Annotated in this window: 55 protein-coding genes, 1 tRNA gene and 1 other RNA gene (1 of these 57 only partly in view); 19 read left to right on the plus strand and 38 right to left on the minus strand. The window is 71.6% G+C overall.

Annotated features, from left to right (window positions below):
- Positions 1–112: 112 nt before the first annotated feature.
- Entirely contained in the window at positions 113–3,259 is a 3,147-nt protein-coding gene (locus ACFYOS_RS02530) for a BTAD domain-containing putative transcriptional regulator (RefSeq protein WP_387135254.1), read from the minus strand.
- A gap of 341 nt (positions 3,260–3,600) precedes the next feature.
- Here ACFYOS_RS02530 and ACFYOS_RS02535 point away from each other — a divergent pair, with 341 nt between their 5' ends.
- The 7 genes from ACFYOS_RS02535 to ACFYOS_RS02565 all read left to right on the plus strand — a co-directional run bounded on the left by ACFYOS_RS02535 (position 3,601) and on the right by ACFYOS_RS02565 (position 7,228).
- A complete protein-coding gene (locus ACFYOS_RS02535) occupies positions 3,601–4,005 on the plus strand; it encodes a hypothetical protein (RefSeq protein ID WP_387135256.1) in 405 nt (134 codons plus the stop codon).
- A gap of 400 nt (positions 4,006–4,405) precedes the next feature.
- Positions 4,406–5,050: a DUF1775 domain-containing protein gene (locus tag ACFYOS_RS02540; RefSeq protein ID WP_387135259.1), complete on the plus strand. Its 645-nt coding sequence runs from the start codon at positions 4,406–4,408 to the stop codon at positions 5,048–5,050.
- Between the two features lie 111 nt (positions 5,051–5,161).
- A complete protein-coding gene (locus ACFYOS_RS02545; RefSeq protein ID WP_387135262.1) occupies positions 5,162–5,404 on the plus strand; it encodes a hypothetical protein in 243 nt (80 codons plus the stop codon).
- A gap of 397 nt (positions 5,405–5,801) precedes the next feature.
- Positions 5,802–6,158 carry a hypothetical protein gene (locus tag ACFYOS_RS02550; protein WP_387135265.1) on the plus strand — a complete coding sequence of 119 codons (357 nt, stop codon included), beginning with the start codon at positions 5,802–5,804 and terminating at the stop codon, positions 6,156–6,158.
- Positions 6,155–6,604 carry a MerR family transcriptional regulator gene (locus tag ACFYOS_RS02555; protein WP_387135268.1) on the plus strand — a complete coding sequence of 150 codons (450 nt, stop codon included), beginning with the start codon at positions 6,155–6,157 and terminating at the stop codon, positions 6,602–6,604. Before ACFYOS_RS02550 ends, ACFYOS_RS02555 begins: the two co-directional genes overlap by 4 nt.
- Positions 6,588–6,896 carry a hypothetical protein gene (locus tag ACFYOS_RS02560; RefSeq protein WP_387135270.1) on the plus strand — a complete coding sequence of 103 codons (309 nt, stop codon included), beginning with the start codon at positions 6,588–6,590 and terminating at the stop codon, positions 6,894–6,896. The genes ACFYOS_RS02555 and ACFYOS_RS02560 overlap by 17 nt, the downstream gene beginning before the upstream one ends.
- Complete coding sequence (locus ACFYOS_RS02565) at positions 6,893–7,228, plus strand: YnfA family protein (RefSeq protein WP_387135273.1); 336 nt, start codon at positions 6,893–6,895, stop codon at positions 7,226–7,228. Before ACFYOS_RS02560 ends, ACFYOS_RS02565 begins: the two co-directional genes overlap by 4 nt.
- A 75-nt stretch (positions 7,229–7,303) precedes the next feature.
- Here ACFYOS_RS02565 and ACFYOS_RS02570 read toward each other — a convergent pair whose 3' ends face one another.
- From ACFYOS_RS02570 to ACFYOS_RS02580, 3 genes are all read right to left on the minus strand, one after another.
- Complete coding sequence (locus ACFYOS_RS02570) at positions 7,304–7,444, minus strand: hypothetical protein (RefSeq protein WP_387135275.1); 141 nt, start codon at positions 7,442–7,444, stop codon at positions 7,304–7,306.
- Positions 7,445–7,622: 178 nt separating this feature from the next.
- Positions 7,623–7,695 (minus strand) — tRNA-Ala (locus tag ACFYOS_RS02575).
- Positions 7,696–7,782: 87 nt separating this feature from the next.
- The gene (locus ACFYOS_RS02580) at positions 7,783–8,373 is read right to left on the minus strand and encodes a YqgE/AlgH family protein (RefSeq protein WP_387135277.1); all 591 of its coding nucleotides are present in this window, start codon (positions 8,371–8,373) and stop codon (positions 7,783–7,785) included.
- A gap of 150 nt (positions 8,374–8,523) precedes the next feature.
- Between ACFYOS_RS02580 and ACFYOS_RS02585 the strand changes: the two genes are divergently transcribed.
- Both ACFYOS_RS02585 and mdlC read left to right on the plus strand, forming a co-directional pair.
- Complete coding sequence (locus ACFYOS_RS02585) at positions 8,524–9,327, plus strand: S-methyl-5'-thioadenosine phosphorylase (protein WP_387135279.1); 804 nt, start codon at positions 8,524–8,526, stop codon at positions 9,325–9,327.
- A gap of 109 nt (positions 9,328–9,436) precedes the next feature.
- Positions 9,437–11,032 (plus strand): benzoylformate decarboxylase, encoded by a 1,596-nt coding sequence (gene mdlC / locus ACFYOS_RS02590; protein WP_387135281.1) that lies wholly within the window; start codon positions 9,437–9,439, stop codon positions 11,030–11,032.
- Between the two features lie 6 nt (positions 11,033–11,038).
- Here mdlC and ACFYOS_RS02595 read toward each other — a convergent pair whose 3' ends face one another.
- From ACFYOS_RS02595 to ACFYOS_RS02605, 3 genes are all read right to left on the minus strand, one after another.
- Entirely contained in the window at positions 11,039–12,016 is a 978-nt protein-coding gene (locus tag ACFYOS_RS02595; RefSeq protein WP_387135282.1) for a hypothetical protein, read from the minus strand.
- Positions 12,017–12,054: 38 nt separating this feature from the next.
- On the minus strand, positions 12,055–12,525 hold the full coding sequence (locus ACFYOS_RS02600; protein WP_387135285.1) for a hypothetical protein: 471 nt from the start codon (positions 12,523–12,525) through the stop codon (positions 12,055–12,057).
- A gap of 118 nt (positions 12,526–12,643) precedes the next feature.
- Positions 12,644–12,889: a hypothetical protein gene (locus ACFYOS_RS02605; RefSeq protein WP_387135288.1), complete on the minus strand. Its 246-nt coding sequence runs from the start codon at positions 12,887–12,889 to the stop codon at positions 12,644–12,646.
- A gap of 275 nt (positions 12,890–13,164) precedes the next feature.
- Here ACFYOS_RS02605 and ACFYOS_RS02610 point away from each other — a divergent pair, with 275 nt between their 5' ends.
- A complete protein-coding gene (locus ACFYOS_RS02610) occupies positions 13,165–14,229 on the plus strand; it encodes a hypothetical protein (RefSeq protein WP_387135290.1) in 1,065 nt (354 codons plus the stop codon).
- 58 nt (positions 14,230–14,287) lie between these two features.
- Here the strand turns inward: ACFYOS_RS02610 and ssrA are convergent.
- The 7 genes from ssrA to pruA all read right to left on the minus strand — a co-directional run bounded on the left by ssrA (position 14,288) and on the right by pruA (position 20,632).
- Positions 14,288–14,663: a transfer-messenger RNA gene (ssrA, locus tag ACFYOS_RS02615) on the minus strand.
- 103 nt (positions 14,664–14,766) lie between these two features.
- Positions 14,767–15,246 carry an SsrA-binding protein SmpB gene (smpB, locus tag ACFYOS_RS02620; protein ID WP_387135292.1) on the minus strand — a complete coding sequence of 160 codons (480 nt, stop codon included), beginning with the start codon at positions 15,244–15,246 and terminating at the stop codon, positions 14,767–14,769.
- Between the two features lie 130 nt (positions 15,247–15,376).
- Entirely contained in the window at positions 15,377–16,252 is an 876-nt protein-coding gene (ftsX, locus tag ACFYOS_RS02625; protein WP_387135294.1) for a permease-like cell division protein FtsX, read from the minus strand.
- A 70-nt stretch (positions 16,253–16,322) separates the two neighbouring features.
- Positions 16,323–17,003, minus strand: coding sequence for a cell division ATP-binding protein FtsE (ftsE, locus tag ACFYOS_RS02630; RefSeq protein WP_123242810.1), 681 nt, complete (start codon positions 17,001–17,003; stop codon positions 16,323–16,325).
- Positions 17,004–17,121: 118 nt separating this feature from the next.
- Entirely contained in the window at positions 17,122–18,243 is a 1,122-nt protein-coding gene (gene prfB, locus ACFYOS_RS02635) for a peptide chain release factor 2 (RefSeq protein ID WP_387135297.1), read from the minus strand.
- A 66-nt stretch (positions 18,244–18,309) separates the two neighbouring features.
- Positions 18,310–18,825 (minus strand): PadR family transcriptional regulator, encoded by a 516-nt coding sequence (locus tag ACFYOS_RS02640; RefSeq protein ID WP_387135298.1) that lies wholly within the window; start codon positions 18,823–18,825, stop codon positions 18,310–18,312.
- A gap of 178 nt (positions 18,826–19,003) precedes the next feature.
- Positions 19,004–20,632, minus strand: coding sequence for an L-glutamate gamma-semialdehyde dehydrogenase (pruA, locus tag ACFYOS_RS02645; RefSeq protein ID WP_387135299.1), 1,629 nt, complete (start codon positions 20,630–20,632; stop codon positions 19,004–19,006).
- 405 nt (positions 20,633–21,037) lie between these two features.
- Here pruA and ACFYOS_RS02650 point away from each other — a divergent pair, with 405 nt between their 5' ends.
- On the plus strand, positions 21,038–22,063 hold the full coding sequence (locus ACFYOS_RS02650) for a hypothetical protein (protein WP_387135301.1): 1,026 nt from the start codon (positions 21,038–21,040) through the stop codon (positions 22,061–22,063).
- Between the two features lie 15 nt (positions 22,064–22,078).
- Here the strand turns inward: ACFYOS_RS02650 and ACFYOS_RS02655 are convergent, their stop codons facing one another.
- Positions 22,079–22,588: a DUF6912 family protein gene (locus ACFYOS_RS02655; protein ID WP_387135303.1), complete on the minus strand. Its 510-nt coding sequence runs from the start codon at positions 22,586–22,588 to the stop codon at positions 22,079–22,081.
- A 203-nt stretch (positions 22,589–22,791) separates the two neighbouring features.
- Here ACFYOS_RS02655 and ACFYOS_RS02660 point away from each other — a divergent pair, with 203 nt between their 5' ends.
- Entirely contained in the window at positions 22,792–23,019 is a 228-nt protein-coding gene (locus ACFYOS_RS02660) for a helix-turn-helix domain-containing protein (RefSeq protein ID WP_387135305.1), read from the plus strand.
- Between the two features lie 102 nt (positions 23,020–23,121).
- The gene (locus ACFYOS_RS02665; protein ID WP_387136039.1) at positions 23,122–23,712 is read left to right on the plus strand and encodes an Rv3235 family protein; all 591 of its coding nucleotides are present in this window, start codon (positions 23,122–23,124) and stop codon (positions 23,710–23,712) included.
- An 89-nt stretch (positions 23,713–23,801) separates the two neighbouring features.
- On the opposite strand, the gene secA is transcribed toward ACFYOS_RS02665, so the two are convergent.
- Complete coding sequence (gene secA / locus ACFYOS_RS02670; RefSeq protein ID WP_387135307.1) at positions 23,802–26,705, minus strand: preprotein translocase subunit SecA; 2,904 nt, start codon at positions 26,703–26,705, stop codon at positions 23,802–23,804.
- A 168-nt stretch (positions 26,706–26,873) separates the two neighbouring features.
- On the opposite strand from secA, the gene ACFYOS_RS02675 reads away from it, so the two are divergent.
- Positions 26,874–28,031 carry a GNAT family N-acetyltransferase gene (locus ACFYOS_RS02675; protein ID WP_387135310.1) on the plus strand — a complete coding sequence of 386 codons (1,158 nt, stop codon included), beginning with the start codon at positions 26,874–26,876 and terminating at the stop codon, positions 28,029–28,031.
- Complete coding sequence (locus ACFYOS_RS02680; protein ID WP_387135312.1) at positions 28,028–29,143, plus strand: GNAT family N-acetyltransferase; 1,116 nt, start codon at positions 28,028–28,030, stop codon at positions 29,141–29,143. The genes ACFYOS_RS02675 and ACFYOS_RS02680 overlap by 4 nt, the downstream gene beginning before the upstream one ends.
- A gap of 65 nt (positions 29,144–29,208) precedes the next feature.
- On the opposite strand, the gene hpf is transcribed toward ACFYOS_RS02680, so the two are convergent.
- The 8 genes from hpf to efeU all read right to left on the minus strand — a co-directional run bounded on the left by hpf (position 29,209) and on the right by efeU (position 38,769).
- Positions 29,209–29,853 (minus strand): ribosome hibernation-promoting factor, HPF/YfiA family, encoded by a 645-nt coding sequence (gene hpf, locus ACFYOS_RS02685; RefSeq protein ID WP_387135315.1) that lies wholly within the window; start codon positions 29,851–29,853, stop codon positions 29,209–29,211.
- A gap of 252 nt (positions 29,854–30,105) precedes the next feature.
- Complete coding sequence (locus tag ACFYOS_RS02690) at positions 30,106–30,765, minus strand: ComF family protein (protein ID WP_387136040.1); 660 nt, start codon at positions 30,763–30,765, stop codon at positions 30,106–30,108.
- Positions 30,766–30,816: 51 nt separating this feature from the next.
- Complete coding sequence (locus ACFYOS_RS02695) at positions 30,817–32,604, minus strand: LpqB family beta-propeller domain-containing protein (RefSeq protein ID WP_387135318.1); 1,788 nt, start codon at positions 32,602–32,604, stop codon at positions 30,817–30,819.
- Entirely contained in the window at positions 32,601–34,352 is a 1,752-nt protein-coding gene (gene mtrB, locus ACFYOS_RS02700) for an MtrAB system histidine kinase MtrB (protein WP_387135320.1), read from the minus strand. The genes ACFYOS_RS02695 and mtrB overlap by 4 nt, the downstream gene beginning before the upstream one ends.
- Before the next feature lie 15 nt (positions 34,353–34,367).
- Positions 34,368–35,057 carry an MtrAB system response regulator MtrA gene (gene mtrA, locus ACFYOS_RS02705; RefSeq protein ID WP_265004980.1) on the minus strand — a complete coding sequence of 230 codons (690 nt, stop codon included), beginning with the start codon at positions 35,055–35,057 and terminating at the stop codon, positions 34,368–34,370.
- A 314-nt stretch (positions 35,058–35,371) separates the two neighbouring features.
- Positions 35,372–36,673, minus strand: a complete 1,302-nt coding sequence (gene efeB, locus ACFYOS_RS02710) for an iron uptake transporter deferrochelatase/peroxidase subunit (protein ID WP_387135323.1) — start codon at positions 36,671–36,673, stop codon at positions 35,372–35,374.
- Positions 36,674–36,696: 23 nt separating this feature from the next.
- Positions 36,697–37,830, minus strand: a complete 1,134-nt coding sequence (efeO, locus tag ACFYOS_RS02715) for an iron uptake system protein EfeO (protein WP_387135325.1) — start codon at positions 37,828–37,830, stop codon at positions 36,697–36,699.
- 30 nt (positions 37,831–37,860) lie between these two features.
- Positions 37,861–38,769 (minus strand): iron uptake transporter permease EfeU, encoded by a 909-nt coding sequence (gene efeU, locus ACFYOS_RS02720; RefSeq protein WP_387135328.1) that lies wholly within the window; start codon positions 38,767–38,769, stop codon positions 37,861–37,863.
- A gap of 173 nt (positions 38,770–38,942) precedes the next feature.
- Between efeU and ACFYOS_RS02725 the strand changes: the two genes are divergently transcribed.
- The 3 genes from ACFYOS_RS02725 to ACFYOS_RS02735 are packed head-to-tail and all read left to right on the plus strand — an operon-like array spanning position 38,943 to position 40,407.
- Positions 38,943–39,392 (plus strand): hypothetical protein, encoded by a 450-nt coding sequence (locus ACFYOS_RS02725; RefSeq protein WP_387135330.1) that lies wholly within the window; start codon positions 38,943–38,945, stop codon positions 39,390–39,392.
- A complete protein-coding gene (locus ACFYOS_RS02730) occupies positions 39,389–40,258 on the plus strand; it encodes a tetratricopeptide repeat protein (protein ID WP_387135332.1) in 870 nt (289 codons plus the stop codon). Before ACFYOS_RS02725 ends, ACFYOS_RS02730 begins: the two co-directional genes overlap by 4 nt.
- Entirely contained in the window at positions 40,255–40,407 is a 153-nt protein-coding gene (locus ACFYOS_RS02735) for a hypothetical protein (RefSeq protein WP_387135334.1), read from the plus strand. Before ACFYOS_RS02730 ends, ACFYOS_RS02735 begins: the two co-directional genes overlap by 4 nt.
- 72 nt (positions 40,408–40,479) lie before the next feature.
- Here the strand turns inward: ACFYOS_RS02735 and ahcY are convergent, their stop codons facing one another.
- The 13 genes from ahcY to ACFYOS_RS02800 form a co-directional block, all read right to left on the minus strand.
- Positions 40,480–41,979 (minus strand): adenosylhomocysteinase, encoded by a 1,500-nt coding sequence (gene ahcY, locus ACFYOS_RS02740; RefSeq protein ID WP_387135336.1) that lies wholly within the window; start codon positions 41,977–41,979, stop codon positions 40,480–40,482.
- Between the two features lie 306 nt (positions 41,980–42,285).
- A complete protein-coding gene (manA, locus tag ACFYOS_RS02745) occupies positions 42,286–43,437 on the minus strand; it encodes a mannose-6-phosphate isomerase, class I (RefSeq protein WP_387135338.1) in 1,152 nt (383 codons plus the stop codon).
- Positions 43,438–43,439: 2 nt separating this feature from the next.
- Positions 43,440–44,471 (minus strand): cation diffusion facilitator family transporter, encoded by a 1,032-nt coding sequence (locus tag ACFYOS_RS02750; RefSeq protein WP_387135341.1) that lies wholly within the window; start codon positions 44,469–44,471, stop codon positions 43,440–43,442.
- A 46-nt stretch (positions 44,472–44,517) separates the two neighbouring features.
- On the minus strand, positions 44,518–45,711 hold the full coding sequence (locus tag ACFYOS_RS02755; RefSeq protein WP_387135344.1) for an SIS domain-containing protein: 1,194 nt from the start codon (positions 45,709–45,711) through the stop codon (positions 44,518–44,520).
- On the minus strand, positions 45,708–45,920 hold the full coding sequence (locus tag ACFYOS_RS02760; protein ID WP_387135346.1) for a Trm112 family protein: 213 nt from the start codon (positions 45,918–45,920) through the stop codon (positions 45,708–45,710). Before ACFYOS_RS02760 ends, ACFYOS_RS02755 begins: the two co-directional genes overlap by 4 nt.
- Positions 45,921–46,117: 197 nt before the next feature.
- Positions 46,118–47,113, minus strand: coding sequence for a hypothetical protein (locus tag ACFYOS_RS02765; protein ID WP_387135349.1), 996 nt, complete (start codon positions 47,111–47,113; stop codon positions 46,118–46,120).
- Positions 47,114–47,294: 181 nt separating this feature from the next.
- The gene (gene nfi, locus ACFYOS_RS02770) at positions 47,295–47,996 is read right to left on the minus strand and encodes a deoxyribonuclease V (RefSeq protein ID WP_387135352.1); all 702 of its coding nucleotides are present in this window, start codon (positions 47,994–47,996) and stop codon (positions 47,295–47,297) included.
- A complete protein-coding gene (locus tag ACFYOS_RS02775; RefSeq protein ID WP_387135354.1) occupies positions 47,993–48,169 on the minus strand; it encodes a hypothetical protein in 177 nt (58 codons plus the stop codon). Before ACFYOS_RS02775 ends, nfi begins: the two co-directional genes overlap by 4 nt.
- A gap of 91 nt (positions 48,170–48,260) precedes the next feature.
- Positions 48,261–48,839, minus strand: a complete 579-nt coding sequence (locus ACFYOS_RS02780) for a DinB family protein (protein ID WP_387135356.1) — start codon at positions 48,837–48,839, stop codon at positions 48,261–48,263.
- 55 nt (positions 48,840–48,894) lie between these two features.
- Positions 48,895–49,335, minus strand: coding sequence for a hypothetical protein (locus ACFYOS_RS02785; RefSeq protein WP_387135358.1), 441 nt, complete (start codon positions 49,333–49,335; stop codon positions 48,895–48,897).
- Positions 49,332–53,309, minus strand: a complete 3,978-nt coding sequence (locus ACFYOS_RS02790) for a toxin glutamine deamidase domain-containing protein (RefSeq protein WP_387135360.1) — start codon at positions 53,307–53,309, stop codon at positions 49,332–49,334. Before ACFYOS_RS02790 ends, ACFYOS_RS02785 begins: the two co-directional genes overlap by 4 nt.
- 324 nt (positions 53,310–53,633) lie before the next feature.
- On the minus strand, positions 53,634–53,990 hold the full coding sequence (locus ACFYOS_RS02795) for a hypothetical protein (RefSeq protein ID WP_387135363.1): 357 nt from the start codon (positions 53,988–53,990) through the stop codon (positions 53,634–53,636).
- Between the two features lie 5 nt (positions 53,991–53,995).
- Positions 53,996–54,409 carry a YbaB/EbfC family nucleoid-associated protein gene (locus ACFYOS_RS02800; RefSeq protein WP_387135366.1) on the minus strand — a complete coding sequence of 138 codons (414 nt, stop codon included), beginning with the start codon at positions 54,407–54,409 and terminating at the stop codon, positions 53,996–53,998.
- Positions 54,410–54,489: 80 nt separating this feature from the next.
- On the opposite strand from ACFYOS_RS02800, the gene ACFYOS_RS02805 reads away from it, so the two are divergent.
- Complete coding sequence (locus ACFYOS_RS02805) at positions 54,490–55,722, plus strand: SUKH-3 domain-containing protein (protein ID WP_387135368.1); 1,233 nt, start codon at positions 54,490–54,492, stop codon at positions 55,720–55,722.
- Between the two features lie 6 nt (positions 55,723–55,728).
- On the opposite strand, the gene ACFYOS_RS02810 is transcribed toward ACFYOS_RS02805, so the two are convergent.
- Positions 55,729–56,148 carry the 3' portion of a DUF2625 family protein gene (locus ACFYOS_RS02810; protein ID WP_387135371.1) on the minus strand. 192 nt of this gene lie beyond the right edge of the window, so the window shows 420 of its 612 coding nt (coding positions 193–612); its start codon lies off the right edge, out of view; it ends in the stop codon at positions 55,729–55,731.

The following is a 56,148-nucleotide window of genomic DNA, read 5'->3' on the forward strand; positions in this document are numbered from 1 at the left end:
GAAACCCTCCGCGGACTCCTCAACGGCGCACCGGCCACCAGCGACGTGATCCCCGCCCTCGCCTGGTGCGTCGCCATCGCCCTCATCGGATACCTCTGGGCACGGTCCACCTTCAAGAAGCGAGCGTGACCGCGACCAACTCACTCCAGCTCGTCTGAGTGCCTTCCCGCGCCGCCTCGGCAAACCGTGTATCGCCGAGGCGGCGCCGCGCTGACTGCTCGATCCGGGCCGCATCCGGGTGGGAACGATCCGGCAGCCCGCGCACGCCGGCGCTTGCCGCAAGCAGTCGCGCCGCCTGCTCGTACTGTTCGCGACGCAGTGCCAGATCCGCAATCCCGACGAGGACCTGCGCGATCTGGAGTGGGCTCCCCGCCTCAGACGCCGCCTGGAAGGCCGCGATGCGGTGTTCGCGGGCTTCGTCGAGATCCTCGGCAAGGTAGCCGAGCAGGTCTTGGGTCACCGCACGGATGTTTGCCCGCTCGGCAGCGTTGCCCAGCATGGCCATCGCGACGTCGAGTTGCCGGTGTGCCTGCTCGGTGTCGCCGCTCCAGCGGGCGAGTTCCGCCTTCGACAGGGCCAGCTCGGTCAGCGCCTCCGGCCAGGCGACCCGTTCCGCGTACCGCTGCGCCTCTGCCATGGCAGCCGCGCTCGCCTCCTCATCTCCCGACAACCAGTACAACTGAGCCTGCCGCGACCGCATCCGCACCACATCCTCGATGGCACCGACCTCGGTGACGACCGCGATCGCCTGTTCGTAGTGCTCGCACGCACCGGCGAAGTCGCCACGCATGGCGATGCGATCCGCCAGCTCGGTCAGGGCGAACGAAATCCCCCACCGTTCGCCGAGCGCGCGAAATTCGGTGGCTGCCGTCTCGAGATACGCGTCCGCATCCTGACCTTCCCAGCCAAGCTGGATCCGCATCTTGCCGAGCTGCACCCGGGCAAGGGCGCGTACCCAGGGGTCCCCGTCAGTGAGCAGCGGTTCCCACGCGGCCAGGAACGCGTCCGGCGCTTGCAACATGCGTTCCAGTGCGGCGACGAGCGCCACCGCCGGGTGACGGCTCTGGCCACGCTGGCTGATCTCGTACACCTTGTGGATCCACTCCTCCGCCTGGCGCTGGTCACTCTCCCGCCCGGAGGTCATGAACCCCGTGACAAACGCGTACACCACGGCCCGGATCTCGTCGGCCACCTCGCCGGGCAGGGCGGTGGCCGCCATGATCAGCTCGTTGCCCTCCGCCTTGTGCCCGCCGAGCCACCAGTACCAGCCGGCGGCAGCGGCGAGCCGCATCGCCCCGTCTGCCTCGCCAGCCGCGAGCGCACCGCGCATCGCAGCACTGATGTTGTCGTGCTCGACCTCGAGCGTGGCGAGCCATTCCAATTGCTCCGCGCGGCGAAGATGCGGCTCCGCGGTTTCGGCGAGTTCGGTGAAATACGCGAGGTGCGCCTGGCGCGCCAAGTCCGATTCCCCCGCCTCGGTAAGCCGCTGGCTCGCGTACTCCTTGATCGTGCCCAGCATCCGGTAGCGCGGAGCCCCCTCGCCCGCGGTGACCACCAGCGATTTCTCGGTCAACGCGGTCAGCAACTCGAGCACCTCCCACGCCTCGACCGCATCGTCTGCGCAGACCCGCTCGGCTGCTTCCAGGCTCGCGCCGCCCGAGAACACCGAGAGCCTGCGAAGGACCGTCCGTTCGGCGTCGGTGAGCAGCTCCCAGCTCCAGTCGACCAGCGCACGCAGCGTCCGGTGTCGCGGCAGCGCGGTACGGCTACCGCCGGTCAGTAGGCGGAACCTGTCGTCGAGCCGGTGGGCGAGCTGATCGAGGGACATCGTGCGCAACCTGGCCGCGGCGAGTTCGATCGCCAGTGGTATCCCGTCCAGCGACCGGCAGACGCGCGCCAACGTCGACAAGGTGTGGGCGTCGGTGGTGAGGTCCTTGCGCACCGCACTGGCTCGGTCCAGCAGCAGCCGGATGGCCGGCGCGGACTCGATCTCGCCGGGGTCGGCGTCTTCCGCGGGTACGGCCAACGGCACGACCGGCCACAGTGCCTCACCGGTGATGCCGAGGGGTTCCCTGCTCGTCGCGAGGATCCGCAGCCGCTGGCACTCGCCGAGCACTCGATGGGCGAATGTCGCCGCCGACTCGATCACGTGCTCGCAGTTGTCCAGAACCAGCAACATCGTCCGCTCGCGGATTGCGGCAATGACCCGATCTGTCGGCTCCGCGTCCGGCGCCTCGCCGAGCAGCGCATCCCGCAGCTTGAGCGCGGCGAGCGTCGCTTGCGCCACGTCCCCGTCGGCGCCGATGGCCGCGAGCTCCACCAGCCAGGCCCCGTCCGGCAGGTCGCCGAGCAGCGTACGCGCGGTTTCCGTGGCCAGCCTGGTCTTCCCCGAGCCGCCCGGCCCGATCAGGGTGGTGAGCCGACGGTCGGCGATGAGCTCGCGAACCGCGGCGACATCAGCGTCCTTGCCGACGAAGCTGGTCAGCTCGGCGCGCAGGTTGGTCTTCCGGTTGTCCTCCCGTCGTCCCAACTCGCCCCGCAGCAGCGCGACGTGCAACGCGGACAGCTCCGGTGACGGGTCGATGCCGAGCTCGTCGGCCAGGGCTTCCCTCGTACGCTCGTACACGAGCAGCGCCTCGGTGTCGCGGCCGGTCGCGACGAGGGCCCGCATCAGCGCGGCGACAAGCCGTTCTCGCAACGGGTGGGCGGCCACCAGGTCAGTCAGTTCCGTGACCAGCTCCGCGCCATGGCCGAGGCTGATCTCCGCGTCGAACCGATCCTCCATGGCCGTCAGGCGCAGCCTCTCAAGCCGGGTGACCGCCGCGTCGAACGCCGCACTGTCCGGCAGACCGACGTCCTGCATGGCGGCACCGCGCCACAATGCGACGGCCTCGCGCAGCAGTCGTACCCGCCGTGGATCGTCGTCATTGGCGAGCCGGCCCGCGGTGATGAGGCGTTCGAACCGCACGGCGTCGACGGCGTCGGGTTCCACCGTCAACCGGTAGCCGTCCGTCTGCCCCTCGACCGATCCCTCCGGCAGCGCCTTTCGCAGCCGGGAAACCAAGCGGTGCAGAGAATTCGTCGCGTCGGCGGGCGGGTGTTCACCCCAGATCCAGTCGACGAGCGTTGCCTTCGGGACCACGCGACCAGGTTCGAGCGCGAGGGCGATCAACAGCCCGCGCAGCCGCGCGCCCGGCACGTCGGCGAAGGCGCCATCGTCCGTGCGAACCTCGAACGATCCGAGCATCCCGATCTTCACTCGGCAGATCCTGCCATGGGCGACGGGCAGGCATCCATGTGCTGGCGCCTGCTCCGCAGCTAGGCCGCTCAGCTGAGATTTCGCGCGCAGCAAGCGCCGTGCCCGGCGGGCTCCCCGCCGATCACGTCGTCGTCAGCGGGTCGCGCGGCATCCTGGCCTGGCGCGACCAGTTGGATCACCGTGTCAGTGGTCGTGTCAGGGCGGTGGCAGGGCGGTGTCAGGCCTGGCGCCGATGGTGGACGCATGACAGAAGACAGCGCTTCCTCGACCTAGCTCACGCCTCCGCCCGGAGGGGTTTCCGTTCGCCTGAATTCGCAACAGATTCAAAGGAGTGCACAACCATGTCCATCACCCTTTCCGACCAGGACAAGACCACGCTGCGGATCGCCGCGTACGGCACCGTCACGCTGCTGTCCGCCGCTGGCGCCGCCGGCGGCTCACCCCACAAGATCGCCACCAATGGCAGCATCGCGCTGGGCTCGGCCACCGGCCTGGTCGGGCACGTGCTCGCCGACTATCCCAAGGGCAAGGAACTGAACGGCGAGTCCGTGGCCGAGATCGCCGACCGCGTGCTGCCGGCCCTGACGGCGGCCATGAGCCTGCTCAAGGAGCAGGCTCCGGAAGAGGCCGAGAACTTCCGCAGCACGGTCATCACCGCGATCGAATCCGCCACTCACCACGGCCAGCCCAGCCCAATCGTGGCCGACATGATCCGCAAGATCACCAAGGCCCTCGACGCCGCCTGACGGGATGCCAACCCACGCCGCCGTGTCACAGGGTCCGTTACGGATCCTGTGACACGCCGTCGTGGTTGATCGAGCAGTCCCGGCGGACCGCAGCCGGCACATGGCCCCGATGGCACGGCTCGGCCTCGCAGGTTACGCGTCGTCGACGCCCACAACGAGTTGAACGAGCCTGTGCGGCGCGGCGGTTCCCGGCGTCCTCGAAGCGGCGATTCCGGACAACAACACCAGGCAGACTGGGGGGAACTCAAAAGCGCACGGCCGGAACTAATCGCTCGCAGAAAGCGACCCACCGATAGCTGCTGTTGCTCTCACCGCTGCGGCCCCCAGGTCGCCCTATCCGTGAGGAGTCCGTGTGGGTATTGCTGGGCCATCTCGTCCTCGTCGTGTCTCCTTGGCCGCCGTGGCTGGTGTCGCCGCCGCTGTCGCGCTCGGCGCACCCGCCATGGCCCATGTCGAGGTCGAGGCCGACCATCCCCAGGCTGGGGCGCGTGAGGTCACTGTCACGTTCCATGGCGAGGCCGAGTCCCCCCGCGCCGGCATCAGGTCCGAGCGGGTCGTCCTCCCGCCCGGGATCAGCCCGCAGGACGTGCGACTGGCGAAGGCACCCAGCGGGTGGAAGCTGTCCGCCAATCCGGACGGGTTCACGGTGGCCGGGCCGGCGCTGAAGGTCGGGCAGAACGCCGTGTGGGCCATCACCGTCGCGCAGTTGCCGTCGAACACGACCGAGCTGCCGTTCAAGACCCTGGAAACCTACAGCGACGGCGCTGTGGCCCGGTGGATTGAAATCCCCCAGGCGGGTCAGCCTGAGCCCGACAATCCCGCCCCGGTCCTGAAACTCACACCAGCCGCCGCCGTACCGACCAGCGCTTCCCCCGCCCCGAGCAGCGCAGCTCGCGCCCCCAGCTCACCGGAAGCCACCCACGGCCCAACCGCCGCCGCCAAGAGCACTGGCAGCAAGGGGCTGTGGATTTCGCTCATCGCGGTCGCCGTCCTGGTGGCCGCGATCCTCGCCTCCCTCCGCTGGCGACGCCGGTCAAGGAGGTAGCAGCGGTGCGACGAGTTGGGTCATCGCGGCCACCCTGCTGACCCTGGTGGTGGCCCAGCACGACGGCGCGGCGGCCTGTCCGAGCTTGATGCTGGCTGAGACGATCCAGTCGTGAGCCTGCTCGCGTACCTCTGGCGTGCGATCTTCGGGCACCCGCAGAACCTGGTCGAGACTCAAACGTCCGACGCCTGGCAGCGGGTCGTGGACACGTTCTCCTCCGAGCAGGCCACTCTCGTTTGGGATCAGACGATCACGGAAGAGCAGGCTCGCGCCGCCATCGCCGAGAGGTTCCCCCAGATGACGTCGGACGAGGTTGCTCATGCACTTGCTCGCGGCCTGTTCCTGACTCGGTGATCAGGCACAGCGACACGCCGCTCGTGCCGGCCGCCGGTGCGATGGAAACGTGCTGTGGGGCGACGGGACGTGAGGTGGCTCCTTCTGCCCTCAGGCATCGCCGGCGCGCTCGCCGCCCAGCTCGCCATGGGTACCTCCCGGCGGGTCGGCATCGACCCAAGCGAACGCACCCACGCTCGCCGCCTGGCTCGTCTTGGTCCTTACACTCCAACTGCAGGTCCGCGCCGTCGAGGAGCCCTACCTCATCGCCACCCACGGCGACGACTACCGCCGCTACGCAGCCAGGGTCGGACGTTCCTGCCCAGCGTCGGAAGGTATGCCCCATGACCGACGGCCTGAATACTTCCACTGGCCGGGACTTGCATTCGGTACCTAGGTACAGGCTTACCGTCGGAGTATGAGCGACCAACATGTCACGACGGATGACTCCTGGGTGCCTGACACGTGCACTCTGCCGACCGCCGAACGGCCGCTGCGGCTCGCCGAGTTCGACCAGTTCTTCCGGGATACGGTCCGCGGTGCCGACCGGTTGTCGGCACAGCATCTGCGGTTGCAACTCGACAGCGCGGAGCAGGTCGAAGAGACGGCGCGGGACCTGACGGCCCGTGAATCGTCTTGCTGCTCGTTCTTCACGTTCGACATCGCGCGACCTGACCTGAACTCGCTGACGCTGGACGTTCGGGTACCGGCGGCACACGTCGACGTGCTTGATGCCCTCGCCGAGCGGGCCACGTCCGTCCGGGTCCGGAGATGACCGAACCGGGACTACGCAGCGGCCAGCTCGCCGACGCGGCTGGAGTCAACTTGCAAACCCTGCGCTACTACGAGCGCCGGGGACTGCTCGCCTCCCCGCAGCGGTCGCCGGGCGGACATCGGCTCTACCCGTCCGAGACAGTCACCCTGCTGCGGGTCATCAAGACCGCACAACGCCTCGGCTTCACCCTCAACGAGGTCGCCGACCTGCTCGCCGCCGGCCAACACCAGCACAGCAACCGACCCGACACCGGCCTCCAGGCACGAGCCAAGGACAAGCTCGTCGAGGTGGAACAGAAGTTGGCAGACCTCACTGTCATCCGCGACACCCTCCAAGCCGCCATCTCGGCCGGCTGCGACGACCTGGTCGCCTGCGCCGGCAGCGCCTGCTGCCCCCTGCCGTTTGCTGAACTCGCTGAAAGGAACGACCGTGTCCACACCTACTAACCGCCTGCGCCGCACGCTCCCCTCCGGCATGACCGGACTCGCGGGAGCTGCCTGCGCCGCGTGCTGCGTGCTGCCACCGCTGCTGGCCGCCGGGGTCCTCGGTGGTGCCGGCTGGGCCGCGGTCAACCGTTTCCTTCCCGGCATCGCCGTCGCCCTGGCCGTGCTCGCCGGCCTGTCCTGGTGGTGGGCCAGCAAACGCCGCCACGCCACCGGCTGCGCCGGCGGCAACTGCTCCTGCGAGCAGGGTGACCAGCGCGAGCGCGAGGTAATCACGCTACGGTCCGACGCATGACGGTAGCCCGCTCGATCCTGCTGTTCCTGCTCGCCGCCCTCGCCGAAATCGGCGGCGCCTGGCTGGTATGGCAGGGCTGGCGGGAAAACCGAGGAGTGCTCTGGATCGCGGCCGGAGTCATCGCACTCGGGCTGTACGGCTTCGTAGCCACCTTCCAACCCGACGCCAACTTCGGCCGCATCCTCGCCGCCTACGGCGGCGTCTTCGTCGCCGGCTCTCTCGCCTGGGGCATGGTCGTCGACAAGTTCCGTCCCGACCGCTACGACATCATCGGCGCAGTCATCTGCCTCGTCGGCGTCGCCGTCATCATGTACGCCCCACGGGCCAGCTAACTGCCTGGCTCACCAGGGCGGCGGTCACGGTGTCCTTGCCTGAGGCTGGCGGACCGTAGCGGATCGCGCCCCGCATCAGTCGAGCTCCAACCCCATCAACGCCTTCACCAGCGCTTCGGCCCGGTCCTGTAACGGCCTGGCCGACGCGCAGTTGTCGATGCCCTGCTGCTCACCCACGGCGCGCCCGCCCGAGTGCTCAGGGAACTCCTGGGTCACTCTCGGACCGGTGTCACCATGAACATCTACAGTCACGTCATGCCGACCCAACTGGTGCAGGCTGCCGGTGCGATGGAAAGCGTCCGGTGGGGCGAGGTGGTGTGAGCTTGGCTACCTCAACCCGCCAAGACGACTAAGGGCGTCCGTCATGTCCGACGAACGCCCTGATCGTGAAGGGTGGAGCCGAGGGGACTCGAACCCCTGACCCCCACACTGCCAGTGTGGTGCGCTACCAGCTGCGCCACGGCCCCTTGCTGTCGTCCCCAGTCGCCCGGGCACGGACAGAACTATACACACGCCGGCCGGCATGGTCATATCGCGGGGTACCCCGCCGCGGCTCAGTTGAGGGCCACGTCCGGGGGGAAATGGGCGACCGCCGCCATCATCCCGCCCTGCCGCCGCAGCACCATCGGCCAGAGGTCGTCCGGCCGGTCGACGAAGGCGTCCCCGGGCAGGGCGTCCAGGACGAACCAGGACCCCTCCTCGATCTCCCGTTCGAGCTGGCCGGCACCCCAGCCGGCGTAGCCGGCGAAGACCCGGATCCCGCCGACGGCGTCCCGCAGCCGCTCCGGGTCGACCGACAGGTCGATGGTGCCCACCGCGCCGGAGACGCGGTGGAAACCCTTCACCGGCTTGATCGGGTGACGCATCCGGGCCAGGCAGATGGCCGAGTCGGGCTGCACCGGGCCGCCCTCGAAGAGCACCGCCGGGTGTCGGGCCAGGTCGCTCCAGTCGCCCAGGACGTCGGCCACCGGGACCTCGGTGGCCCGGTTGAGCACCACACCGAGGGCGCCGCCCGGCTCGTGGGCGACCAGCAGCACGACGGTACGGTCGAAGTTCGGATCCTTCAGCGTGGGAGTCGCGACCAGCAACCGCCCGGTCATCGACTCCATGGCTCGGCCACCGATCGCCTGTCCCTCACCCTGCATGTCCGACACCCGTCAGCCGTACGCCGGTGCGGCGAACCCGACGCCGTCGACCCGCGCTGTCAACGCCATGTCACGCACCATAGCCTGCGCTCCGCCCGCTGACTAAGGTCTGACGGGCGGGTGATCGCGACAGGATCGAAGGAGGCCCGGATGGGTCCAACGGCCGAGCTGGCGGTGATCGGCGGGTCCGGTCTGTACGCCCTCCTCGACGGCGCCATCGAGCACGAGCTGGACACGCCGTACGGCGCGCCGTCGGACCGGGTCACGATCGCCGACGTGGGTGGCCGCCGGGTGGCGTTCCTGCCCCGGCACGGCCGGGATCACCGCTACCCCCCGCACCTGATCCCCTACCGGGCGAACCTGTGGGCGCTGCGCTCCCTCGGCGTACGCCAGGTGCTCGCCCCGTGCGCCGTGGGCGGGCTCCGGCCCGAGCTGGGCCCGGGCACCTTCGTGGTGCCGGACCAACTCATCGACCGCACCAGCGGGCGGGCGCAGACCTACTACGACCGGGGCGCGGTGCACGTGCCGTTCGGCGACCCGTACTGCCCGACCGGGCGCCGCACGCTGCTCGACGCGGCGGCCGGGCACGGCGTGACGGCGGTGGACGGCGGGACGGTGGTGGTGGTCGAGGGGCCGCGCTTCTCCACCCGGGCCGAGTCACGCTGGTTCGCCTCGATCGGCGGCACGGTGGTCAACATGACCGGCCACCCGGAGGCGGTCCTCGCCCGCGAGCTGGCCCTCTGCTACACCTCGATCGCGCTGGTCACCGACCTGGACGCGGGCGTCGAGGCCGGCGAGTCGGTGACCCAGGAGGAGGTCTTCCGGGTCTTCGCGGAGAACACCAATGTGCTGCGCGCCGTGCTGCTGGGGGCGGTCGCCGCGCTGCCGACCGAGCGGGACTGCCCGTGCGGGCACGCGCTCGACGGGATCAAGCTGCCCTTCCCGCTGCCCTGACCGCTGGGAAGCGCCCGAAAAGTTAACCGAGGACCGATAAATTCGGTTGGTCGGGCGGCTGATCAGCGGGCTGTCTCCGGCACCATGCGGGGGACGGAGGCAGTGGGCGATGGCAACGGTCCGCGACACCACGTACCACCTGCTGCGCGACCTGGGCCTGACCACCGTCTTCGGCAACCCCGGCTCGACCGAGGAACCCTTCCTGCAGGACTTCCCGGCCGACTTCCGCTACGTGCACGCGCTGCACGAGGCGTCGGCGGTGGGCATGGCCGACGGCTACGCGCAGGCCACCGGTGGTCCCGCGCACGTCAACCTGCACACCGCCCCGGGCACCGGCAACGGCATGGGCAACCTGGTCACCGCCTGGCACAACAAGACCCCGTTGATCGTCACCGCCGGCCAGCAGAACCGGGAGATGCTGCTGATCGAGCCCCGGCTGGCCAGCCGCCGGGCGGCCGAGCTGACCCAGCCGTACGTCAAGTGGGCCCACGAGCCGGCCCGCGCGCAGGACATCCCGGCGGCGTTCATGCGCGCGTACGCGACCGCGGTGCAGCCGCCGGCCGGGCCGGTCTTCCTCTCCCTGCCGATGGACGACTGGGACCGGCCCGCCGACGCACCCCCGCAGGTGCGTACGGTCGCCACCCGGATCGCCCCCGACCCGGACCAGCTGCGCAGCTTCGCGGACGTGCTGGCCGGCAGCCGCGCCCCGGCGCTGGTGCTCGGCGCGGCGGTGGACCGGGCCGGCGCCTGGTCGGAAGCGGTGGCGCTGGCCGAGCGGCTGGCCGCCCCGGTCTGGTCCGCCCCGGCGCCGGAACGGGCCGTCTTCCCCGAGGACCACCCGCACTTCCGGGGCGTGCTGCCGTACGCGATCGGTCCGCTCGCCGAGGCGCTGCGCGGACACGACACGGTGCTCGTGGTCGGCGCCCCGGTGTTCCGCTACTACCCGTACGTGCCGGGCGACTACCTGCCGGCCGACACCCGGCTGTTGCACGTCACCGACGACCCAGAAGAGTCGGCCCGCGCCCCGGTCGGGGAGAGCCTGCTCGGCGACCCCGGGCTGACCCTGGCGGCCCTGGTGGAGTTGCTGCCGCCAGCGGGCCGGCCACCCCCGCCCGCCCGACCCGATCAGCCGCCGCCCGAGATCACCGACCCACCGAGCGCCGACGCGCTCTTCGCGGCGCTGGCCCGGTACTGGCCGGCCGACGGGGTGCTGGTGCAGGAGTCACCGTCCAACCTGGCCGCGCTGCGCCGCCGGCTCAGGGTCAATCGGCCGCGGTCGTACTTCACGATGGCCAGCGGCGGCCTGGGGTTCGGATTGCCGGCGGCGGTGGGGATCGCCCTGGCCGAGCGGGACACCGGGCGTGGCCGGCCGGTGGTGGCGGTGATCGGCGACGGCTCGCTGCACTACTCGGTGCAGGCGCTCTGGACCGCCGCGCAGCTCCGCCTGCCGCTCGCCGTCGTGGTCCCGGTCAACCGGGAGTACGCGATCCTCAAGGCGTTCGCCGAGCTGAAGCACACGCCGGGGGTGCCCGCGCTGGACCTGCCGGGACTGGACGTGACCGCGGTCGCGCGGGGCTACGGCTGCGCCGCCACCGTGCTGGAGTCGCCGGACGCGCTCGGTCCGGCGCTGGCGGCCGCGCTCGCCGCCGACGGGCCGACCGTGCTGCCGGCGCAGATCAGCACCGACGTCCCCAAGATCCTCTAGCGGCCGTCAACGCCGGACCACGGTGAGCGGGGTGCCGCCGGCCACGTCCAGCACCGCCCGGTCGCCGAGCGGCGCCTTCAGCGTGACGCTCACCGGCTTCATCACCAGTTGCAGAGTGCAGGGCCCGGTGGGCGGCGTCACCCCGGCCCCGAGCACCACCACGTCGTCCCGCTCCAGCACCAGCGGGGTGAGGCCGGTGTCGCAGGCGCCCACGCCGACCCGGTAGTCGAGCCGGGTGCCGTCCACCGCGTCCAGGCTCTGCGTGGTCACCAGCCCGCCGGTCAGCGGCCGGTCGCCTCCCATGCCCTGCGGCACGGCGCCGATCGCGGGCGGCGCGACCGCGAGCCGGGCCACCGGCACCCGCATCCCCTCCACGGTGAACAGCCAGGCCGGCACCTCCGCCTGGCCCCGGCTGGTCCGCACCGGGGCGCTGCCCATCTTCATTCCGGTGACCGTCAGCTGCACGCAGGGGGTGTCCGCGGGGCTGGACACCGGGCCGTCCGGCCCCGGCTCGATGGTCGGGCCGCCGGGCTTGGGAAGACCGGTTCCGGCCGTCGGCGGGAGTGCCGCCGGCCGCCCGTCGCAGGGCGGCGGATCCCCCTTGTCCATCTGGGCGTACGCCTCGGCGGCGCTGACCAGCGGCACCCGGAGCGTGCCGTCCGGGAACCGGATGGTGCCGTCGGGCGGGGTGGCGGTCGGCATCGGGATCTGGTCTCGGAACCAGCCGTTGGAGAATGCCAGCTTGGCCTCGCCGGTGAAGCCCGGGTCGCCGGTCAGCACGGTGGCGTCCTCGAGCGGCACGTAGCCGCTGCGCCACGCCTGGCCGGGCCGCCAGGCGTCGGCCACCTCGGCGGCCCGCTGGTCGAAGGCCGCCCACCGGTGGTCGGGGGTGGCGGCCGGCGGCGCGGTCGGGCCGGAACCGGGCGTGGCGCAGCCGGCGAGGATCAGGAGCGGCAACCCCAGCAGGGCGAGCGAGCGACGCATGCCGGTTGGACGCCGCGCCCACCCCGCCGGTTCCCGGGTCAGTTCTCCCCGCCCAGGTCGGCCTGGTACGCCTCCCAGAGCAGGTCCGCGCCGCGCCGCCGGTGCCGGTCGAGGGCCCGCAGCAGGTGTCCGGCCTGGGCCCGCAACTCCTCCGCCGGCACGGCGGGCAGCACCGCGGCGTGCTGGAGGGCGGCGATGGCGGCGGCAATGGCGGTGTGTTCGCCGGCCAGCAGCCGCACGCCCCGGTCCAGCCGGGGTGCCTGATACAGCAGTTCGGCGTAGAGACCGGTCGGGCCCTCGGTGACCCGGACGTGCTCGGCGAAGCCCTGCCGGACCGGGCCGAGGTGCCGGATCAGGCGTTCCCGCCAGCGTGGCTCCCCCGGCGGCACGGCGAGCGCCCGGGCGAGGGCCTGCACGTCGCCGAGGAGGGTGGCCCGGGGCTGGCGCGCGGCGGGCGGGCGGGCCGCCGCGGCGACCGGGGACGGCTGCTGGATCGGACCGGTGACCATGGGCACCTCCCGCACTGCTGCGCTACCGCGTACAGCGATGGTGAACCCAGGCCTCCGGCCTGTCCAGGCCCGGCCGACGCCTCATCCGTCCCACTCGTCCCAGCTGCCGCACCAGCCCCTACCGGCCCAGTGGATTGCCCGCCATGGTGCGTAGCTGGCCGGCGAGCACGTGCGCGTCGGCATCCCGGCCGTGATCCGGCCGGCCCGCGGTGATCGCGTCGGCGAGCGCCCGCACCTCGTGCGGCGGCAGGGTGTCCAGCCCCATCCCCTGCAACGGGATGGTGACCTGGCGGCCCGTGTCCCGATCCCGGGCGACCGCGGTCGGCACCCGGACCACGGCGTCGTCACCGACCCGGTGGGCCACCGCCCCCCCCCCCGCACCTCGGCGGTGGCCAGGTCGACGGTACGGGTGGCGAGGGCGCCGCGCACCGAGGCGCGGGTCCCGTCCAGCCAGGCGGCGGTGCGCAGCACGTTTGCCCCGATATACGTTGATGCATCAGCTTCGGTTCGACATTCAGCCAGATTCGCCAGCAGGTTCGCCTGACCGACAAGTCGCGGCAAGCCAGCGGGTTGGAAATGTGCACGCGCGGCGAGGACGCTCCGGTTGATCTTGTTCCTTCGCCAACTGGAGCTGCAGACATGAAAAGCATCTGGCGAGGTGCGATCGCGGCGGCGGCAACAGCCGCGGTCGTCAGCGGCATCATGGGCGCGGGCAGTGCCTACGCCGACCATGCCGACGCCGTGGGCGGAGTTGCCAACGGACGCACCTACACCGTCGGCCTCTTCGGCGACATGCCGTACGGGGCCAAGGGCCGGGTCGAGTACCCGCGCCTGCTCGAGGACATGAACAACTCCTACATCAAGTTCTCGATCTTCGATGGTGACCTCAAGGCCGGCGGCGACGGCGCGTGCACCGACGCGCTCTACACCCAGTCGCGTGACTGGTTCAACAGCCTTGACCACCCCGTGGTCGTCGTGCCCGGCGACAACGACTGGACGGACTGCTGGGGACGGTACGGCCCGGCCACCGGCGGCTATGACGCCCTCGAGCGGCTCGACCACGAGCGTCAGGTCTTCTACCCGACCGACCAGACCCTCGGGGCTCGTACGATGACCGTGACGCGGGAGAGCGCGGAGCACGGCTACGAGAGCTACCGCGAGAACGTCCGCTGGGTCTACGGCTCGGTCATGTTCATCACCCTCAACATCCAGGGCTCCAACGACAACCTGCCGCATGCGGGCGTCGACGGCGAGACCCGGCCGGACAGCGAGATCGCGCGGATGACGGCCGAGCACCAGGCACGTGAGGCGGCCAACATCCACTGGCTGCAGGAGTCGTACGCCGAGGCCACCCGGCTCGGGCTCAAGGGCGTGCTCGTGGACTGGCAGGCCGACCCGAACTTCAACAACGAACAGAAGCTGCAGCCCCTGCAGTACGACGGCTACAACGAGATCCTTCCTGAGCTGCGCAAGCAGGTTCTCGCGTTCCCCGGCCAGTCGGCGCTCGTCCACGGCGACAGCCACTACTTCAAGGAAGACAAGCCGCTGAAGTACGACAACGGCCAGGTCGTGGCGAAGTTCACCCGGGTGGAGACGTTCGGCGACGGCAACACCCACTGGGTGGCGGTGACCATCGATCCGAATGACCCGAACGTGTTCGAGTTCAGCCCGCGGATCGTGGCCGCGAACGTCAACGACCGCTGATCCCTGGATATAGCTGCACAGACGCCGGCGGCCCCACCCGATGGGTGGGGCCGCCGTCCTGTGGAGGTGCCGGGAATCGAACCCGGGTCCTTCGTCGCTTTGCCAGGGCTTCTCCGAGCGCAGCTCGCTGTGCCTCTACTCGGCCCCTCCGATCACGCGAGCGAGTCGGTGTGACGGGCCCAGTCGCTGATTGATCTCGCCGCACGGACCCCGCGACCGGGTCCGATTGGCCAGCCTTCTAGCTGATGCCGGCTAACTGGGTCGAAGGCGCTCCCAGGCCGACAGACTTGCTACTCGCCTCAGGCGGCGAGAGCGAAGTCAGCGCGATTGTTCTTGGCGCTTATTGGTTTCCGACGAACGATTCTCGAGACGACGTCGGCTTCCTCGGCTCGCTTCCCCTGCCTCAACGTACGAAGTCGAAACCAGTCACCCCCTCGAAGGGCCGCCGTTCTGGCGGCACTGACAAGCCTAACGCCTGCCGCAACGGGTTTCATCCCGCACCCCGGGCCGATCACCGACCCGGACAAATCGGATTTTTCAGTCGCCCATGCCCTTGCCACGCCGACCCGCCACCCGGGCGATCTCCCGTTCGGCGTCCCGCTTGGCGAGGTCCTGGCGCTTGTCGTACGTCTTCTTACCCTTGGCCAGGCCGATCTCCACCTTCGCCCAGCCGTCGGAGAAGTAGACCTGCAACGGCACCAGGGTGAGACCGCTCTCCCGGGTCTTGCCGATCAGCCGGTCGATCTCCAGCCGCTTGAGCAGCAGCTTCCGGGTGCGCCGGGGCTCGTGGTTGGTCCAGGTGCCCTGGGTGTACTCCGGGATGTGCATGCCGTGCAGGTAGAGCTCGCCGCTGCGCTCCTGGGCGAACGCGTCGACCAGCGACGCCCGCCCGGCCCGCAGCGACTTGACCTCGGTGCCGGTCAGCGCCATGCCCGCCTCGTACGTGTCGAGGATGGCGTAGTCGTGGCGCGCCTTCTTGTTGGAGGCGACCACCTTGCGGCCCTTTTCCCGTGGCATCGGCGCCACCTCCTTTCGGATCGGTCCGCGACCACCGGCCGCGGAGCGGAGATCATGCTACCCGAATGACAAGGGCCCGCCCGCGCCGTTTATTCCGGCACGGGCGGGCCCTTGGAGAGCCGTCGCGGGACTAGACCCGCAGGTAGAAGCGGAGCGTGACCCAGGCGGTGACCGCGCTGACCAGGCCACCCACACCGGCCATCAGCGGGAACGCCAGGAGGATGTCGGACCAGGAGATCGGGGTGATCAGGCCCTCCAGGGCCGCCATCGAACTGCCCGCGGCCACCACCTTCAGGGTGGCCAGCGCGATCAGGCCGAGGATGGAGCCGAGCAGGCCGGCGACCACCGCCTCCAGGACGAACGGTGCCTGGATGAACCAGTTGGAGGCACCGACCAGCTTCATGACCGCGACCTCACGCCGCTTGCTGTACGCGGCCACCTGGATGGTGTTCGCGACCAGCAGCAACGCGGCGATCGCCATCACGATCGAGATGGCCAGCGCGCCGTTCTGGAAGCCGCTCAGCACGCCGAACACCTTGTCGAGCAGCTTGCTCTGGTCGACGATCTCGTCGACCCCCTCGGTGTCCTTGTACTGGTTGTAGATGTTCTTGTACTGCTCCGGGTTCTTCAGCTTGAGCCGGAACGACTCGGGCAGCTGATCCGGCTTCACCGCGTTCACCAGGTCGGGCGCGTCGGCGTACATCTTCTGGAAGCGCTCGTACGCCTGCTGCTTGTCGACGTACGTCACCTCCTTGACCAGCGGGTCGCCCTTCAGCTTGGCGTCCAGGTCGGTCCGCTGCTGCTCGTTGACGTCGGTCTTGAGGAAGATCGAGACCTCGACGTTCTCGTAGTAGAGGTCCTTCATGTCGCCGACCTTCTGGTAGAGAAGGCCGCTGCCGCCCAGCATGAACAGCGACACCGCCAACGTGATGATCATCGCGATGGTCATGGTGACGTTGCGCCACAGTCCGACCAGTACCTCGGACAGGACGTACTTCATCCGCATCGGGAAATTCCTCCGGCTCTCCGGCTGAGGTGTTCGTCGTCAGGGTCTACGGATCGTCAGCGGGGACGGCTCAGCCGTAGACGCCGCGGTGCTGGTCGCGCACGATGCGGCCACTCTCGATCTCGACGACGCGGCGGCGCATCTGGTTCACGATGTTGGAGTCGTGCGTGACCATCACGACGGTCGTGCCGGTGCGGTTGATCCGGTCCAGCAGGCGCATGATCTCGATCGACGTGTCCGGGTCCAGGTTTCCGGTGGGCTCGTCCGCGAGCAGGATCAGCGGCCGGTTCACGAACGCCCGGGCCACCGCGACCCGCTGCTGCTCACCGCCAGAGAGCTCGTGGGGGTAGCGGTGCTCCTTGCCACCGAGGCCGACCAGCTCCAGCACCTCCGGAACGACCCGGCGGGCGACCGCCTTGGTCTTGCCGATCACCTCCAGGGCGAACGCCACGTTCTCGTAGGCGGTGCGGTTCGGCAGGAGGCGGAAGTCCTGGAAGACGCAGCCGATGGAACGCCGGAAGTGGGGTCGCTTCCAGGAACGCATCGACGTGACGTCCTTGCCGTTGACGACGACCCGCCCCTTGTTGGGGGTGACCTCGTGCAGCAGCATCTTGATGATCGTGGACTTGCCGGAGCCGGATGGACCGATGAAGAAGACGAACTCGCCCTTCTCGATCGAGACGGACACGTTGTCGAGCGAAGGCCGGGACGCCTTCGGGTACGTCTTCGTCACTTGCTCAAGCTGAATCACGGGTCGTGAGTCTACGCGGCGTAACGGGAGAGCCAAGCCCCCCGCCCCATCGTTGCGACTCGCGTCATCGATTCAGCCGGTCAGGCGAAGATCGATGACGCGCTCCGTCGGAGGCTGATCACGCACCGTCAGCGCTGAGCTGCTGCTGCTTCCGCCAGCGGATACCCGCCTCGATGAAGCTGTCCAGTTCGCCGTCGAAGATCGCGGACGGATTGCCCGTCTCCTGCTCGGTCCGCAGATCCTTCACCATCTGATAAGGGTGCAGGACGTACGACCGCATCTGGTCGCCCCAAGAACCGGCCGCCTCGGTCTTCAGGCCCTGGAGCTTGGCCTGCTCCTCCTGCCGCTTGCGCTCCAGCAGCCGGGCCTGGAGCACACGCAGCGCGGAGGCCTTGTTCTGCAACTGGGACTTCTCGTTCTGGCAGGTGACCACGATGCCGGTCGGGATGTGGGTGATCCGGACCGCCGAGTCGGTGGTGTTGACGCTCTGCCCACCCGGTCCGGACGAGCGGTAGACGTCGATCCGCATCTCGTTCTCGGGGATCTCGATGTGGTCGGTCTGCTCGACGACCGGCAGCACCTCGACGCCGGCGAAGCTGGTCTGCCGGCGGCCCTGGTTGTCGAACGGGCTGATCCGGACCAGCCGGTGGGTGCCGGACTCGACGCTGAGCGTGCCGTACGCGTAGGGCACCTTGACCGTGAAGGTGGCCGACTTCAGACCGGCCTCCTCGGCGTACGAGGTCTCGTAGACCTCGGTCGGGTAGCCGTGCCGCTCGGCCCAGCGCAGGTACATCCGCAGCAGCATCTCGGCGAAGTCCGCCGCGTCCACGCCGCCGGCCCCGGCCCGGATGGCGACCAGCGCCTCCCGGGAGTCGTACTCGCCGGACAGCAGGGTGCGGACCTCCATCTCCTGGATGGCCTTGGTCAGCCCGGTGATCTCCGACTCGACCTCGGCGAGGGTGCCGGGGTCCGACTCGGCCTGGGCGAGCTCCAGCAGCACTCCGGCGTCGTCGAGCCCCGAGCGGAGGTTGCCGAGCTTGGTGATCTCGCCGTTGACGTACGACAGCTGCGACGTCACCTGCTGCGCCTTGGCCTGGTCGTCCCACAGGTCCGGCGCGGAGGCCTCCTGCTCCAGGCGGGCCTTCTGCTCGCGCAGCTTGTCGAGGTCGAGCACGGCCTCGATGTTGCGCAGGGTGGCGTCGAGTTCCTTGAGCTGTTCGGCGTAATCGGCAGCGGTCACGACAGACAAGCGTACTGTGCGATCCCCGGGCTGCTCACCTCAGATGCCCGGACCCGCCGCAGCTGATCAGCCGACCGGGGCGGTCTTGAGCCAGGACAGCGCCGCCTTGTGGTAGGCGACCGCGAACTCCAGCGCGCTGGCGTCGTAGTTCTCGCCTTCCTTCTTGGCGTTCTTGACCTGCTCGCGCACCGCCGCCAGGGCCTCGGTGTGGTACTCGTTCGCCGAGGTGTACAAGTTCTTGAGCTGACTCGCCGAGTGCAGGTTGCCGAAGGCCATCCGCAGCGCGATCGGGTTACGGATGGTGTCCTTGCCGGGATTCTCGGCCAGCCAGCGGGAGAATGTCCGTTTCCCGGCCGCCGTGATCGCGTACGGCTGGCTCAACCGCGGCCCGGGCTTACCGAGCCGCACCAGGCCCTTCTCCGCCAGCACCGGAAGCTCGCGGTAGACCTGACTGCGGGTCATCGACCAGTACGGCGCCAGCCGGCGCTCGGCGGCGGCCATCAGTTGGCCGCCTGTCATCGGGCCGTCGTGCAGCAGGCCCAGCAGGGCCGCCGCCGTCGGATTGACTCCGGATTCCGCCATGCCCTCTAAGCTGCCACTTTGTCGGACCTTGCGTCCAGGATTTGCCGTTTTAGCCACCCGTTGGGCGGTCCGATGTGCACTGTCGGCGGACGACAGTCCGCCGGGGACGGCGGGTGCCCTCCCCCGGCTGGCCGGTCGCCGGTGACGCTGTGCGCGCCACCGGCGACAGCCGCCGAGGTCAGCCCATGTGCGGGTACCCGTGGTCGGTCGGCGGGACGAAGGTCTCCTTGATCGTCCGCGGGGACATCCAGCGGACCAGGTTGTGCCAGGAGCCCGCCTTGTCGTTGGTGCCGCTGGCCCGGGCGCCGCCGAAGGGCTGCTGCCCGACCACCGCGCCGGTCGGCTTGTCGTTGATGTAGAAGTTGCCGGCCGCGTACCGCATCTTCTCGGCCACCTGGTCGACCACCCGGCGGTCGGTCGCGAAGATCGACCCGGTCAGCGCGTACGGGGCGATCGACTCGGCCTGGTGGACCACCTCGTCGAAGCGGGCGTCGTCGAAGACGTGCACGCCGAGGATCGGACCGAAGTACTCGGTGGTGAAGGTCTCGTGCGCGGGGTCGGAGCACTCGAAGAGCGTCGGCCGGACGAAGTAGCCGACCGAGTCGTCGGCGGTCCCGCCGGCCAGGGTCCGGCAGGTGTCGTCACCGCGGATCAGCTCCAGCGCGGCGAGGTGCCGGCCGAAGGCCTTGTCGTCGATGACCGCGCCACCGAAGTTGCTGAAGTCGGTGACGTCGCCGTAGGTCAGCGAGTCGGCGGTGGCGGCCAGCCGGTCGCGCAGCCCACCCTCCCACAGCGACCGCGGGACGTACGCCCGGGACGCGGCCGAGCACTTCTGCCCCTGGTACTCGTACGCGCCCCGGATCAGCGCGGTGTGCAGGGCGTCCACGTCCGCGCTGGAGTGCGCGACCACGAAGTCCTTGCCGCCGGTCTCGCCGACCAGCCGCGGGTAACCCCGGTAGCGGGAGATGTTGTCGCCGACGGTCTTCCACAGGTGCTGGAAGACCTTGGTCGAGCCGGTGAAGTGGATGCCGGCCAGGTCCGGGTCGGCGAGCACCACGTCGGAGACCTCCTCGCCCCGCCCGGTGACCATGTTGATCACACCGGGCGGCAGGCCGGCCGCCTCGAACAGCCGCATGGTGAAGTGCGCGGCGAACTGCTGGGTCGGGCCCGGCTTCCAGACCACCGTGTTGCCGAGGAGGGCCGGCGCCGAGGGCAGGTTGCCGGCGATCGCGGTGAAGTTGAACGGGGTGACCGCGTAGACGAAGCCCTCGAGCGGGCGGTGGTCGAAGCGATTCCACACCCCCGGCGAGGACATCGGCTGCTCGGCCAGCAGCTTCCGGCCGAAGTACACGTTGAACCGGAGGAAGTCGATCAGCTCGCAGGCCGAGTCGATCTCGGCCTGGATCACGGTCTTGGACTGGCCCAGCATGGTGGCCGCGTTGAGGGTGTCCCGCCACGGGCCGGAGAGCAGGTCGGCGGCGCGCAGGAAGATCGCGGCGCGCTCCTCGAACGGCAGCGCCCGCCACATCGGGGCGGCATCCTTGGCGGCCTTGACCGCGGCGCGGGCGTCGTCGTGGGTGGCGTGGCCGGTGACGCCGAGCACGTGGGCGTGCTTGTGCGGCTGGACCACGTTGATCGGGTCGCCGGCGGCCATCCGCTGCTCGCCGGCAATGGTCATCGGCAGCTCGATCCGCTCGGCGGCCAGCTCGGCCAGCCGCCGCTGGAGCCGCTCCCGGTCGGCGCTGCCGGGCTCGTAGGTGTGGACCGGCTCGTTGCGCGGCTCGGGTACGGAGAACACGGCGTCCATCACAGGCTCCTGTGCGATCTCGACGGCGGTGGCGAAATCGGACCCGCGGGCACCGGCCGGGTGGCCGGGTGCCGGGCACCGCGCGGCGGACCGGTCGCGGCGGCGGGACCTCGGCCAATTCTTCCATGCGACGCCCCCGGCCACCCCTGCTGGTGCCCCTCTTCATCCGATACACCGGACGCCGCCGAACAGAACGGACCGTAGGCCGGAAGCCGCTCCCACCCGACCAACCGTCGGCTGGGCCGCCTCTTCTCCTGCGATCCGTCACCTGGCGAACGGTCGTCGGCGCGCCCCCAGGGCACCGGCGGGCGGCTCCGGAAGGGGGCCCGGGTTACGCGTACGCTGGGTGGCCGGTGACCTGCCCGGCCCCGCGCGGCCGATCCGGCGTCCGTCGAAAGGGAGACGATGAGCAAGCAGCCCGGCAGCTCCACGGCCGCGGAGCCGGACCAGCCCGAGGCCGTCGCCCCGGCCGAGGCGTCCGAGCAGGCCAGGCCTGCCCCGGCCGACGAGGCGGCCCCCGCGGCCGACCGGCCGTACGCCCCCGGCGCGATCGTGCTGGCGGTGGTGGCGGTCGGCTGGCTGGCGGCCATGCTCTGGTCCACCCAGGCGGCGATCACCTCGGCCGCGGCCGGTGTCACCGCGATCAGCCTCTCCGCGTACGCGCTGCCCGGCGTGATCACCGCCGCGCTGGTCGCCGGCGCCGCGGTCGCCCTGGCGGTGACCAACCCGCTCGACCGGGTCACCCTGCGCTTCCTCGCCGCCGTCGGCGCCGGCCTGCTGGTCGGGCTCGCCGCCGCGGTGGCCGTCAACCTCACCTACGCCGACAACGCGACCACCAACACCATCGCCGGCACCACCGCCGCGGCCGCCATCATCGGCGGCGCGATGGCCGGCGCGCGCCACGCCCGGGTGGTGGGCGCGCTGGCCAGCGCCGCCCTGGCCGCACAGATCTTCGTGGTGCTGTTCAGCCGCGCCCGGGACCCGCTCTCCGACCTGTTCGGGGCCGGGGACACCCAGCAGTCGATGCTCGACGCCGCGAAGTGGGTGTCCCGGACGGAATCGCTGCTCGCCGGGCTGATCGCCGGGCTGGTCGCCTTCGGCTACCTCGCGTGGTCCCGCCGCCGCGCCGCCCGCCGGGACGGGTTCGCGCCCGAGCTGCGCTGGCCGGCGTACCTGGTCGCCGGCGCCGGGCCAGGCCTGCTCCTGCTGCTCACCGAGGTGATCATCCGGATCGGCGGGCACGGCCTGCTCGACCTGGCCGCCGCGCTCAGCGACGCGGACCAGGTGGCGCAGACCGCCCTCGGCACCTCGCGGGTCGACAACGGCATCTGGGTGCTCTTCGTGGGGGCGCTGACCGCACTCATCGCGTTCGGCCGCACCCTCGGCCCGCGCCCGCTCGCCGGCGAGGTCGAGGACGAGCCGGCGGCCTGACCCTCGCCGCGGGCGTCAGGAGACCTCGCGCAGCAGCAGGTCCAGCTCGGTCACGTCGTACCACTCCAGCTCGTGGTCCTCGGCGCCGTCGACGGTGAACTGGGCGTCCGGGTCGCCGGCCTGCGCCTCGACCACCACCTCGGCGGCGGCCGCCACGTCGTCCACCGCCTCCACCCCGTCCAGGTGGATCGCGGCGACCGACTTCACCGGCACCGGCCCGGCCAGCCGGACCACGCTGGACCCCAGCTCGCCGTCGACCCGGCCGACCGCCCGGGTTGGCAAATCCACCGAGACGACCACCCGCCGCCGGGGCGCGGCCGGGTCGTCCCGGAGCAGCAGCAGCGCGTCCTGGGCGGCCCGGGTGAAGGCGACGTACTCCAGTTCCTCCTCGTCACCCTCGGCGTACCACTCGCGCAGCTCCGGGGTGACCGCGTGCGCCTCGCCGGCCGGAAGCCCCTCCTCGCGCAGCCGCGCCAGCATCGGGACGGTCGCCGGCACGTACACCCGGACAAGCTCGTCGGTCACCGGTATCTCCCCTGCTCGGACGCGGCCGGCGGACGCCGGCTCCGGGCGCCGATCATGCCGTACGCCGTGACCGTCATACACCTCGCACCCGCGCCGGAGAAGTTGCCCCGCCGGTGTGTCCCCGGCCGGAGCGGCGCGGAGGCTGGGGCCGGACGGCGACTGATGGCAAACTGAGCCAAACGAAACCAACTCCGGGAGTCGTCGTGGAGCCCAGGTTCCTGCTGCTGTCCGACGTGGCCGCCGAGCTGAACGTGTCGGACTCGCAGGTCTACCACATGGTGCGCAGCGGCGAGCTGCCCGCCATCAAGATCGGCGGGCGCGGCCAGTGGCGGGTCGAGCGCGCCCGCCTCGAGGAGTACATCGAGCGGAAGTACACGGAGACCGCCGAGTGGGTACGCGGTAACCCGCTCACCGAGCGCGACACCGAGTGACCACCTGATTCCTCACCGGCATTGACGGTCGGCGTTGCCCTGCCCGAGAATGGGCATCTGTCGGAGGCAAACACAGGCAAACGCAAGGAACAGGGGTTGAGGATGGTCGACACCCGCCGCCCGCTGGCACCGCGTCCCCCGGTCCGCCTCCGCCCTGCCCCGCCGATCGACCCACCCCTCGTCGACGACGGCACGCCCTGCACCGACGTCGACCAGCTCACCTTCGACCTGTTCGACCCGCGCCGCCGCGACCAGGGCCGGCCCGCCGGCCGACCGGTCGAGGTCCGGCCGGTGCCCACCGGCCCGGGGCGGCGCCCCGCCGGGCCACCCGCCACAGCCCTGGTCACGGCCACGCCGGAGGCCACCCGGGCGGCGTACCGGTTCGTCCGCACCTTCCTGGAGATCGTCAACGGCTACCGGCCGCCCGGCCAGCTCCGGCCGCTCTGCCTGCCCGATGCCGCAACCCGGGTGACCGCCGAGCTGACCCGGGCCTCCCGCCGGGTCGGCCCGGTACGCCGCCGCGCCACCCGGCCCGCCCTTCAGCTCCGCCGGCTGCGGGTGTGCGAGCCCCGCGCCGGGGCGGTCGAGGCCGTCGCCGTGCTCGCCGGCGCGGGCGGGGCGAGCTGGGCGATAGCCCTCCGCCTGGAACACCGCCGCGGCACCTGGCTCTGCACAGTCCTCGACGTCCTCTGACTCTCGCGCCCACGTCCGCGCCGAGGGGTGGAGACGCGGACGGGCCCCGGCCGTTCGGCCGGGGCCCGTCGTGGCGGGTGCGGGCGGGGTCAGTTGCCGCCGTTGGGGGCGCCGTGGCAGCGCTTGTACTTGCGGCCGGAGCCGCACGGGCAGGGCGCGTTGCGGGACGGGCCCTCGCCGCCGTCCACCTGGCCGGGCGCGGCCCGCCGGGCGGTGCTGGCCGCGACGGCCTGGCCGCTCATGCCGGCCGGCGCGCGGCGCGGACCCGAGGCGGCAGGCCGCCGCTCGGACCCGTTGCCACCGACGCCCAGGGCGGGCGCCTGCTGCTCGGCGCGCTCGATGTGCGGGGCACCCCGACCGGCCTCGCCGTCGACGGAGGGCGCCGAGTATTGCAGGCCCTGCTGCTGCGGCGCGCGGTTGAGACCCTTGGCGTGGATCTCCACCGGCTTCTCCAGCAGCTGCACCTCCTCGGCCTCCGGCTCGGGCTCCTGGACCTGCACCTCCAGGTTGTAGAGGAAGCCGACCGTCTCCTCCTTGATGCCGTCCATCATGGTGGCGAACATGTCGAAGCCCTCGCGCTGGTACTCGATGACCGGGTCGCGCTGGGCGTACGCCCGCAGGCTGATGCCCTCCTGGAGGTAGTCCATCTCGTAGAGGTGCTCGCGCCACTTGCGGTCGATCACCTGGAGCAGGACCATCCGCTCGAGCTGGCGCACCGCCTCCTCGCCGAGCTGCTCCTCGCGGCGGTCGTACGCGGCGTGCGCGTCCTCCTTGAGGCGGGCGAGCAGGAAGTCCTGGTCGAGGCCGGCCCGGGAGCCGACCTCCTCGTCCAGCTCGTCGACGGTGACGCCCACCGGGTAGAGCTGCTTGAGGCTGGACCAGAGCTGCTCGAGGTCCCAGTCCTCGGCGTAGCCCTCGCTGGTGGCGCCCACCACGTACGCGGACGCCACGTCGTCGATCATGTTGCGGACCTGGTCGGAGAGGTCCTCGCCGTTGAGCACCCGGAGGCGCTCGGCGTAGATCACCTGGCGCTGCTTGTTGAGCACCTCGTCGTACTTCAGGACGTTCTTCCGGATCTCGGCGTTCTGGCCCTCGATCTGGGCCTGCGCGCTCTTGATCTGGCGGGTGACCATCTTCGACTCGATCGGCACGTCCTCCGGGATGTTGAAGCGCTCCATCACCGCCTCGACCGCGCCGGCCCGGAAGCGCTTCATCAGGTCGTCCTGCAGCGAGAGGTAGAAGCGGGACTCGCCCGGGTCACCCTGCCGGCCGGCGCGACCGCGCAGCTGGTTGTCGATGCGGCGCGACTCGTGCCGCTCGGTGCCCAGCACGTAGAGGCCACCGGCGGCGGCGACCTCCTCCGCCTCGACGTCACAGGCCTGCTTCCACGTGGGCAGGACCTCCTCCATCGCCTTGGCGTACTCCTCCGGCTGCTCGACCGGGTCGAGGCCGCGCTGGCGGAGGTCGTTGGCGGCGAGGAACTCGGGGTTGCCGCCGAGCAGGATGTCCGTACCGCGGCCGGCCATGTTGGTGGCGACAGTGACCGCGCCCTTGCGCCCGGCCTGGGCGACGATCTCCGCCTCCTTGGCGTGGAACTTGGCGTTCAGCACGGAGTGCGGGATGCCCCGGCGGCGCAGCAGCTGGGACAGGATCTCGGAGTTCTCCACCGAGACCGTGCCGACCAGCACCGGCTGGCCCTGCTCGTGCCGCTCGGCGATGTCCTCGACCACGGCGTTGAACTTGGCCTTCTCGGTCTTGTAGATGACGTCCGCCCGGTCGAGGCGGACCATCGGCCGGTGCGTCGGGATGGTTACGACGCCGACCTTGTAGACCTTGTTGAACTCGCTCGCCTCGGTCTGGGCGGTACCGGTCATGCCGGAGAGCTTCTCGTAGAGGCGGAAGTAGTTCTGGAGGGTAATGGTGGCCAGGGTCTGGTTCTCCTGCTTGATCTCCACCCCCTCCTTGGCCTCGATCGCCTGGTGCATGCCCTCGTTGTAGCGGCGGCCGTGCAGGATGCGGCCGGTGAACTCGTCGACGATCAGGACCTCGCCATCGCTGACGATGTAATCCTTGTCGCGCTTGTAGAGCTCCTTGGCCTTGATCGCGTTGTTCATGTAGCCGACGAGCGGGGTGTTGACCGACTCGTAGAGGTTGTCGATGCCGAGCCGGTCCTCGATCTTGGCGACGCCGCGCTCGGTGATCGCGATGGTGCGCTTGGCGTGGTCGACCTCGTAGTCGCCCTCGCCGTCGGTGCCCGGCTGGAGGCGGGCCACCACGGCGGCGAACTCCTGGTACCAGCGGGCGGAGTGCTCGGCCGGGCCGGAGATGATCAGCGGGGTCCGGGCCTCGTCGATGAGGATCGAGTCGACCTCGTCGACCACCGCGAAGAAGTGGCCGCGCTGCACCAGCTCGTCCCGCGTCCAGGCCATGTTGTCGCGCAGGTAGTCGAAGCCGAACTCGTTGTTGGTGCCGTAGGTGATGTCGCACTCGTACGCGGCGCGGTGCTCACTGGCCGGCCGGTTGGGCAGCACCACCCCGACGGTGAGGCCGAGGAACTCGTGCACCCGGCCCATCCAGGCGGCGTCGCGCTCGGCCAGGTAGTCGTTCACCGTGACCACGTGCACGCCCTCGCCGGCGAGCGCGTTCAGATAGACCGGCATGACCGAGGTCAGGGTCTTGCCCTCACCGGTCTTCATCTCGGCGATGTTGCCGAAGTGCAGCGCCGCGCCGCCCATCACCTGGACGTCGTAGGGCCGCTGGCCGAGCACCCGCGAGGCGGCCTCCCGGCACACCGCGAACGCCTCGGGCAGCAGGTCGTCGAGGGTCTCACCGTCGGCGAGCCGCTCCCTGAACTGCTCGGTCATGCCGCGCAGCTCGTCGTCGCTGAGGTTGACGTAGTCGTCCTCGATCGAGTTGACGGCGGCGGCGATGGCCTTGAGCCGACGCACCATGCGGCCCTCGCCCGCGCTAAGGACCTTTTCCAGAATCGACACGGATCAACGCTCCCCTAGACAGTCTCGAACCATCGTAGGCGCAACATCGCGGCGATGGTCAGTGGTGGCGGCGGTACGGAGCAGGGAACCCGACATAACACCCCACCCGGGCGCTGACCGGCGGTTATCGAGTTACGCCCAACGCGAACGATCCGGCACGATGACCCGATGGAGCCCGTGGAGATCATCGAGGACGGCCTGCTGCTGCGACCCTGGCGGGCGGAGGACGCGGACGCGGTGTACCGCGCCTGCCAGGATCCGGACATCCAGCGCTGGACCACCGTACCTCGCCCGTATCTGCCCGAACACGCCCTCGGGTTCGTCACCGGAGTCAGCGGCCAGGCCTGGGCCGAGGGCACCGGGGCACCGTTCGCGGTCTGCGACGCCGACACCGGCGAGCTGCTCGCCTCGTGCGGTCTCGTCTCCATCGACCGGGCTTTGGACTCCGCCGAGGTCGGCTACTGGACCGCGCCCTGGGCCCGCGGCCGCGGCGTCGCCGTCCGGGCCACCCGCGCGGTCGCCCGCTGGGCGTTCGACGCGCTCAAGCTGCGCCGGATGACCTGGCAGGCCGAGATCGGCAACCACGCCTCCCGGCTGGTGGCGCTGCGGGCCGGTTTCCGGGTCGAGGGCGAGCTGCGGCTCGCCCACCCGAGCGTCGACGGCCACCCGGAGGGCTGGCTCGGCTCCCTCTTCCCGCACGAGCTGGCCGCGCCGGGCGAACCCACCCGGTACGGCCCGGACACCCTGGAGGCGCGCCGGGCCGCCGTCTTCGGCCGGCCGCAGCCCGTCCTGTTCGCCACCGCGGGCGCCACCGAGCTGCGGCTGCGCCCGATGGAGGAGCGCGACCTCGATGCGGTCGTGGCGACCTGCCGGGACGAGGCGACCGTCCGCTGGACCACCGTCCCGCACCCCTACGGGCGGGAGCACGCCGAGGGCTACCTGCGGGACATCGCGCAGGCGGCCTGGGCCCGGGGAACCGCTGCCTGCTACGCCATCGCCGACGCCGACGACCGGTACGCCGGCTCGATCGACCTGCGGATCTCCCCGGCCGACCCGCTCGTCGCCGACGTCGGCTTCATGACCGCGCCGGCCGCCCGGGGCCGCGGGTACCTGCCGGCCGCGCTGGGCGCGCTCAGCGCCTGGGGGTTCACCACGCTCGGCCTGGCCCGCGTGGAGTGGCGGGCCAACGTCGGCAACACCGCCTCCCGGAGGGTCGCCGAGAAGGCGGGCTTCGTCTTCGAGGGCACCGCCCGCGGCGGCGTCCAGCACCGGGGGGAGCGGGTGGACGTCTGGGTGGCCGGGCTGCTCCCCCAGGACCTGGCGTGACACCGGAGACCATCGAGGCGTACGGGATACGGCTGCGGGCGGACCGTCCGGCCGACGCGGCGGACCTCGCGGCCGCCTGCGCGGACCCGCTCACCCAGCGGTTCCTGCCCGGCATACCCGACCCGTACACCGAGGAGAGCGCCCGGTGGTGGATCACCGAGGGCGCTCCCGCGGCCTGGACCGCCGGCGGCGCCTCGTACGCGATCGCCGACCCGGCCACCGACCGGCTGCTCGGCGCGGTCGGCCTCAGCAACCCGATGCCGGAACGCCGGCAGCTGGAGATCGGCTACTGGGTGGCGCCCTGGGCCCGGGGCCGGGGCGTCGCGACGGCCGCCACTCGCGCGCTGGCCGAGCGGGCCTTCGCCACCGGGGCCGCCCGGCTGGAGCTGCTCACCGACCAGGAGAACACCGCCAGCCAGCGGGTCGCGCTGGCCGCCGGCTTCCGGCCCGAGGGGGTACGCCGGTCGGCCGGCACCGCGCGGAACGGCGACCGGTACGACCTGGCCGCCTGGGTTCGCCTGGCCGACGACCCGCCCGGGCCGACCGCCCGGCCGCTGCCGGACCTGCCCGCGGGCCGGCTCACCGACGGCGTGGTCACCCTGCGCCGGCTCGGGCCGGCGGACGCCGACCCGCTGCACCGGCTGCACACGCTGCCCGAGGTGATGGCGAACCGGGTGCCACCGGTACCGCCCACCCGCGAGTCGATCGAGCGGCGCTGCCGCCTCGCGGAGAGCCACTGGCTGGCCGGCCGCTCCGCCGACCTCGCGATCCTGGACGCGGCGACCGGCACGCCGGCCGGCGGCTGCGCGCTGGTGTACGACGAGCCGTGCACCGGCCAGGCCATGCTCGGCTACAGCCTGCTGCCCGAGGCGCGCGGCCGAGGGCTGGCCACCCGGACGGTGGGCCTCCTGGCCGGCTGGGCGTTCGACATCGGACTGGCCCGGCTCTGGGCCGGCACCCGGCCGGAGAACGTCCCCTCGCAGCGGGTGCTGGAGAAGGTCGGGTTCCGGCGCGAGGGGCTGCTGCGCGGCCGGCTCCCCGGTCCGGACGGCACCCGCACCGACTCGGTGCTCTACGGACTGCTGGCGGCCGACCGCGCCGGAGCCCGCTGACGACGGGAGCCGTGGTGGTCGTCCACCACGGCTCCCGGCCGGTTGTGCTCAGGGGTGGTCAGGGGTCAGGCGTCGAGCGAGATGATCCCGTAGTCGTAGGCGTGCCGGCGGTAGACGACGCTCGGGCGGCCGGACTCCTTGTCCTGGAACAGGTAGAAGTCGTGGCCGACCAGCTCCATCTGGAACAGGGCGTCGTCGACGGTCATCGGCTCGGCGGGGTGCACCTTCTCCCGCGCGATGTGCCAGGGCTGGTCGTCGTACTCCTCGTAGCCGTCCTCGTCGGGCCGTTCGGCGACGGCGGTGGCCGTCCCGTGGCCGTTCAGCACCGCCAGTCCCGGCCCGTCCAGGTCGGCGACCGGCAGGTCCGCCGTGGCGGCGGCGACGGAGAGCGGCGCGTGCCGCCCACGGTGTACCCGACGCCGGTCGGCCGCCCGGCGGAACCGAGTGTCCAGCTTGGCGATGGCCGTGTCCAGCGCGCTGTAGAAATCACTCGTGCAGGCCTCGGCCCGGATCACCGGGCCGCGCGTGACGCAGGTGATTTCCACCCGCTGGCAGTGATCGGCCTGGCGCGGATTGCGCTCGTGGAACAACTCGACGTCCACGCGAATGAGCTTGTGGTCGTAGCGTTCGATCTTCGCGAGCTTTTCGGCTACGTGCACCCGGTAATGGTCCGGCACTTCGACGTTACGGCCCTTGACCACGATGTCCACGTGACCTCCCTTGTTCGGACGGTCGTTCGGTCCGGTTATCTCCGGTCGACGTGCCCTGGGAATGCCCCGTTCGGCGTCGACCGGTTGCGTGCGGCTACGCCTCCTTCCAGTGCCGGGGGAAGATTGGAACACCTCCTACCCCCGACACGAAAACGCTAACTCCTGTTCGGCCACCAGTCACCCCTAGTTGCCGAGAGAGGCCGCGAAATTTAACAGCTCATACACCATGGGGTGAAACGGAAACACGAAGCGTCACTGATGGTGCCGCTTTTGCGTTGCGGCGAGCACCGCCGCGGCCTTTGGCGTCATTCCCGCCGCGTGCAAGACCCGGCTCACCGCCGCCAGCGTGGCCCCGGTGGTGACGATGTCGTCGAGCAGCACCACCGGCCCGTCCACCGCTGCCGCGCCGAGCCGGCGCAGCCGGAACGCGGCGTCGGCCGCGGCCGCCCGGCCCGCGCTGTCCAGAAGGACCGAGTCCGGCCGGGGCAGCGCCCGCAGCGGCCGGAGCACGCGTACCGGCCAGCCGGCCGCCCGCAGCCGGGCCGCCGCGTGGCGGGTCAACTGGCCCAGGTGGTCGCCGTAACGGGCCCGCGCCGCCCGGGCGGTGTCCGGCACCGGCACCAGGGTCACCGGCCGGGCCGGGCCCACCGCTGCGGCCACCACCTCGGCGAGGAGCGCCCCCAGCGGCCGGGCCAGGCCGTGCCGGCCCCGCTCCTTGTACGCCAGCAGCCCCGCCCGCAGCGCCCCCGCGTACGGACCGAGCGCGACGCAGGGCGGCAGGTCCGGCGGGGTCGGGTCCGGGCGGGTCGGCGCGGGACGCAGCGCCTCCAATTCACCGACACAGTGCGGGCAGAAGCCCTGCCGTAGGCCGGGGGCGCGCTCGCCGCAGCCGCCGCAGCCGGAGGGCAGCACCAGGTCGGTCAGGTCGGACCAGAGGCCGCCCAGGTCCGGCACCGGCACCTCTCAGTAGAAGAAGAAGGGGGCGCTCGGACCGGACGCCTTGGCGTTGACCGCCACGTCCCGCACCTGCGCCCGCTCGATCTCGGTGAACGGGTTGTTCCGGTAGGCCCTGGTGGCCTGGTACATGAACGAGAAGGACGGCAGCGCGCCGGACGAGCCGCCCGGGAAGGCGGCGAGGTGGGTCACCGGCGCGTTCGTGTCCCGCTTCAGCGCGTACTCCACGGCCCCGTCGACCGTGGTCTGGTAGATCGCCGGCTGGCGCCCGTCGTTGCCGGCCAAGACCAACTGATTCTCGGCGTACCAGTCGACGGCGGTCAGGTTGGTCAGCCGGGTGGTCAGCTTGCGCGGATCGCCCACGGTGACCACGCCGCCGTCCACGCTGACCGGCGCGACGTAGAGCGCGCCGCCGATGATCAACGCGATCCGGTGCCCGTCCAACGAGGCGGCCACCGCGGTGACCGAACCGGAGAGGCCCAGCGAACTCATCCCGCCCGCGCCGTCGAAGCGGTACAGCGTGCCGTCGGCCACCACCAGGCCGGACGGGTGCTGGCTGTCGGACGAGCGCAGCCAGATCGGGCGGCCGATCGAGCGGTAGAGCCTGGTGCTCTTGTTGTCGACGGTCACCTCTCCGCGGCCGGAGCCGACCTGCAGGCGCTGCTTCTGGTCCGGGCGGGTCACCACCAGCGCCGCCAGCACCTCGTCGCCGGCCCGGCTGAGCGTCGCCGACACCACGTTCCGGTTGTCGGCGGCGGCCACCGGCACCGCGCCGACCGGCTCGTTGCCGATGGCGAGCGGATGGATCGCCCCGTCGTAGACGCAGAACCGCAGCGGAGTCCGCAGGTTCGGGTAGCGCGGATGGGACTCCCGCTCCTGCCCCAGGTCCACGGTGCGCCGCTTCTGGTTCTGGATCTTCAGGTCCAGCTGCCCGTTCAGATCCGACAGCGACCAGGCCAGCTGGGTGGCGAGCTTGGACAGCCGGTCATTGGTGGCGACCGGCATGGTCAGGTTGACCTCCCAGCGGCCGTCGGAGCCGGTGGCGTTGTTGATCGGCGCGGTGCCGTCGGGCACCTTGGTCACCCCAGAGGCCAGCCAGTCGGACGGGCCTCCGGTCAGCCACCGCACCACCTCGGTGACCCGCCGCTCGGCCGGCACCGCACTGGGCAGCCAGCGCCAGTCGGGCACCAGCTGGGTCTGGTCAGAGTTCCAGAAGTAGATGGTGTGCGTGCCGTAGTACTGGCGCAATGCCTCGTCGCTGAGCAGCAGCACGTTCGGCAGGTCCGTGATCACCAGCCCCTGGCTGCCTTGATCGGCGGGACGGAGCTTGAACACATACACGGTGTCCCGGGCCACGGGCGCGTCCAGGGTGCCATCGGCGCGCAGCACGCCGACCTGCTGCACCCGGACCTTGACCTCCCAGATGCCCTCGTTGGTCAGCAGCCGAGCCTCCGGGGACGGCTCCAGCAGCCGGACGACGGTCAGCTCGACCTCGCTGCTCTGCCTCTTCGGCAGCCGGCTCCTCGCCTCGGGCGCGATGAACTCCTTGACCCGGTTGTACGCCTGCTCCCGCTCGCCCGCTGCCGCGGCGAGGTAGTCGCGGATGAACTCCTTGGGGTCCTCGGTCCCGCTGCGGGTCGGCGGTTGACTGCCGCTGCCATTGAGGGAGCCGGACTCGCCGGCCGGGACCCGGCCGTCGACCTGGACCTCGGTGCGGTCCGGGATGCCGCAGCCGCCGGCCAGCCCGGCGGGCAGCAGTGCGCCGGCCAGCAGCACCGCCAGCAGCCGGCGCCTCACGACGTCACCTCGGCCCGGTCCGCGCCCCCGGCCGGCCCGATGGCCAGTGTCCCGGCGCCGCTGCCCGGCCCGATGGCCAGCAGGCCGCCGTCGCGGGGGCCGCCGAACGGCAGCGCGGCGTCGGCCGGCACCAGCCGCAGCGGCGAGGTGGTCAGCCGGTCGCCGGACCGGGCCGGCAGGGTCAGCCGGAACTGGGCACCCTGGCCGGGGGCGCCCCAGGCCTCCAGCCAGCCGCCGTGCAGCCGGGCGTCCTCCAGGCTGATCGACAGGCCGAGGCCGGTGCCGCCGGTCTGCCGGGCCCGGGACGGGTCGGCCCGCCAGAACCGGTTGAAGACGAGCTTCTCCTCGCCCGGCTTGAGCCCGACGCCGTGGTCCCGCACGGTGATCGCCACCGCGCTCTGGTCCATCCCGAGGGTGATCCGGACCGGCTTGGCCTCGCCGTGCTCGACCGCGTTGCCGACCAGGTTGCGCAGTACCCGCTCGACCCGGCGCGGGTCCACCTCGGCGATCACCGGGGTGTCCGGCAGGTCGAGCTCGATGGCCACCCCGGCGCGCTCGGCCAGACCCGACAGCCGCTCGGCCACCCGGTGCACCACCGGCACCAGGTCGGTCGGCTCGGAGTCCAGCACCGCGAAGCCCGCGTCGAAGCGGCTGATCTCCAGCAGGTCGGTGAGCAGCTCCTCGAACCGGTCCAGCTCGGCCTGGAGCAGTTCGGCGCTGCGGGCCACCGCCGGGTCGAACTCGTCCCGCTCGGCGAAGATCAGGTCGGCGGCCATCCGGACCGTGGTCAGCGGGGTTCGCAGCTCGTGCGAGACGTCGGAGGTGAACCGGCGCTGCAACCGGGACATCTCCTCCAGCCGGAGGATCTGCCGTTGCAGGTTGGTCGCCATCTGGTTGAACGAGGCGGCGAGCAGGGCCAGGTCGTCCTCGCCGTTGACCACCATCCGCTGGTCGAGCAGGCCGGCGGAGAGCCGCTGGGCGGTCCGGGCGGCCACCCGGACCGGGGTGACCACCAGGCGGGTGACCAGGGCGGCCAGCAGGCCGAGCAGGAGCACCAGGGCAACGCCGGTGGCGACCACGGTGGCCCGGGCGTCGGCCGCGGTGGCGTCCTGCCGGGCCAGCGGTACGAGGTAGTAGAGCTCCACCTGCCCGAACCGGGTCGGCACCGGCGAGCCGTACACCAGGTATTTGGTGCGCTCGCCGCCGAGCGTGCCGGTGCGGATCTGGTGGGCGATGCTGCCGGCGGCGACGGTGGCCCGCAGGTCCGACCCGATCAGCGGGCGCACCTGGACGTCCGGCGAGGTACGCGGCTGGATGGTCCCGGTGAAGTTGTCCGCGGTGATCGCCACGACCACCCCGCTGGTCTGCGCCGGGTCACCGCCGGCCAGGTAGTTGACCGTGCCGTCGATGGTGTCCTGGAGCTGGGCCTCCTGCGGCTGGCTGTAGAGGTTGAACTGCTTCGAGGCGTACTCGCTGCCGTTGCGCAACCGCGCCAGGACGTCGGTCTCGGCGTTCTCCAGCAGGATGCCGGTGATCTTGTCGGCGATCAGGTACGCGAACCCGCCCACCAGCAGGCTGGAGGCGACCAGGGTGATAGTCACCACACGGACCTGGAGCGACCGCCGCCAGGTCCGGTGGAGGCCGCCCGCCAGCCCGGCGGCGTGCGCGGCGAGGGCACGCCACAGCGCCCACGCGGCGCGCAGCCAACGGGACGCGGGGGTCGGGGAGTCGGGGGGCGGGGAGGTCACCACAGTGCGACCAGGCTATCCGGTACCAGCCTTGTAGCCCACGCCCCGCACGGTGAGGATGATTTCCGGTCGCTCCGGATCCGGCTCGATCTTGGCCCGCAGCCGCTGGACGTGCACATTGACCAGGCGGGTGTCGGCGGCATGCCGGTAGCCCCAGACCTGCTCCAGCAGCACCTCCCGGGTGAAGACCTGACGCGGCTTGCGGGCGAGCGCGACCAGCAGGTCGAACTCCAGTGGGGTCAGCTTCACCTCCTCGCCGTCCCGGCTGACCGTGTGCGCCGGCACGTCGATGGTGATCTGGTTGCCGGGCGGGCCGATGGTGAGCAGCTCCGGCGCCACGTCCTCACCCCGGCGCAGCCGGGCCCGCATCCGGGCCACCAGCTCCTTGGGCTTGAACGGCTTGACCACGTAGTCGTCGGCCCCGGACTCCAGACCGAGCACCACGTCGACGGTGTCGCTCTTGGCGGTCAGCATGACGATCGGCACGCCGGACTCGGTCCGGATCGCCCGGGCCACGTCGATGCCGCTCATCCCGGGCAGCATCAGGTCGAGCAGGACGATGTCGGGCCGACTGTCACGGAACGCGGCAAGTGCCCGTTCCCCGTCCGCCACGAAGGAGGGCACGAAGCCCTCACTGCGCAGGACGATGCCGAGCATCTCGGCGAGCGCGGGGTCGTCGTCGACCACCAGTACCCGGGCTCTCATGGGGTTTATCGTTCCATCCCCGTTCGTTTCGGAGGGTTCGGCGTCATCACGGCACGGTACTGCGATGGGCGGTCGCGCACCACAGGTGCGGACCCGCATGCCCGGCGTGGCGCGCCGCGGGCCCGCGGGTCAGCCGAAGCAGAACGGGCCGTGCAACCATGATCCCTCGGGCAGGCCACCGCCCGCCACCACCAACTCATCCCGAGCCGGACCGGACCCGGCCGGGCCGGGAGCTGGGGTCCGAGTCCTCCGTCCCCACCCAGCCCGATCCGGTACGCGGACAGCCCGCGCCGGTCGAGGCCGAGCGCCGACGGTCAGGAGAAGAGCGCGCGGCCCCACCAGTCGGCGTCGTCGCGGACGCCCGGCGGGCAGGCGAAGAGCCCGCTGGAGACGTGCCGCAGGTACTCGTTCATCGCGTCGTTGCGGGAGAGCCGGGTCTGGATCGGCACGAACTGCTTGCGGGGGTCCCGCTGGTACGCGATGAAGAAGAGCCCGGCGTCGAGCCGGCCCAGCCCGTCCGAGCCGTCCACGAAGTTGTAGCCGCGGCGCAGCAGGTGCGCGCCGTTGTTCTGGCTCGGGTGGGCAAGCCGGACGTGCGCGGTCTCGGCGATCACCGGCTCGCCGGCGTCGCTCTTGGCGGCGAGGTCCGGCTCGTCGAACTCGGCGCGCTTGCCCAGCGGCGCGCCGCTGCCCTTGGTCCGCCCGATGATCTGCTCCTGCTCCGCGAGGGGGCTGCGGTCCCAGGTCTCGATCAACATGCGGATCTTGCGGGTGACCATGTACGACCCGCCGGCCATCCAGTCGGTGCCGTCGCCGCGCTGGGCCCAGAGCTGCTCGCGGAGCAGGTCGACGTCCTCGGCCTTGAGGTTGGCGGTGCCGTCCTTGAAGCCGAACAGGTTGCGCGGGGTGGCCTGGCCCCGCGAGGTCGACGAGGTACGCCCGAAGCCGAGCTGCGACCAGCGGACGCTGACCACGCCCATGCCGATCCGGGCCAGGTTGCGGATGGCGTGCACCGCCACCTGGGGGTCGTTGGCGCAGGCCTGGACGCAGATGTCCCCGCCGGAGATCTCCGGCTGGAGCGCGTCGCCGGCGAAGTGCGGCAGGTCGGCCAGGGCGGCCGGGCGCTTGTCGGCGATGCCGAACCGGTCCCGGCCCTGGGCGTCGCGGAACAGCGTCGGGCCGAAGCCGACGGTGATGGTGAGCTGCGACGGGGGCAGCCCGAGCGCCTCCCCGGTGTCGTCCGGCGGCGCCTCCGGCACGCCGTCGACCGCGCCGATCAGCCCGGCGTCCTTGCCGGCGGTCATCCGGGCCGCGGCGGCGGTCCACTCCTGGAGGAGCGCGACCAGCTTCGCCCGGTCCTTGGTGATCACGTCGAACGCGACGAAGTGCAGCCGGTCCTGGGCCGGGGTGGTGATGCCGGCCTGCTGCTCGCCGTGGAACGGCACCGCCCCGGCGGCCACGTCGTTCGCCGCGGCCTGGTCGCCGCCGCGGACCAGCGCGGTGGCGCCCGCCGCCACCCCGGCCACGCCGGCGACGCCGACCCCGGCCAGGGCGATGGCCCGCCGCCGGGACAGGTTCGTCCCGCGCGACGCCGTCTCGGTGCTCGGCTCGCTCATCGCGTCACCTCCGGTCCCGGTCGTCATCGCGCGACGGCCGCCGCTACCTTGCTGATCGGCTCGGCCAGGGCGTTGATGCGGTCCGACAGCTCCTTCAGCTCGGTCTTGCTGAGCTGGGTGTGCAGCTTCCAGCCGTCATCGGCCCGGTGCTTGCCGAGGGTGGTCTCGACGTTGGTGAACTCGCTGTCGAGCTGCTTGACCAGGTCGGGCGCGCGCTGCTCGAGGGCGGGCCGCAGCGCGGCGATGGCCGCCTTGGAGCCTTCCAGGTTGGCGTTGAAGTCCCAGAGGTCGGTGTGCGAGTACCGCTCCTCCTCGCCGGTGATCTTGCCAGTGGCGACCTCGTCGAGCAGCGCCTTGGCCCCGTTGGCGAGCTGGAGCGGGGTGAGCTGCTCGGCGTTGGCCTTGGCCACGATCGCCTTGACGTCGACGAGGAGCTGGTCGGCGATAGCGCCGTCCTTGCTGACGTCGCCGGTGGTCCACAGATCCTTCTCGATCCGGTGGAAGCCGGTGAACTGCATGCCCTCCTCGACGACCTCATCGCGGCCGTCGATCTTCGGGTCGAGGTCGCCGAAGCTCTCCGCGACCGGCTCGATCCGCTCCCAGTAGGTGCGCGCCACCGGGTACAGCCCCTTGGCCTTGGCCACGTCGTTGGCCTTGACCGCGGCCACGAACTCCTCGGTCTTGGTCAGCAGCGCGGCGGTCTGGCTCTGTACGTACCGCTGGTAGCTGGCGGTGGCCTGGCCCAGCGCGGCGTCCGGGGCCACGGACGCGGCGGTGCCGCTGACCTTCAGCGCGCCCCGGATGCCCCGGCCGCTCATCCCGGGCTTGCAGGCCGTCTCGTACGTCCCGGCGGGCAGCTCGACGTGCAGCTCGCGGCTCAGGCCGGGGGCGATGTTCTCCACCTCGCCCATCACCCGGTCGCCGGCCGCGTAGACGTAGAACTCGTTGACCTTGGACCCGGAGTTGGTCACCTTGAAGGTGACCTGACCGGCCTCGACGTCGGTGGTGCCGACCTCGCAGGCGCTGTCGGTGGCCTTGACGACGATCGGGCCTCCGGTCTTGGCGTCCTGCTTGTCGACGCCGCCCCCGCAGCCCGTCAGGCCGGCGATGGCGAGCACCCCGGCGGCGGCGGGCACGACGAATCGAGTGGTACGCATCGGTGCTGTGTCTCCTCGGGAAACGGGCGGTCAGGCGCGCTGCGGCGTGGTGGCCGGGGCGTCGGTGGCGGTCGGCTCGACGGGCTTCGGCGTATCGGCCGGAGCGGTCGGCTTGGCGGGGGTGGCCGGCTTCGCCGGCTTGCGCAGGAAGAGCACCAGCACCGGCACCGCGTACGCCACCCAGGCGATCGTCTCCAGCACGGACGGCGTGGCGGTGATGTTGAACATGCCGCTCAGCAGGGCCGCGTACCAGGTGCTCGGGTCGAGCACCGAGGAGATGTCGAAGGCGTGGTTGTTCAGGCCGGGCAGCACGCCGGCCTCCTGGAAGTCGTGCACGCCGTACTTGAAGATGCCGGCGGCGACCAGGATCAGCAGCGCGCCGGTCCAGGTGAAGAACTTGCTCAGGTTGAGCTTGAGGGCGCTGCGGTAGAGCAGGAAGCCGAGCACCACGGCGGTGGCGATGCCGCCGACCAGGGCGAGCATGGCGTTGCGGCCGGCGCCGCCGGCCGTGCTCTGGGCGGCGGAGTAGAAGATCAGGGCGGTCTCCAGGCCCTCCCGGATGACGGCGAGGAAGGCCATGCCGGTCACCGCGAACGCGCCGACCGCGAGCGCCTCGGTCAGCTTGCCCCGCAGCTCACCGGCGATGCTCCGGGCGGCCTTGCGCATCCAGAAGATCATCCAGGTGACGAAGACGACGGCGGCCACGGAGGTGACGGCGTCGAAGAGCTCGCGCTCCTCGGAGGTGTTGAGCAGCGTGGTCGAGGTGTACTCGATCAGCCAGCCGAAGAGCACCGAGAGGGCCACGGCCAGACCGACGCCGGCCCAGACGTGCGGTAGCCGGCTACGCCGGTCCGACTTCACGAGGAACGCGACCAGGATGCTGACCACCAGGGTCGCCTCCAGGCCTTCCCGCAGGCCGATCAGGTACGTGGCGAACATTGGTACTCCGTCGTTGGTTAGGCACGCCTCAGTTAACTTAGGGCAGCCATACCTTCCTCCTGAACCGACGGCACGTCAAGTTGTTCATGACAACGTTCACCTGGCCGTGGGGACATCTTTCCCGCCGACGCTGTGGCAGGATCCGGCAGATCCCCTCGGCAGACAGGAAGACCGTGGCCGACGACCTCTTCACCCCCACGATCACCCCCACCGCGTACGTCGACGAGCGACCGCCGCCCTGGCGGCCCGGCTCGCTGGTCTATCCGGCGATCTTCGGCGGGGTGCTCGCCGGCACCACCCTGGCGCTGATCAACGCCGGCCGGCTCCGGCTGCCGGCCCGGGCCACCCTGGCGATCGCCGGCACCGGGCTGGTCGCCCTCGTCGCCCGGGTGCTGGTCACCGTGACGCTGCTCGACGGCCGCGTCTCCGGGACGGGTCGGCTCGTCGGGGCGCTCTGCGGCGCCCTGGTCGGGACCGTGGCCCACCTGGCGCAGAGGAGCCGGTTCCGCACCTGGGAGATGCGTGGCGGCGAGCCGGCCTCGCTGGTGAAGGCGGGCATCGCGGCGGCACTCGGGCTCGGCATCCTCGAGGGACTCGTCATCCTGCTGGTCGCGGCCCGGTGACCACCCCCGCCCAGGAGTACGCGCGGGTGGTCGCGCTGCTCGAGACGAACCGGCCCGAGCAGGCGCTCGCCGAGTTGGGCCGGCTGGGCGGTGCGGCGGCCACCAATCGGTTGGCGTACCGGCTGCGGGTGGCCGCGCTCAGCGAGCTGGACCGCTGGGACGAGGTCGCCGAGACCGCCCGGCGCGGGCTCGCCGAGGTCGGGCCGGACGCCGAACTGCTCGGCCGGCTGGGTCGGGCGCTGCGCGAGCAGGGCGCGCTCGCCCCCGCGGAGCAGGCCCTGCTCGACGCGCTGGCCCTCGAACCGCAGGACCCGTGGCTGCTCTGCCAGTACGCCGACCTCTGCACCTCCGTCGGACAGACGGAGAAGGCGGGCCGGCTGCTCGACCGGGCCGCCGCGCTCGCGCCGGACGAGCCGGCCGTCCACGCCACCCGGGTCAAACTCGCGTACGCCCGGGGCGACGACCGGGAGGCCGAGCGGGCGGCTCGGGAGTTCCTCGGCCAGCACCCCGACCACCCGGCGGCGCTGGCGATGCACGGCAGCATGGCCGTGACGGCGGGCCGGGTCGGCGAGGCGCACCGCTCATTCGGCCGGGCGGTGGCGCACGACCCGGGCGACGCCGACTACGCCGAGGCGGCCTGGGAGGCCCGGGTGTACGCCCACCCCCTGCTGCTCCCGCTGCGCCCGCTCTACCGGCTCGGCATCCGGCTGTGGCTCATCGCGGCGGCCAGCATCGCCGTGCTCAACCTGGCCGGACTCCAGATCGCCGCGTTCGTGGTGGCGGTGACCTGGCTGCTCTACTGCGTCTGGTCGTGGATCGCGCCGCCCCTGGTCCGCCGCCTGGTACGCGGCCGCTGGCGCGCATGAGGGGCCTGCTGCCCTGGCTGGCTGTGCTGGCGCTGGTGCTGCTGCTCAGCGCGCTGCGACTCCGCCCGCTGGCCACCGCCGTGTCGCTGGCCTGGCTGGCCTGGTGCGTCTGGACCTGGATCCGCCCGACCCGACGCCGCCAGGGCTGATCCGGAAGTCCGGCCAGAAAAGACGGGACCGGGCCGACCGCGCTCGCGGTCGACCCGGTCCCGGCGCGTCGGTCAGTACCGGTAGTGCTCCGGCTTGAACGGACCCTCCTGCGAGACGCCGAGGTACGCGGCCTGTTCCTTGCTGAGGGTGGTCAGCTTGGCGCCGAGCGCGTCCAGGTGCAGCCGGGCGACCTTCTCGTCCAGGTGCTTGGGGAGCACGTACACGCCGACCGGGTACTCGTCGGTCTTGGTGTAGAGCTCGATCTGGGCGATGGTCTGGTTGGCGAACGAGTTCGACATCACGAAGCTCGGGTGACCGGTGGCGTTGCCCAGGTTCAGCAGGCGGCCCTCGGAGAGCACGATGATGGCGTGGCCGTCGGCGAACCGCCACACGTCGACCTGCGGCTTGATGTTCTCCCGGGTCACGTCCGAGCGCTTCGCCAGGCCGGCCATGTCGATCTCGTTGTCGAAGTGGCCGATGTTGCCGACGATGGCCTGGTGCTTCATCCGGGCCATGTGCTCGTTGGTGATGACGCTGAAGCAGCCGGTGGCGGTGATGAAGATGTCGGCCTGCTCGACCACGTCGTCCAGGGTGGCGACCTGGTAGCCGTCCATCGCCGCCTGGAGCGCGCAGATCGGGTCGACCTCGGTCACCACGACCCGGGCGCCCTGGCCGCGCAGCGACTCGGCGCAGCCCTTGCCGACATCGCCGTAGCCGAGCACGACGGCCATCTTGCCGCCGATCAGCACGTCGGTGGCACGGTTGATGCCGTCGATGAGCGAGTGGCGGCAACCGTACTTGTTGTCGAACTTGCTCTTGGTCACCGAGTCGTTGACGTTGATGGCCGGGAAGAGCAGGGTGCCGGCACGGTGCATCTCGTAGAGCCGGTGCACGCCGGTGGTGGTCTCCTCGGTCACGCCCTTGATGCCGGCGGCGATCCGGGTCCAGCGCTGGCCGTCCTCGGCGAGCGAGCGGTGCAGCAGCTTGAGGATGACCGCGTACTCCTCGGAGTCGGCGGACTCGACCGGCGGCACGACGCCGGCCTTCTCGAACTCGACGCCCTTGTGGACGAGCAGGGTGGCGTCACCGCCGTCGTCGAGGATCATGTTGGGGCCCTGACCGTCGGGCCAGGTCAGCACCTGCTCGGTGCACCACCAGTACTCCTCCAGGCTCTCGCCCTTCCAGGCGTACACCGGGACGCCGGCCGGGGACTCGGGGGTGCCGTTCGGACCGACGACGATCGCGGCGGCGGCGTGGTCCTGGGTGGAGAAGATGTTGCAGGACGCCCAGCGAACCTGCGCACCGAGCGCGACCAGGGTCTCGATCAGGACGGCGGTCTGGATGGTCATGTGCAGCGAGCCGGTGATGCGGGCGCCGGCGAGCGGCTGCGCGTCGGCGAACTCGCGCCGGATCGCCATCAGACCGGGCATCTCGTGCTCGGCGAGTTGGATCTCCTTGCGCCCGAACGCGGCGAGCGACAGATCCGCCACCTTGTAGTCGCCCTCGGCGAGGGTGCTCGGCCGGGCCTCGGACGACGCGCCGCTGGGGGCCGCCGGGAGGGTGCTGGTCATGGAAGCTCCTGTCGAACGAAGTGCTGCGCAGCCTTCCACCTTACGCTCGCGGGCCCGTCGGCCGATGGCCGGTCGGCGGATGGCGTGCGACCCGGTCGGCGGACAGCGCACGGGGCGGTCGGTCGTGAACGGACTCTCCGCCCACGGCCCGGCCGCCCCGTGCATCCCCCCGGTTTGGTTCCCCCGCGCGTTACCGGACCTTCGTCGCGACAACGCTGCGTACTCATAGAGTCACACCGAGCGAGGGTGGCGTCAAGCCATTTCGGAAAAGTCGGACTCGCGATGTCGGGCCGGTGACGCGCCGGTTCAGCGCAGGCCGGTGGTGGCGACGTACGCCTCGCCCGCACCGCCGATGACCAGCGCGCCGCCGGCCGCGGTGCCCACCGCCGCCTGCCCTGGCCCCAGGGTGACCATGCCCACCCCGTCGTCCACGACGAGCTCGCCGGCTCGGCAGAGCACCACCCGCGGGCCCGGCAGCGCCAGGCGCACCTCCGGACCGCCGGCCGCCACCTCGACCCGGTGCAGGGCGAAGTCCTCGACCGGCACCGGCCAGGTCACCACCCCCGGCGCCACCGGCGCCGCGCGGACCACCGGCTCGTCGAGCACCTCGAACCGCAGCACCCGCAGCAGCTCGTCCACGTCGACCCGCTTCGGCGTCAGACCACCGCGCAGCACGTTGTCGCTGGCCGCCATGATCTCCACGCCGGTGCCGCGCAGGTAGGCGTGCAGGTTGCCGGCCGGCATCCAGATCGCCTCGCCGGGCGCCAGCCGGACGTGGTGCAGCAGCAGCGCCACCAGCACCCCCGGGTCGGCCGGGTAGTCCACCGCCAGGCCACGGGCCAGCGTCGCGTCCGGCCCGGCGACCTCCGCCGTCAACACGGCCGCCACCAGCCCGGCGCGCTCCGCCTCCGGCCAGCTCAACAGCAGGCGTACGGCCTCCCGCAGCCCCGCCGGCCCGGTGCGCAGCGCCGCCACCACCGGCTCCAGCGCCGGTACGCCGAACGCCGCGAGCGCCGCCGCCGACCCGGCCGGGTCACGGAAACCGCACAACGCCTCGAACTCGCTCAGCGCGACCAGCAGCTCCGGCTTGTGGTACGGGTCGACGTAGTTGACCCGGTCGACGTCGGCCGCGTACCCCGCGCGGGCCTGGTCGGCGTCCGGGTGGGCCTGCAGGCTCAGCGGGGCGTCCGCCGCCAGCACCTTGAGCAGGAACGGCAGCCGCGTGCCGAACCGGCCGACGAGCCGCTCGCCCAGCCAGTGCGCCGGCTCAGCGAGCAGCAGGTCGGTGAGGTCGACCGGGCTGCCGTCCCGGTCCACCGTGGCCGGGGCGCCCGGGTGGGCGCCCAGCCACAGCTCGGCCTCCGGCCCTTCGCTCGGCACCGGACGCCCCTGCAACTCGGCGATCGCGGTCCGGGAACCCCAGGCGTAGTCGCGGATCCGACCCTGCAGCAGCTCCACCATCAGCTCCCGGGACGTCCGGGGATCTCGTCCGTCGTGGCCTCCGGCTGCTCGCCGGTCGCGCCCTCCGGCTGCGGCACCGCGGTGTGCGAGGCGGCGCCGGTGCCCGCCCGGTCCGCCGCCGCGCTGTAGATGTCCGGCTCCAGGTAGATGACCTGGGCGATCGGCACCGCGGTGCGGATCCGCGCCTCGACGGCGTTGATGCCCCGGGCCAGTTCCTCGGCCGTGTCGCAGGGCGACACCGCGATCTTCGCAGCCACCATCAGCTCCTCCGGCCCCAGGTAGAGCGTCTTCATGTGGATGATCCGCTCCACCTCCGGACCGTCCGTGACGGCCCGCTCGATCGCGGCCACCTCGGTCGCCTCGGCGCCCTCGCCGAGCAGCAGACTCTTGGTCTCGATCGCCAGGGTGACCGCGATGACCACCAGCAGCACACCGATCATCGCGGTGCCCGCGGCGTCCCACACCCCATTGCCGGTGATCAGGGTCATCCCCACGCCGAACAGCGCGAAGACCAGACCGATCAGCGCGCCGAAGTCCTCCAGCAGCACCACCGGCAGCTCCGGCGCCTTGGCCCGACGGATGAACCGCACCCAGGACTGGCTGCCGCGGATCTGGTTGGACTCCTTGATGGCGGTACGGAACGAGAAGCTCTCCATCGCGATCGCGATCACCAGGACGGCCACCGGGACCCACTGCCAATTGGTGATCGGCTCCGGGTGCTGCGCCTTGTGGTACGCCTCGTACAGCGCGAAGAGGCCACCGACGCTGAACAGCACGATCGCCACGATGAACGCGTAGATGTAGCGCTCCCGGCCGTACCCGAAGGGGTGCTCCGCGGTGGCCTCCCGCTTGGCCCGCCGGCCGCCGAGCAGCAGCAGGCCCTGGTTGCCGGAGTCGGCGACCGAGTGGATCGACTCGGCCAGCATCGACGAGGAGCCGGTCAGCAGGAACGCGATGAACTTGGTGACGGCGATGCCGATGTTGGCCGCCAGGGCCGCGATGATCGCCCTCGTCCCGCCGTTGGCGCTCACGCCGCCGCCTCGCTACTGAGCCGGATGGCTCGCTCGCTCCGCTCGCTCACGGGTTTGCCAGCTCCTTCATCTCCGTGATGGCCGGGACGGCCATCGGGTCCAGCCCGTGTGCCAGGGCGAGGTAGACCGAGGCGAAGTCGGGTACCGCCATCAGCGAGGCGAGCCGCTCCAGCGCGGAACCACCCTCGGCGGTCACCACGTCGCAGCGCACCCCACGCCGCTCGGCGAGGGTCTGCACCGCGTCCGCCCGGCGCTCCTCCACCGCCAGCGGCTCGTCGGTGTCGTCCTCCGCGTTGAGCCCGCCGTCCCGCAGCAGCACCAGCCGCAGCCGGGTGGCGTCGCCGGCCTCGTCCGGGTCGGCGAAGATGTCCCGCTCCCCCTCGGCCAGGCCGCCGAAGACGCCGTCGAGCAGGCCGACCCGACCCCGGCCGGCCTCACCCAGCGCCCCGGTGACCACCGGGTAGCGGGCGTTGGCCGAGAGCGTGTCGCCGAACCGGCGGGCGGCCACGGTGGCCAGCGGGGACGAGCCCCAGACGATCGGGATCGACCCGGCCAGGCCCAGGGCCAGGGACTTCGCCGGGTTGACGAAGGACTCGGCGGTGGGCCGGCACCGGTCGGCGTCCGCGTCCAGCCGGGCCGCCGTCTCGGCCAGGTCCGCCTCGTTGACCTTCACCAGCCCGAGCGTACGGGCGGCCAGCAGGACCGGCACCGTGAGCGCCCAAAGACTGGCCCGGGCCGGGGCCCGCCGGGGCACCGGGATGAACGGCGCCCGGGCCCGCTCGGCCACCGACTGGAGCTGGGAGTCCGGGGCGCCGACCGCGACCAGGCGAGCACCCCGCCGGTGCGCCGCCTCGGCGGCGCCCAGCGCCTCGGGGCTGCGGCCCGACGCGCTCACCGCGATGACCACGTCCGCCGCGCCCACCCAGCCCGGCACGCCGGCGCTGCGGTGCGGGATCACCGGCACCGGACAGCGCGGCCCGGCCACCGTGGCCAGCACGTCACCGGTACGCCCGGCGGTGCCGATGCCGGCGATGACGACCGCGCGCGGTCGCCCCTCGTCGGCCAGGACGGCCAGGTTCGCCTCGGCGGCCAGCGCCGCCGACTCGCGCACCTGGGCGCCGCCGGAGGCGGTGAACCGGAGCATGCCGCCCGGGTCCTGCTCGGCCAGCAGGTCGGGGTTGTCGAGCAGCGACTCGTCGGCGTGCCGGTGTCCGCTGACCCCGGCCGTACCCTCCATCACGGCTGCGGCGCGGCACCACCGCGCGCGTCTTCCGCCGCGGGCCCGCCGCGCGCCTCGTCCAGCAGCAGCACCGGTACGTCGTCGCGCACCTCGAAGATCCGACCGCACTCCGTGCACGTCAGCGTCTGCGCCTGCGCGTCGTAGTCGAGCGGGGCGTGGTGTGTGTCCGGACAGGCGAGGATCTCGAGCAACTGCGGGTCCAGGGCCACGGCGCGGCTCCTTCCACGTATGCGGTCTCACCGGTCGACGGTGCCGCCCGGCGCACGCGATCTTATCGGCGAACCGGCGCGGGCACCGGGCCGCATCTCAGCACCGGCGATACCCGTCGACCACCACGGCGCCGACTCCTGTCACGTCGCCGCCACCCACCGTCACCGTAACCCCCGGTGAGCGGCCGGGCTCCCGCTCACCGGGGTGGGCGGGGCAGCACGCTGGTGGCGTCGCCGCCGGCGGCGGCCGGCGGCTCACCGCCCGGCCGGCCATCCGCCGCCGGGGCGCCGTAGACGTTGCCGGTCGGCCGGGGCGCGGACGTGCCGTAGACGGTCGGGGTGGCCGGCTGCTGCCCGTACACCTGCCCCGCTGGCGCGCCGGGGCGGTAGGTGGTGGGGCCGGTGCTGCGCGGCACCGGGAGCTGCGGGTAGCCGGCGCGCTCGTCGGCCTCGTCCGTGCGGTTGCGGCGGACCAGGAGCACGATCAGGGCGGCGCCGACGAGCACCAGCAGAATGCCGATCCACATGATGGGGGAACCTCCGGAGGACTTGTCGGCCGTGCCGGCGCCGGAACCGGCGGCCGGGTCGAGCGCGGCGGCCATGGCCGAGCTGCTGTCGTCGGCGCCCGACGGCGTGGTCGCCACGGCGCTCGGGGTCGGGGAGGGCTTCCTCGTCGGCGTCGGTGTGACAGCCTTCGCCCCGCCCACCACCCGCGCCGAGGCGCCGGCCCGGCCGAGCAACCGGCCGCTCGCGGCGGTCGCCTCGCCGACCACGGTCAGCCGTCCGCCGGGGGCGCTGGCCAGGAAGGCCACCCGGTAGCGGACGGTCCTGCCCTTGCCCTTGCACAGGGTCGGCTCGGCCGGGGAGGTGGGCGCCGTGGCGACCCGGCCACTGCCGCCGGAGACGGGCACCGGCCACCACCGGCCGCCGTAGTTGACCTGCACCTGGACCTGCTCGGGTCGGACACCCTCGAGCTGCAGCTCCAAGCCGGTGCGGAGCATCACGCAGCCGTCGGTGCGCTTGCGCACCTCGACCGCCACCGTGCCGGGCGACCCGCCCACGGTGAAGCTGCTCGCCGACCGCACCTCCACCCGGTCGCCGTCGGCCAGCGCCGGGGACGCCGCGACGGCCAGCAGGCCGCCCAGCATCGCGCCGACCGTGGCCAGCCGCCCCGCGTGCCGCCTCACCGACATCTCCACCTCACCGTGTTCACCCCGACGGAACCCGCCGGACAGGGTACTACCGCGCCGACCCGGCACCCGTGCATTGAGCGCACCGCATGTGTGCCGCGACACCCCGGGCCACCCCGTCCATCGTCGACGCAGGTCGGAGTGCCTGCACGATCAACTCCGGGCCCCGCAGCCGCGGCCGGCGCTACCCGACGTCCGGCCTGGCGGGCGCGGCCGCCAGCGCCCGCCGGCACAGCCGGTCGGCCGTGCGGGTGGTCTCGGGCAGCCGGTAGCGCGGGCACAATGCCAGCACCCGGTCCACGGCGTTGTCCAGGCTCATCCCGTGGCCGACGCTGACGAACACCGGCCTCACCCCGTCCCGGGTACGTAGCACCCGACCGACCTCCGCACCACCGTCCCGCAACGGGCTCCAGGCGCCCCGCTCCGGATCGGGCTCCGCCCACTCGCCGACCAGCGGCGTCTTCCCCACCCCGATCGTGGGCAGGCCGGTGACCACTCCGAGGTGGCAGGCCAGCCCGAACCGGCGCGGATGCGCCAACCCGTGCCCGTCGCAGACCAGCAGATCCGGCCGGACGGTCACCCGGTCCAGGGCCTCCAGCAACGCCGGCAACTCACGGAACGCGAACAGCCCCGGCACGTACCCGAAGGCCGGGCGGCCCACGCTCACCGCCTTGTCGACCACGGCCAGGGTGGCGGCGTCGAGCACCGTGACGGCCGCCGCGAGCCGGTCGCCGCTCTCCGCGTACGCGACGTCGAGGCCGGCCACCGTCGCCGGCGCGGTGGGACCTGGCCCGACCGGGTCCACCCGCGACCGCAACTCGTCCTGTACGCGCAGCGCCTCCGCCACGTCGGCCGGCGGCACGTACCGGACTCCCCCGGCCGTCACGACCGGTCGGACCCGCGGCCGACCCGACTGAAGGCGACCCCGAGGGCCAGCCCGAGGCCGACCCCCATCGCCACCCCGGCGGCCCCGCCGATGGTGAGCCAGCCGACCACCAGCCCGAGCAGGATCCCCGCCACCCAGACGGGGGCCCGCTGCCGCATCGGCGACTTCGTCATCACCTCACCGTAGCCACCCACGGCCGCCTCAGGTCGGCTCTCACGAACCCGCCGCGACGGCGGCGCGAGTCCCCGCGACCCAGGTCACCGGTCACTGCCCGATCCGGCCGTCGATCCGCTCGCGGAGCAGGTCGGCGTGGCCGTTGTGCCGGGCGTACTCCTCGATCATGTGAACGAGCAGCTCGCGCAGGGAGATCGTCAGGTCGCCGCGGTGGCCCTTGACACCCAGGTCGGCAGCCTCGGCGACGAACCGGTCGGCGTACGCGACCTCCTCCCGCCAGGTCGCCCACGCCTCCTCGACCACCGCCGGGTCCGCGACCGCACCGTCGAAGTCCCCGTCCGGGTCCGCCTCGGTGCGCCAGATCCGTCGGACGTCCTCGCCGGCCATGGTGCGGCGGAACCACCCCCGCTCCACCTCGGCGAGGTGGCGTACCAGCCCCAGCAGGGACATCGTCGACGGAGGTACGGACCGACGGGCCAGTTGCTCGGCGTCGACGTCCGCGCACTTGAGTTCCAGCGTGAGGCGCTGGTCCCGCAGGTAGTTGACCAGGATGCTCGACTCGTCGTCGAATCCGCCGTTGGAACGCGGGTCGTTGTCGGGATGGACGAACATGTCCGACCAGCCGAACTGGCGCTGGTCCTTCTCGGTGCTGGTATGCGCGTCAGCCATGCCCGGACCCTCGTCGGCCGCCCCGCCCTCCGCAACGCTTTTCTTGCTGGCGCCGTCAGGAGGCGGCGATGGTGGGGTCGGCGCCCGGGTCACCGGCCTGCCGCAACTGCTCCTCGAACATCACGAACGTCCGCCGTCGGATCCCCGTGATCAGCGCCACCTCTTCGACCGTGTAGGGACGCTGTTCGGCAATAGCAGCATCCTCGATCGCCCTGACCGTCTCGTAGAGAGCGAAGATCGGACCCTCACCCTTGACGTAGCGTCCCCGCTCTTCTTCGGTCCGCTGGACGAACCTCTCCGGCGAGCGCACAAAGATATCGCCGCCCATGGCGAAGAGAATCTCGTCCACGAGGTCATTGGCTGGCTGCCAACCACCGGTCTCTCGGTCGAGCCGCCACGCAGCGAGGCCGCCTTCTGGCGTCGGCACAAGCTTCACCGGCGTCTCGTAATAGTCGAAGTACCCGAACAGTTCCGAGTCCTGCACGTCGTCCGTCACTCCCGTCCTCCGTCCAGCGTCGATTGGAGGGCGGCCCAAAAGTACTCGCGCTGGCGCTGGATGATGCCCTTGCGGATTGCCGACTCCGTCTCCGACACGCTACGACCCTGCTCCGTGGCAACCGCCTCCAGGTCGCGCTTCACCTCGAACAGGGAGTGCTCCCACTCCGCAACCTCATCAAGAGCGATGAGTTCCAACCGGAATTCAGCGATGTGCCCTGATGATGTTCGCAGGATCATCTGCAGGTCCCGGTAGCCGCTTTTCTGAGGAGTGAGAAACCGGTCCTCGAACTGGACGATCCTGACTCGCGAATCATCTTGCAGCACCGCCAAGCTCGCATAAAGGTCATTGAGCCGCTGGTAGGAGACCCGCCCGGCTGCCAGATCCAGAAGGCGAGAAGCGTTCCCACCGTACTTGGCCACCTTGTCCTCGGCCCGCTTCCTGTCCTTGGGCGCTGGCCGTGGGCGGTACTCCGCGCCCCGCGATGCCTCGGCTAACCTGCGCCCCAGCTCGTCGACCTCGATCTGCGAGACGGCTGCCGCCTCGTACAGCTCGTCGAGGTACTGGCGCTGGTACGCCACGTCTCTCTGGCGCCGCTTCTCGAAGCCGGGTTGGAGCGCCCGAGAACGGTCGTTGTTGAAACCTGAGCTCACTACCACTTGCTCAGCTGTGAGCGGTGTGGGCAGGACGGGAGGCGTCGGCGCTGCCGCGACCGCAGCAGCGCCTCGCTCAGCGATGTCGTCCAGCACCTCGCCGAGAACGTCGATCGCCTTCTGGTGAGTGGCCAGATGATGCAGCGTCAACGGCCTCGCGGTCAGTGAGTTCGCCAGCTCAGGGGTCGCGAGGATCATCCTGACCAGCTCCGGACGCTGGGTGAGCTGGTGAACCAACGTCTCGGCCAGCAGCGGCTGCCGGCGAGGCGATGCCTCCCAAGTCTGGTCGAGCATCTGCTGGACCCGCGGGTCACCGAGCAGTCGCGCCACGTCGCCGGCCGCTGCCTGGTCCAACCCGGGCACCATCCGCCGCAACGCGGGCGGGTCGAGGTGCTGCGCCAGCTCTACCGGAGTTAGTCCGGCGACGAAGATCTCATCGAGGTTTCCACTGGCCCGGACCGCGTCCTTGACGAAGATGCCGGCGGCTATCCGCTCAGCGTGAGCGTCGAGGCGCGCCGTCCGGATGGCGCTGTCGGGATCGAGGTCCGGCGCGCTACCGGGGGCCGGCGGATCGACGGGCCGGTGGAGCGTCGTGTCCTCGCCGAGCAGGTAGACCTGGTTGAAATCCGGGGCGGGCTCGTCGCCGTCGTACGGGGCCGGCGGCCGGCGCGGTTCGGGTCGCTCGGGCAGCTCAGGAAGCACGTTGTAGATGCCCGGCGGCCGGCCGTCCACCGGCATAGGTCGGCCGTCCGGGCCGAGCACCAGCGCGTCGATCCCGACGACGTTCACCCTGCTCGACACCCCACTGTGCCCGTAGAGCGGGTGATCCAGGACGAGCCCGCGCTGCGGGTCGAGGTAGAGCACCGTCCCGTTCTGGTTCAGCGCCACCCAGGCGTGCGACCCGCCGCCTTCCCAGCTGGTGATGAGGAAGGCGTAGCTGCCGTGCCCACCTGCACGCAGTTGCCGGTGCAGGTCGCGGTAACCCTGCTCGACCCGCTGCCGTGCCTGGAGGTCGGTCGTCGGCTCGGGGCCCGGGCACAGATCCTGGAACCGGCCTCCGGTGATCTCCTCGACCCGCTCGGGCCCGCTGTCCTCGCCGCCGACCGGCTGGCGGACGTCCCCGACCAGATAGCCGTCGAAGGTACGCGGCGCGGAGACCCGGGGCCGGCCGTGTACCCAGGTCTCGTACAGCGACAGGGTGCAGTCGAGACAGTTGATGCTCCGGGTGACATCCGCCAGCGGACCGCCGTCGTTCGCCAGCCGGAACCAGTCGCCGTGGCGGGGATCGGCGGTACGCAGCACACTGCCGTCCGGGTTCCGCGGCATCTGCCGTTCCAGGTCGGTCTGGTGCAGCGCGAGCGGCGGGCGGAGGCCACCTCGTACGCCGTAGCGACGGGATCGGTCGATGGGCGGTGGGTGGCCGTCACCGGTCAGGGCCGAGTGATCGGACGTCTCCACGGCGCCGCGCGCCAGGTCGGCGACATCGTCGTTGATCCGACAAAAGTCCGCATTGTCCTCAACCGTCACTTCGGCCGGGACGAGGGATCCGGCAAGAACCTGCTGAGCCCTCTCGCGCAGCTCGTAGCTTTCGCTGCTCGCCCCGTGAGCCGCCGTTTGCCACTGCAGCGCGAGCAGCTCTTGGCCGTTTCGACGCAGTTGCCATGCCTGCTCGCGGTATTTGACCGCCGAGCGGCTGAAGCGGTCAGCTCTGACTCGAAGCCATTCCGCCTCTTGCTGACGCCGGTTTTCCTCGTACCACTCCCGCTGCGACTCCAGGTACTCCTGGTAGCGACGCCGGTCGAGGGCATCCTGTTCGGCCGCGTGTCGAGCCGTCAGTTCCTGTGGCGCGGATCGGCGAGGTGGCAGCGGGTCGACGGGACCCGGAAGGGGCGGAGACGGGTCGTGGGCGGGACGCGGTGCCGGGGCCAGCGACTCCAGCAACGGGAAGCGTGGGTTCGGCGTCGGTCGGTCGTCCGGGCCGGGGGCCGACGGCGGGGGCACCGGTTCGGTCGCGAATCGCACGTGGTGTTGCGGCAGTGGAGCGGTGAGCGGTCCGGACTTCGAGATCGAGGGGCGGTCGGCGGAGACCGGTGACGGGCTGTTCGGCTGCGTGACGGGCGCCGAGCCGCTCACTACCGCCGGAGTCGCGCTCGCATGAACCGGAGCCGGCTGGCTGGGCGCGGCGAGATCCGCCGTCGGGGCGGTGTGAACCAGGCCGGGTTTGGGGTCGACGGTGACCGGAGGCGTGCCCGCGACGGGTGACTCCACGGTCACCGAGGAGAGCGTGGGGCGGAACGCCGCCTCGGCGTGGGACCGATCAGCGTCAAGGTCTGCCACGGGATGGGCGGGCAACCGGCTGGCGTCGACCGCCGATCGATCCGGCTGGACAGGCGACGAGAGGTGGTCCAGAGACAGCGAGGTAGCGGCGGCGTCGTACGGGCCTGCGGCAATGGGGTGGACGACGGCAGCGTCCGGCGGTGCGGCGGAGCGCGGAAGGGCATCCCCGACCACCGGCCCAACCGTCTCGGGCGTCCGCTGGCTCGGGATGAGGCCTGCCGTGTCAATCGCATCGGCAGGTGAGGGAAGAGACAGATCCACCGGCGGCGAGGCGAGGCCGGCCAGCTTCCCGTCGAGCCGGTAGTGCATCGCGGCGTCGGCCTGCCCGGTGGCCGAGCCGCTGGCCCCGGAGACCGCTGCCCGGGCCAGGTCCTCGAGGGACAGCCTCTGCCCAACAGCCAGCCCGGCGGCCCCCTCGGCGAGGGTTTCGCCGGCCATCTCCCGCCCGAAGCGCTCCCCGATCTGCGTGACGGGCCCGTGCGCGTGCCGCCCCAGACCGGCGAGCGGCGCCACCGCGCCGCCGGCCATGCCACCGAGCCCCGACCCGCCGACTTCGGTCAGGTCCAGGCCATCGCGGCGACCGGTGGAGTTCTGGTACGCCTGGGTCGCGAGGCTGGTACCGGCCTCCTGCCCGGCTTCGACGAGAGCGCCGATGGCGGCCCTTCGGGCGAGTCCGCGCGCGCCGCTCTTGACGACCTCCTTCGCGGCCCGTTCGCCGGCCTCCTTGAGGCCCTCCTTGATCGCCTTGCGGGCCAGCTGCGCGACGAGGCGCTTGAAGATCTGCTGCACGACCATCCGGCTGGCGGTGACGGCCGCGCCGGCGGCCGGCGAGGCGGCACCGAGGGTGAGCACGGTCGCCACCGCCAACGAGAGCAGCTCGACGACCAGGATGCCCAGCTCGATCCAGGCCTCCAGCTTGGCGCCCTCGATGTCGCAGCCGCAGGACTCGACCACCTTGCCGAGCTCGCCGGTGATCGCGAGCACGGCGTGCAGCGGAGCGTCCTCGCCCTCCGCGACCTTGCGCCAGGCGATGTCGAAGACCTCGGCCACCAGGCCGACGCCGCCATACCCGCTGCGGACCTCGCCCGCGGCGGCCGTCGTGTCGTCCCGAGGCACGGTGAGGATGTCGGCGACGCCGTACCACTGGTCGGCGAGGTCCCAGACGGCGCGTTCGTTTCCCTCGGGCCACTCCACCCCGACGACCCAGTCCATGGCCTCGTAGATCCAACCGGGAACGTCCCAGGGGCAGTAGTCGAGCGGATGCGGGATCGGGCTGGGCAGCATGCTCACGCGCGGATCCTCCGGAGGTCAGCGCCAGTGCCGGGGCGGGGAATGGTGCTGGTGCGGGATCTCGCCGAGCTGGCGGGCGTTGCTCTCGTCGGTCTCGATGGTGGCCACCACGGACCGGACCACGTCGGCGCCCAGCCCGTGGATGGAGCGGCCCAGGTTCTCCCAGGCCCGCAGCAGCGTCTCCTCGAAGCCGCGGTACTGCTTCTCGAACGCGGCGCCGATTTCGTCGCGGCCCCACGGCCGTCGGGCGCTCGCCTGCGCGACCTCACCGCCGACCTCGCTCCGGGCCGCGCTGATCGCCTCCCCCGCCATGGCCAGGTCGGCACCGCCCCGGCTGGCCCGGTCAGGGTCCAGCCAGATCTGCCCTTCGGCCACCGCCGTCACTCTCCACGGGACAGGACGGCGTCCGCGCGGCCGAGCAGTGCACCGAAGTCGTTGGTGCGCAGGAACTCCACCGACGGCGAGCCGGGCGGCAGGTATCCGGCGACCAGCTCCCGGGTTGCGTCGACCGCGGCGGCGGACGCCCGCAGCACCGTGGTGGTGATCTTCCGACTCAGTGCCCGGGCATTCCGGTCGTGGAAGACGGAGGGATCGAGGTCCACGCTGATCAGCTCGCCTCGGGCCCCGACGACCGCGGTCACCTGGCCGTCGTCGGAGCGCTCGGTGACCCGCAGCTCCGCGAGCTTCACCTGAAGTTCGTCCAGTCCGGACCGAAGTCGCTGGTACTGGCCGTACACCTCGTCGAACCGCGCACGCAGCGCGCGATTGGCGTCCCGGTCCGCGCTCTCCGCCACCGCCACCCCTCTCCGTCACCCTCGGTAGGGGAGACCATACCGGGCGCCATGGAATCCGTGGGGTCCGGTAGTTTCGGGCTGTGATCGAGCGACAGCAGGCCGAACAACTCGCCGCCGTCTGGGCCCGGCGGGACTCCGAGCGGCTGGGATTCCCGTGCACCCCGGTGGTCGAGGAGTTCGACCTCGGCTACCTGATCACCTCGCACGTCTCCCGCGACGCCCGCGCCCTGCCCGGCGAGCTGCCCACCACCGTCGTCGACAAGGAGACCGGCGAGGTCTCGACCTGGCCGCGCCTGCCCTTTCCCGCGGTGGCGCAGTTGTTCCGTCAGCGCCGACCGCCCGCGCCGCATGCGCCCCGCACGGTCGATCCGGCGGCCCAGTTGCTTCGCGACCTGACCCGGCTCCCCACCCCGGGCGCTGCGGCGCATCTCACACTCGACGGCCACGTCCACGTGGCCCTCGGCGCGAAGGGCGACGTCGAGCTCCACCACCACCCGCTGGTCCGGGCCTATCTCGACGAGCTGCCCGCTGGTCATCTGGTCCGGGGCGGCGAGCGGCACGCCGAGATGGTGGTCGTCTCCGACGTGCTGCACGAACACGACCATCGCCGCGCGGCCGGCGGTCTCCCCCCGATGACCATCGACCAGGCGAGGATGCTCCTCGGCAGGAGTCGACTGGAGTTCTTCCGCATCCGGGAATCGGGCGACCCCGCCGGGGGACGAGCGAAGGTTCCTTGCGACTCATGTATCGCCTTCCTGGTGCAGTTCCAGGCACTTCCGTGGGCTGATCTGGCCTACGCACAAGAGTGGCGGCCGCAGCCCCAGGTCGACCCTGAGCCCGGGCGGTTTCCAACCGCAGTCACCAATGCATTGGTGGAGGCCGGCTGGCGCCCGCACTTCGGGGACGAAGTGTTGGCCGAAGCAGCCGTCCGGGACGTGACCACGGTCAGCGGACGACGAAGCGCTCACGCAGTCTTTCCCGCCGTCATGCCCACGCTCACCGCGTTCCCCGGATTCGAGAGCCGTCGGCAGGGCCCGGGGGAGCAGGTGTGGATTTCCCGCGTAGATATCCGCCCCTGGGACCTGGCCCACAGCGCCGACACGCTCGCCGACTTCGGGGCGGTCCTCGGCGTACGGCTGTTTCCACTCGGGACCGAACGCGGTGACAGCATCATCGCGGTCGACGAGCACGGGCGAATCTTCGCGCTGGACCAGGCCGGCGAGTGGTTCCTGGGTGCGGACGTCGATGCCGCCCTGACCACCCTCCTGCTCGGCCGGGCACCCGCCCGGGTACGCGACGACGGCACCTGGTGAGCGCCGTCAGGAGCCGAGCTGCCGCGCCGCGTCCTGGTAGAACGACACCGCCTGGGCCAGTGGCACGGCCTTCCGGGACACCACGGAGAGGTCCTGGCCCTCCTTGGTGAACGGGGGCGGAAACACGCTGAACCCCTGGTCGAGCGCGAGGGTGGCGACCTCCGCCTCCCAGCCGGGCCAGCGCAGGTTTTCGTAAAAACGGGTCAGCGAACCGCTGAGAACGGCGTAGAGCCAGTCGGCGTATCCCTGTTCCAGGTCGAGCCAGTCCAGATCGTCCGGCCCGAAGTAGTGCACGGTGGGCCGCGCCCCAGGTTCGTGGTGGGCCCAGACGAACTGGCCGCCCATCACGTCGTAGCCGATGACGACCAGGCCGGCCGGGTCGGACTCGGTGGCGACGTCCGGTAGGCCGTCGTGCCCGCTGCCGAG

The sequence above is a fragment of the Micromonospora sp. NPDC005806 genome, assembly GCF_042871425.1.
Taxonomy (GTDB): Bacteria; Actinomycetota; Actinomycetes; order Mycobacteriales; family Micromonosporaceae; genus Micromonospora.

What these genes read in the sequence shown, in the direction of transcription:
- ACFYOS_RS02535 (WP_387135256.1), top strand. Translation starts at nt 3,601, where the DNA reads ATGTCCATCACCCTTTCCGACCAGGACAAGACCACGCTGCGGATCGCC.
- ACFYOS_RS02550 (WP_387135265.1), top strand. Translation starts at nt 5,802, where the DNA reads ATGAGCGACCAACATGTCACGACGGATGACTCCTGGGTGCCTGACACG.
- ACFYOS_RS02555 (WP_387135268.1), top strand. Translation starts at nt 6,155, where the DNA reads ATGACCGAACCGGGACTACGCAGCGGCCAGCTCGCCGACGCGGCTGGA.
- ACFYOS_RS02565 (WP_387135273.1), top strand. Translation starts at nt 6,893, where the DNA reads ATGACGGTAGCCCGCTCGATCCTGCTGTTCCTGCTCGCCGCCCTCGCC.
- ACFYOS_RS02580 (WP_387135277.1), bottom strand. Translation starts at nt 8,373, where the DNA reads ATGCAGGGTGAGGGACAGGCGATCGGTGGCCGAGCCATGGAGTCGATG.
- ACFYOS_RS02585 (WP_387135279.1), top strand. Translation starts at nt 8,524, where the DNA reads ATGGGTCCAACGGCCGAGCTGGCGGTGATCGGCGGGTCCGGTCTGTAC.
- mdlC (WP_387135281.1), top strand. Translation starts at nt 9,437, where the DNA reads ATGGCAACGGTCCGCGACACCACGTACCACCTGCTGCGCGACCTGGGC.
- ACFYOS_RS02595 (WP_387135282.1), bottom strand. Translation starts at nt 12,016, where the DNA reads ATGCGTCGCTCGCTCGCCCTGCTGGGGTTGCCGCTCCTGATCCTCGCC.
- ACFYOS_RS02600 (WP_387135285.1), bottom strand. Translation starts at nt 12,525, where the DNA reads ATGGTCACCGGTCCGATCCAGCAGCCGTCCCCGGTCGCCGCGGCGGCC.
- ACFYOS_RS02610 (WP_387135290.1), top strand. Translation starts at nt 13,165, where the DNA reads ATGAAAAGCATCTGGCGAGGTGCGATCGCGGCGGCGGCAACAGCCGCG.
- smpB (WP_387135292.1), bottom strand. Translation starts at nt 15,246, where the DNA reads ATGCCACGGGAAAAGGGCCGCAAGGTGGTCGCCTCCAACAAGAAGGCG.
- ftsX (WP_387135294.1), bottom strand. Translation starts at nt 16,252, where the DNA reads ATGCGGATGAAGTACGTCCTGTCCGAGGTACTGGTCGGACTGTGGCGC.
- ACFYOS_RS02640 (WP_387135298.1), bottom strand. Translation starts at nt 18,825, where the DNA reads ATGGCGGAATCCGGAGTCAATCCGACGGCGGCGGCCCTGCTGGGCCTG.
- pruA (WP_387135299.1), bottom strand. Translation starts at nt 20,632, where the DNA reads ATGGACGCCGTGTTCTCCGTACCCGAGCCGCGCAACGAGCCGGTCCAC.
- ACFYOS_RS02650 (WP_387135301.1), top strand. Translation starts at nt 21,038, where the DNA reads ATGAGCAAGCAGCCCGGCAGCTCCACGGCCGCGGAGCCGGACCAGCCC.
- ACFYOS_RS02665 (WP_387136039.1), top strand. Translation starts at nt 23,122, where the DNA reads ATGGTCGACACCCGCCGCCCGCTGGCACCGCGTCCCCCGGTCCGCCTC.
- ACFYOS_RS02675 (WP_387135310.1), top strand. Translation starts at nt 26,874, where the DNA reads ATGGAGCCCGTGGAGATCATCGAGGACGGCCTGCTGCTGCGACCCTGG.
- mtrA (WP_265004980.1), bottom strand. Translation starts at nt 35,057, where the DNA reads ATGAGAGCCCGGGTACTGGTGGTCGACGACGACCCCGCGCTCGCCGAG.
- efeB (WP_387135323.1), bottom strand. Translation starts at nt 36,673, where the DNA reads ATGAGCGAGCCGAGCACCGAGACGGCGTCGCGCGGGACGAACCTGTCC.
- efeO (WP_387135325.1), bottom strand. Translation starts at nt 37,830, where the DNA reads ATGCGTACCACTCGATTCGTCGTGCCCGCCGCCGCCGGGGTGCTCGCC.
- efeU (WP_387135328.1), bottom strand. Translation starts at nt 38,769, where the DNA reads ATGTTCGCCACGTACCTGATCGGCCTGCGGGAAGGCCTGGAGGCGACC.
- ACFYOS_RS02735 (WP_387135334.1), top strand. Translation starts at nt 40,255, where the DNA reads ATGAGGGGCCTGCTGCCCTGGCTGGCTGTGCTGGCGCTGGTGCTGCTG.
- ahcY (WP_387135336.1), bottom strand. Translation starts at nt 41,979, where the DNA reads ATGACCAGCACCCTCCCGGCGGCCCCCAGCGGCGCGTCGTCCGAGGCC.
- ACFYOS_RS02765 (WP_387135349.1), bottom strand. Translation starts at nt 47,113, where the DNA reads ATGTCGGTGAGGCGGCACGCGGGGCGGCTGGCCACGGTCGGCGCGATG.
- ACFYOS_RS02775 (WP_387135354.1), bottom strand. Translation starts at nt 48,169, where the DNA reads ATGACGAAGTCGCCGATGCGGCAGCGGGCCCCCGTCTGGGTGGCGGGG.
- ACFYOS_RS02780 (WP_387135356.1), bottom strand. Translation starts at nt 48,839, where the DNA reads ATGGCTGACGCGCATACCAGCACCGAGAAGGACCAGCGCCAGTTCGGC.